Source organism: Arthrobacter sp. E3, assembly GCF_017353415.1.
GTDB lineage: Bacteria > Actinomycetota > Actinomycetes > Actinomycetales > Micrococcaceae > Specibacter.
Genome location: NZ_JAFMPX010000022.1, coordinates 1 through 57,671, shown reverse-complemented (window position 1 = coordinate 57,671; position 57,671 = coordinate 1). Strand labels below are relative to the sequence as shown.

Sequence of the window (57,671 nt, the reverse complement as noted above, 5' to 3'; positions counted from 1 at the left end):
TACGGACTGACTCCTGCCCGGTGCTGGAAGGTTAAGAGGACCGGTTAGCTCTTTGGAGCGAAGCTGAGAATTTAAGCCCCAGTAAACGGCGGTGGTAACTATAACCATCCTAAGGTAGCGAAATTCCTTGTCGGGTAAGTTCCGACCTGCACGAATGGAGTAACGACTTCCCCGCTGTCTCAACCATAAACTCGGCGAAATTGCAGTACGAGTAAAGATGCTCGTTACGCGCAGCAGGACGGAAAGACCCCGAGACCTTTACTATAGTTTGGTATTGGTGTTCGGAGTGGCTTGTGTAGGATAGGTGGGAGACTGTGAAACTGCAACGCTAGTTGCGGTGGAGTCATCGTTGAAATACCACTCTGGTCACTTTGGACATCTAACTTCGGCCCGTAATCCGGGTCAGGGACAGTGCCTGATGGGTAGTTTAACTGGGGCGGTTGCCTCCTAAAAAGTAACGGAGGCGCCCAAAGGTTCCCTCAGCCTGGTTGGCAATCAGGTATCGAGTGTAAGTGCACAAGGGAGCTTGACTGTGAGAGGGACACCTCGAGCAGGGACGAAAGTCGGGACTAGTGATCCGGCGGCACATTGTGGAATGGCCGTCGCTCAACGGATAAAAGGTACCTCGGGGATAACAGGCTGATCTTGCCCAAGAGTCCATATCGACGGCATGGTTTGGCACCTCGATGTCGGCTCGTCGCATCCTGGGGCTGGAGTAGGTCCCAAGGGTTGGGCTGTTCGCCCATTAAAGCGGTACGCGAGCTGGGTTTAGAACGTCGTGAGACAGTTCGGTCCCTATCCGCTGCGCGCGCAGGAAATTTGAGAAGAGCTGTCCTTAGTACGAGAGGACCGGGACGGACGAACCTCTGGTGTGTCAGTTGTACTGCCAAGTGCATCGCTGATTAGCTACGTTCGGAAGGGATAACCGCTGAAAGCATCTAAGCGGGAAGCCCACTTCAAGATGAGATTTCCATACACCTAAACGTGTGAGAGGCCCCCAGCTAGACCACTGGGTTGATAGGCCGGACGTGGAAGCGAGGACTAAAGACTCGTGAAGCTGACCGGTACTAATAAGCCGATAACTTACACCACACACACCTCTACCAAGGTATGCTCGCGTTCACTATGTGGTTCCCAACCAACAAACCCACCCGTTTGTTCGGCCAAGGAAACCAAAAAAACAACAGGAAAACTATGACTCACCACACCACTCAACCGGTAAAAAAGAGTCAAAGAACCCCTGTATAATAAAATAGAAGTTGTTCATCACAAGAACACCCAACAAACCACCCACACCAACACACACTGTGTTGGGACTGGGGAAAAAGTTACGGTGGTCATAGCGTGGGGGAAACGCCCGGTCCCATTCCGAACCCGGAAGCTAAGACCCACAGCGCCGATGGTACTGCATTCGAGAGGATGTGGGAGAGTAGGACACCGCCGGACAACACCAAAAACAGGTCGAGGCCCCACACCACACGGTGCGGGGCCTCCCTGCATTTAAAAGTTAGGACCCAGCGCACCGCCGGATGTTGTTTCGGTTGCATCGAGGAGGCTGATGCTAAATCGAGCGATGGCTGCGCGGTCCGCAGAGAGTTGTTGGAGTGCCGGCGTTGTTGCCTCCCCGAGGTGTTCAAAAGGCACTGTCGACAATCCTGTGTAAAGCATCAGATGCAGGGCGTGGGCCCGTCGGACCGTGTCTAAGGAGATCTCGCTGCCTTCTGCCCGGAGCCCATCCACGTAGGACGGGAGGATGGCCTCGTCGATGGTCTCGAGAGAAGGGACTCCCTGCCGACCAAGTTGTATTTCCCCGACGAGGAGTTGCCCAAGATCGAATCCGACGGGCCCCTCGCCGAAGAATCCATAGTCGATGAGGACAAAGCCTTCCTCATCGGCAGTGACGAGTAGATTATTCGGACAGGCGTCGCCGTGAACGCTTCCCAACGGAAGGGCGATGAGTTCGTCGACAAGTTCGTGAACCCGATTGGCACTCTCCTGCAGGCGGATTCTCAGCGAGTCGTTGAACGCGCCAGACACTAGGGGATGGCACCAGAGTCCAGAGTCGCGTAGCAAGGGAATCACCTGGTTTTGCAGACGCCCCTGTACGTAGTCAAGTACGGTCCAAGGAAATTCTCCGACGTTGGCCCGTTCCCGGACTCGCGGGTTGGCTGCCAGCCGGCCGAGCAGATAGGCTGCCTGCGAATACCGGTCCACATCCCATATGGCAGGCACCGTCCTGATCTGTTCCAGCCAAATACTGGCTGACTTCGCGTCCAGATCGAAAACGCCCAATGCACGAGGCATCCTAAGCCCGTGCGGCAGTATTTGGCCGAGGTTGGATCGGTAGACTAATGGTTCAATCCGCCACGGCACACTGGCTTCGGCCATGGCTGCTGACTCTTCAGGTACCTGCGCAAAAAGTGGTGAGCGTGACCATGACTGTACGTGTTTTACGAAGAAGGAGTACCTTTGCGGCTCGCCTGCGACCATGGCATGGCCATGAACCCAGTAGCGGCCGGCTGTCGTAATTGCAGGAATGTCATAGGCAACCAGTTCGACGTCGGCGCTCACCAGAGTCACCCGTTCCGGTGGCTCGTGGAGAAGTTCAGCGATGAGTTGGGTCAATGTCTGGTCGCTGACGTTGGCGGTTCCGAGTAGTTTACGGTCATGCATTGGTGGCCCCACGGACTGGAAAGTTGGGTTCCTACCCCAGATGATATGGTCGCGTTGTTATGGACGTCAAGAAGTTGGTTCTCTGGTCGATTCGATGCACGCACTGATGCAAGTGGGTTTGATTCTGGGTGATGTACTCGTGGTTGTCGCCAATTAGGATTGATGCATGTCCAATTTGTTTTCCCACGCCGCTGTAGACCTTCCTGAGGATCAGACGGTCCATGCGGCGAGGCATGCGGTTGTTGTTGTGCCTGTACCACTCGCTGAAGCGTTTGGCGGCTTTACTGACGGGATTCATTTGTGGTGGCCAATGGAAACACACAGTAAATTCGGAGCCGAAGCTCATGACGGATTCGAGAACGGTGTCCTTTTGGAGGATGCATTTACAGGGGAGCACGTCTTGTGGGGTGAGGTTCAAGGATGGGATGCCCCATCGTCCTTGGACATGAGGTGGCAGATGGACGGCGATCGGCTCTCTCCCACTGTTGTGCATGTGGACTTCGCCACAAATGATGATGGCTCCACTACCGTATCGCTCACTCATGACGGCTGGGCTGCGGGGAACGTTGGCCTGCAGCAGTACGAGAAGTACTGTGATTGGCCACTCATCTTGGCTAGATACGCCAGATTCATGGGTGGCGTGCCTGCGCTCGACTAGACTGTAGTGTGGACGATTCGGTCCGAGGTTTTTGCAGTAGAAGATCAATAGTGAAGAGCGGCTGTTACTGTGCCAGTTAGTGCGCTCATAGGTTTAGGAGTCGACATGGCTGAGCATTACGAAGGAAAGCACGAGAATAACTCTCGTGACAAGGACAACGGTGGCAACGGCCGGCCCTACGCTGAGCGTCCAGCAACAAACGACCGCCAGCAGGCACGTCCGTACAGTGACCGCGATAACCGTGGTGGCCAGGGTGGGCGCCCTTCAGGCGACCGTGATTCACGTCCTTCCTACGGTAACCGTGATGACCGTCCGGCTCGCTCGGGTGGAGACCGCCCCTACGGTAACCGCGATGCACGCCCTTCTTATGGTGACCGCGATAACCGTGGTGGCCAGGGTGGGCGCCCTTCAGGCGACCGTGATTCACGTCCTTCCTACGGTAACCGTGATGACCGTCCGGCTCGCTCCGGTGGAGACCGCCCCTACGGTAACCGCGATGCACGCCCCTCTTATGGTGACCGCGACAACCGTGGTGGCCAGGGTGGACGCCCTTCAGGCGACCGCGACTCACGTCCTTCCTATGGCAACCGTGATGACCGTCCGGCCCGCTCCGGTGGAGACCGCCCCGGTAACGACCGCCCGAGCCACGGTGCACGCGAAGACCGCGGACCCCGCACGGCACCGGTGCGCAATGCCGGCGATCTGCGCAGCTCCAACCGTCCCGACCGGGAACGTTCACCCCACATTGATGCAGACGTCACTGGTGAAGAACTGGACAAGGTAACCCGCGCCCAGCTGCGGATCCTTGACTCACGCAACAACGAGTGGGTCTCCAAGCACCTCGTCATGGCAGGCCGGTTGATCGACTTCGAACCGGAGCTTGCCTTCGAACACGCACTCGCTGCCAGCCGCCGTGGTGGCCGCTTGGCCTGTGTTCGTGAAGCTGTGGCCATGACGGCCTATGCCGCCGGCAAGTACGGCGAAGCGTTGCGTGAACTGCGCACCTTCCGCCGCATCAGCGGATCCAACGCGCACTTGCCGCTCATGGCCGACTGCGAACGCGGCCTGGGCCGTCCGGACCGCGCACTGGAACTGATCAACTCCGAAGATGCCGAAACCTTGGACACCGCCGGCAAGGTCGAATTGGCCATTGTTGAATCCGGGGCACGCGGTGACTTGGGCGAGATGGAAGCGGCACTGTCAGCGCTGGAAATCCCGCAGCTGGACATGAACCGTGCGTTCTCCTTCAGTCCGCGCCTGTTCCGTGCCTACGGCATGGTGCTGCGTGCCGCTGACCGCAAGGACGAAGCGAAGACGTGGGAGCGTCAGGCGTTGGTTGCAGAGGAAGCCCTCGGCGTTGACGAAGGCATGGACCAGATCATCATCGACCTGGGCGACGATGAGGACATCCCCTTGGAATCCCCCCGCGTGCGTGTAGCGGACGTGATGGCTCCGGCCACCGCTCCTGCCACGAACGACGACGCCACCCTGGCAGCTGCCGAACTCACCTCAGGTGACGCAGAGCAGGACGAACAGAACATCGACGACGCCGAGTCTTCCCACTTTGAGTCCGACGACGCCGAGTCAGATGCCGACAGCGCCGAAGAAGACAGCGCCGACGAAGACAGCACTGAGGACGACAACCACTCCCACCCCTCCGAAGGCGAGGATTCCGGCGAGTTCAACCACAGTGAGAGCTAGTCCCTTGATCAGTGGCTTTGATGCGGTTTTGGCGGATCTGGACGGCGTTGTCTACGCCGGTCCAGCCGCCATTCCCGGTGCCGTGGAAGCGTTGAACAAGCTTGCCGACGTCAACGTGAAGCTGGCGTACGTCACGAATAACGCTTCACGAACGCCTGCCAAGATCGCAGCACACCTGCGTGAGCTGGGTGCCCCGGCGGACGACGACCAAGTGGTCAGCTCCGCCCAGGCGGGCGCTGCCCTGCTGGCTCAAAAGTTGCCTCAGGGCAGCAAGGTCCTGGTTACGGGCAGTACAGCACTGGCGCAGGAGGTGCAGGCGTTGGGCATGGCCGTCGTTGACGGTGCCGCTGACGCTCCGGATGCCGTAATTCAAGGATTTGACCCAGAGTTGGGATGGCGGGACCTGGCCGAGGCCACGTTCGCCATCAAGGGCGGCGCGCTGTGGATTGCCACCAACACCGACATGACCATCCCGCAGGACCGGGGGATTGCCCCCGGCAACGGGACGTTGGTTGCTGCGGTGCGCACCGCCGTCGGGCATGACCCGCTGGTGGCCGGCAAACCAGAGGCGCCGCTCTTCCACACGGCTGCCAGTCGGTTGGGAGCAAAAGCACCGCTGGTGGTGGGCGACAGGCTCGACACCGACATCCTCGGTGGCAACAACGCAGGCATGGCGACGGCGCTGGTGCTAACGGGTGTCGATTCAGCGGAAGCAGCGCTGCGGTCCTGCACCGCGCAGCGGCCCACTTTCATCATTGACTCCATGGCGCAGCTGTTTACGGCTTATCCAGATGTGACGTTCGACGGCGGCACCGTCACCTGTGGTGCCGCTGCCGCGCGCACAACGACGGACAGCACCGGCGAGCAGACGGTGCACATTGCCGGTAACCCCGAAGACTCCGATTCCTGGCGTGCCGCCTGCGCCGCATGGTGGGCAGCGGTACCGGACACCGACCAGGCAACGGCACCAGGCCTGGTCTGGCACACCGAACTGCCATGACAGCGAACGAAGACCAGTTGCGAAGCCAAGCACCCAGCCAACCCACGGGGGATCCAGCAGTGGATGCCCTCGTGGCGCTGGCTGCGCAAACAGTGCACTTGCCGGCCAGTGAGCATAAGGCGCGGTACACGCAGGTCCTCGAAGGGCTCGAACGTGAGCTGGACGCGGACCCCATAGCCGCGCTGCGCGGGGACGCCTCGTGAGCCGCCTTGACCAGGAACTGGTCAACCGCGGGCTGGCCCGCTCGCGCACTGTGGCGGCCACCCTCATCAAGGCCGGCCGGGTCACAGTGGAAGGGGTCCCCGCCGTGAAGGCGGCCCAAGCGGTGGTGTCGGGCACCGCCGTCGAACTTCTGCCGGGCCACGAAGAGGACTACGTCTCACGCGCCGGGCACAAGCTGGCCGGTGCCCTGGCACATTTCCCACAGGTCACAGTGGCTGGGAAACGCTGCCTTGACGCCGGCGCATCCACCGGCGGCTTCACGGACGTGCTGCTCCGCAACGGTGCTGCACGTGTGGTGGCCGTGGATGTGGGGCATGGCCAGCTGGTGGAATCCCTGCGCCACGACCCCCGTGTGGACGTCCACGAGGGCCTGAATATTCGCTACATGAGTGCGGAGGACATCGGCGGGCCGGCAGAGCTGACCGTGTGTGACCTCTCCTTCATTTCCCTCACCCTTGTCATGACACCGCTTGCCCTGGCCACACAGGTCGGCGGGGAGCTGCTGTTGATGGTGAAGCCCCAGTTTGAGGTGGGCAGGGAGCGTCTGGCCCGCACCGGAGTCGTGAGCAGTGAGAATGAACGACGCCGGGCTGTCGCCTTGGTGGCGTCGGCGGCAGTTGCAAACGGGCTCGCCCTGCAGGACATCGGCACCAGTGCCCTCCCCGGACAAGACGGAAATGTTGAGTATTTTCTACTCGCCAAGCGTGTTGTGTCGGGCCCTGCGCCTAAGATCGAAGAACAGGGGCGTGCCGTGGAGAAGCTGTTGGCCCGGCTCTGGCCCTAAAGCGCACACGACCCGTCCGCGAAGTTCGCAGGACAAGCAGCTCTGAGACGGGCGGGCCGGGTGCACCTGGAACTGAAACCAAGCGAAGAGGAAACAGCACATGACACGGCGCGTCTTGATTCTGGCCCACACCGGCCGTGAAGAGTCGATGCTTGCCGCCCTCGAGGCGTGCGTTGAACTTCATGCAAACAACATTGTCCCCGTCATGTACGCCGAAGAACTGGTGGACATGACAGGTTATCTGGGCGTCTCCAGCGTCAAAATGGAAGTCCTTGGCCAAGACGTCACCTTGGCAGACATCGAGCTTGTCATGGTGCTCGGCGGTGACGGAACCATTCTGCGTGCCGCTGAAATCGTCCGCGACTATGACGTCCCGCTGCTCGGTGTCAACCTGGGGCATGTGGGGTTCCTGGCCGAAAGCGAACGCGAAGAGCTCATCCAGACCGTTGCAGCCGTCGTCGAGCGCAAGTATTCCGTGGAGGAACGCATGTGCCTCGATGTCATGGTGCGCGTTGCCGGCAAAGTCGTGGCGCACACCTGGGCCTTGAATGAAGTGGCCGTGGAAAAGGGCAACCGCGAACGCATGATCGAGGTGGTGACGGAAGTGGACGGACGCCCTTTGACGTCCTACGGGTGCGACGGGGTGGTCATGGCTACGCCCACCGGTTCCACTGCCTACGCGTTTTCCGCCGGCGGCCCCGTGGTCTGGCCCGGCGTTGAAGCTTTGCTGATGGTGCCCATCAGCGCCCACGCACTCTTTGCCAAGCCACTGGTGGTTTCCCCGACATCCACCCTGGCTGTGGAAGTGCTCACCCGCAACGGCGCCTACGGCGTGATCTGGTGCGACGGCCGGCGAACCGTGGATCTGTTGCCCGGCGCACGCATCGAGGTGTCCCGTTCCGATAAGCCGGTCAAGCTGGCAAGAACGCAGCTGTCAACATTTTCCGAACGGCTGGTCCGCAAATTTGAACTGCCCGTCCAAGGCTGGCGCGGACCATCGGTGGAAGTGGCGGAGCCGCCCACCACACAGCTGCCCATCATTAAGACACCCAGGCCAAAGTACCCGCTGGAAGGCCGGCCCCACAGTGACATGCCGCCACTGCCGGATCTGAGGATTCCGCCGCAGGAAAGCTCCTACTCCGGCACCACGGCGTTTTACGGGGAGGACCCGGCGTGATTGAAGAAATCCGCATCCGGGACTTGGGCGTCATCTCGGAGTCAACACTCCCGTTGGGTCCGGGCCTGAGCGTCGTCAGCGGCGAAACCGGTGCTGGAAAGACCATGGTGGTGACCGCCGTCGGGCTTCTGCTGGGCAACAGGGCCGACGCCGGCGCGGTGCGCAACGGAGCAAAGACTGCCTCAGCCGAAGCTACATTGACGCTTCCCGCCGGGCACCCTGCCCTGGTGCGTGCGCTGGAAGCAGGTGCCGAGGTTGACGAGTTCGACGGCGGAGCGCAGCTCATTCTGGCCCGCACCGTCAGTGCTGACGGGCGCAGCCGGGCCCATGTGGGCGGACGCAGCGCTCCCATCGGGGTGCTCAACGAACTGGGGGAGGCCTTGGTTGCCGTGCATGGGCAGTCGGACCAGATCCGGTTGAAGAACCCCTCGGCGCAACGCGTCGCCCTGGATAAGTTTGCCGCCGAGGCACACAAGGGATTTTCCGCCACGCAGCAGGCTTATAGGGGAGTGTTTGAGCAGTGGCGTGCTACCCGGGCCGAGCTGGCGCAGTTGCGATCGGCGAGTAGGGAACGGTTGCGTGAAGCCGAGGCATTGACCACGGCGCTGGCTGAAATCGATGCCGTGGAACCGTTGGAGGCTGAAGACGAGATGCTCAAGGCCCAGGCCGTGAAACTGGGCAACGTGGAGGAACTGCGCAAAGCGACCTTGGGAGCCCACGAAGCCCTCAGTGCCGCTGACTACGGCGACGGCATCGACGCAGCAACTCTCGTGGATACGGCCAAGCGGCTCGTGGAAACGGTGGCCGACAGTGACGAGGAGCTGGGACAAACCACCAAGCGGCTCTCCGAAGTTGGCTATTTGCTCGCTGACATTGCCAGGGACCTTGCCAGCTACGCCACCTCCCTGGATTCAGAGGGGCCCGGTCGGCTGGCCGAGGTGGAGGACAGGCGCGGTGAACTGGCCGTTCTGGTGCGCAAATACGCACCCAGCATTGATGAGGTCATCGAGTGGGCGGACGCCGCCAGGGTCCGCCTGACCGAGCTCAGCGACGACTCCGGCCGGATTGAAAGCCTTGAAGCTGCAGAATCCGCTGCCCTCGCGGAACTGGGCGGGTTGGCGGACCAGCTGACGGCTGCACGCCGCAAGGCAGCGGAGAAGTTGGCCAAGGCCGTCAGTTCCGAGTTGAAGGCACTGGCGATGCCCGATGCCAAGCTTGTCATTGAGATCTCTGCGACGGAACGCACCGTGCACGGCCAAGATGACATTGCGTTCCTGCTGGCACCCCACGCTGGTGCCCTGCCGCGTCCGCTGGGCAAGGGGGCCTCCGGTGGTGAGCTGTCACGGGTGATGCTGGCGCTGGAAGTGGTGCTGGCCGCCGTCGACCCCGTTCCCACGTTCGTGTTCGACGAAGTTGACTCAGGTGTGGGTGGTAAGGCGGCTGTGGAAATTGGGCGCAGGCTGGCGATGCTGGCCGAACACGTGCAAGTTTTAGTGGTGACCCACCTGCCGCAGGTGGCCGCATTTGCCGACCAACACATCCTTGTCACCAAGAGTTCTGTGAGCAAAAACTCAACAGGCATCACCACCAGCAATGTGCGGGTTTTGACGTACGAGGAACGGGTTGTGGAACTGGCCCGAATGCTTGCAGGGCAGGAGGATTCAGTGACAGCGCAAGCCCACGCCAAGGAATTGTTGGCGCAGGCAGCGCGTCCCACCCACTAAAATTTTGGGGCGGTTATGCAAAATTTGGGTGCCGTTCGCGAACGTATATTGACTCATTAGATGATAGGCTCGAATTCCGTGGTGCAACGATCAAATTCCCGGTTCAGTGGTCAGTCCAAGACGACCAAACACATCTTCGTCACCGGCGGAGTCGCGTCCTCGCTCGGCAAGGGTCTGACGGCTTCCAGCCTCGGTCACCTGCTGCGGGCACGCGGCCTCTCGGTCACAATGCAAAAGCTCGATCCCTATCTCAACGTGGATCCGGGCACAATGAATCCCTTCCAGCACGGTGAAGTCTTCGTGACAGACGACGGCGCCGAGACCGACCTGGATATTGGCCATTACGAGCGTTTCCTGGATGAAAATCTTGAGGGCTCAGCCAACGTCACAACGGGTCAGGTCTACTCAACGGTGATCGCCAAGGAACGCCGCGGTGAATACTTGGGGGACACCGTCCAGGTCATCCCGCATATCACCGATGAGATCAAGCGCCGCATGCGCCTGCCGGCCGAAGGCCCCAACGCCCCCGACGTGATCATCACCGAAATTGGCGGCACGGTTGGCGACATCGAGTCCCAACCGTTCCTGGAGTCGGCACGCCAGGTACGCCAAGACGTGGGCCGCAACAACGTGTTCTTCGCGCACGTCTCTTTGGTCCCCTACATTGGCCCGTCACAGGAACTGAAGACCAAGCCAACCCAGCACTCAGTTGCTGCGCTGCGCTCCCTGGGCATTCAGCCCGACGCCATCATTTTGCGCTCCGACCGGGTTCTGCCCGAAGCCATGCACGCTAAGATTGGCCGCGCCTGCGATGTGGATGTTGAAGCCGTCATTGGTTGCCCTGACGCCCCCAGCATCTACGAGATCCCCAAGACGCTGCATGCCCAGGGCCTTGACTCCTACATCATCCGCGCCCTCGATTTGCCCTTCAAGGACGTTGACTGGACCAAGTGGGACAAGCTGCTTGAAGTGGTTCACAACCCGGCACACCACATTGAGATCGCTTTGGTTGGTAAGTACATTGATCTGCCTGACGCGTACCTTTCCGTCACGGAGGCTTTGCGGGCCGGAGGTTTCGCCAACGCCACCAAGGTGAAGATCCGTTGGGTTCCCTCCGATGACTGTGCCACTGAGGCAGGGGCCCGTGTGGCCTTGGCAGACATTGACGCCATCTGTGTGCCCGGCGGCTTCGGCATCCGCGGTCTCGAAGGCAAGCTCGGTGCGCTGAAGTTTGCTCGCGAAAACCTGATCCCCACGCTGGGGCTGTGCCTGGGCTTGCAGTCCATGGTCATTGAATACGCGCGCAATGTGGTGGGCCTTGAAGGTGCGTCCTCGTCAGAGTTTGACGAAAACCCCAAGTATCCCGTCATCGCCACCATGGAAGAGCAGCAGGACATCGTGGCCGGCAGGGGAGACCTTGGCGGGACCATGCGCTTGGGTCTGTACCCGGCCGTGCTCACCCCGGGTTCAGTGGTTGCCGAAACGTATGGGACCACTGATGTTGCCGAACGGCACCGCCACCGCTACGAGGTGAACAACAAATACCGGGAACAGATCGCTGCGGCAGGGCTGGTGTTCTCCGGCACCTCTCCCGACGGCAAGCTCGTTGAGTATGTTGAGCTTCCGCGTGACGTGCACCCTTACTATGTCTCCACTCAGGCGCACCCCGAGTTGAGCTCGCGACCCACCCGGCCGCACCCGCTCTTTGCCGGTCTGGTTGCGGCAGCGCTTGCACGCCAGAGTGCTACACGGCTGCTGGACGTCTAGATGGCACACCTTGGTGCACCGGGGGCTCGGGAGCAGCCTGTTGTCGGCTCCTCGTCGGCAAACATCGCCGATGAGGAAAGCATCCGCACTCTGCATTCGAAGTCCACGGTGTACCAGGGCCGCATTTGGGACGTGGTCTCTGACACGTTCTCACTGACACCGGGTTCGACGCCGTTGACCCGGGACTACATTGAGCATCCCGGGGCAGTGGCGGTGGTGGTGCTCAATGAGCAGAACCAGGTTCTGCTGCTGCGCCAGTACCGCCACCCCGTACAAATGAATCTGTGGGAGGTTCCCGCCGGCCTCCTGGATATTGATGGCGAAGACTTTGTGGTCGGTGCTGCCCGCGAACTGGCTGAGGAAGCCGATCTCGTTGCTGCCCAATGGCATGTGTTGACCGACTTTTTCAATTCCCCCGGTTCCTCCAGCGAAGCCATCAGAATCTACTTGGCCCGCGGCATCTCCTTCGTCCCAGAGGATCAGCGCCATGTGCGCACGGAGGAAGAAGCCGAGATCAAGTTCGCTTGGGTCGACTTGGAAGAGGCAGCAGCTGCAGTGCTGGGCGGGCGCGTGCACAACCCGTCCGCCGTCGTCGGTATTTTGGCCGCCGCCCAGGCTGCGCGCAGTGACTTTGCCAGCTTGCGCCCCGGCAACGCGCCTTGGCCTGAACACCCGTCCAACCGCCAGCGGTGACGGATCCGGGCAGCTCCGGCCGGGGGGATTCCATCCAGGCTGCCTCGACAGGAGTGACTCGCGGCATCCAGGATTATCTGCTGCATGTGGGGGTGGAGCGCGGGCTCGCACCGAACACCCTGCAGGCATACAAGCGTGACCTGCGCAGGTATCAGGAGTTCCTCACCGCCGCAGACATCGCCGAACCGGGCAGCATTGACAGGCACCACGTGAGCGAATTTGCCCAAGGCCTCTCGGACGGGGCCGACGGCGGCACACCCCTGGGGCTGCGCTCCGCCGCCCGGACCATCGTGGCCGTCCGCGGGCTGCACAAGTTTTGGGCCCTTGAAGGGCTCAGCGATGCGGATCCTGCAGCTGACGTCCACCCGCCGCAGGCAGGGCAGCGTCTCCCCAAGGCCATTAGCGTCCACGACGTGACACGCATACTCGAAGCAGTCGGAACGGATTCCCCCACCGGGCTGCGGGACGCGGCAATGCTCGAATTCCTGTACTCTACGGGGGCCCGTATCAGCGAGGCAGTGGGACTGGACGTTGATGACCTGGTACTGCCTGAGTCGGCGGAGGACGGCCCTTCTTTGGTGAGGCTCTTTGGCAAGGGTTCCAAGGAACGCGTCGTGCCCATCGGTTCTTACGCCCTGCGTGCCCTTGATGCGTACCTAGTCCGTGGCCGTCCTGCCCTCGTGGCCAAGGGCGGCGGCACGCCGTCGCTGTTCCTCAACGCTCGTGGCGGACGGATCAGCAGGCAAAGCGTGTGGTCCATCCTGAAAGTCGCTGCTGAGCGGGCGGGAGTCTCGGCGGACGTCTCACCGCATACACTGCGGCACTCGTTTGCCACCCACCTGCTCGAAGGGGGTGCGGATGTGCGCGTCGTACAGGAACTGCTCGGCCATGCCTCGGTCACCACCACGCAGGTCTACACACTTGTCACCGTCGAAACGCTGCGTGAAGTGTACGCCGCGGCCCATCCCCGGGCGCTGGCTGACTAATAATTCCCGGCTTTTAGCGGCTGTGGGCGGTCATGGCCAACCCGCACAAAGCCTCCGAGGGTGAGGGATCGGCCCCCACTACCGGCCTATCTTTGCCCTGCAGAGACTGATAGCGTGGCAAGAATTCCCGGTGTCAACGACGATACCGGGAAGCCAGTCCATGAAAATTGGGGTAATTGCCTTGAAGAAAGTCCTAGCCGGTGTTGCGCTTGCCGGAGTCCTGACCTTGTCCGCTGGAACGGTCGCCGCCCAGGCTGCGCCCGGATACCCGGCATCGCTACTGTTGACCACTGATCTGACCGATTCTCCCACGCCAGGTATGGTCACTTTTAGTGGGTCAGGCTTCATCCCCGGTGAAACCATTGACATCACCGTCGCCGTCACCGACCTGGATAACGGCCAGAGCATTGGATCTCTGCCTGCCTCCACGACAACCGCTGACGCCAATGGCACGTTCTCGGTTCTCCTCAGCTTGATGCCGCTGGTCATCGACAAGCAGGTGCAAAACGAGTACAGCATGCTGGCGACAGGACGGATGTCCGGCCACAGCATCAACCAGCTTTCAGTCATTTCCACCAGCGGTCCTGTTGGTGGAATTGATGACCCTGCCCTTGCGAAGGACGGCATGATCGCTGGGCAGGATGCCTTGGCCTACACCGGCATTGACGCCGCTGGCGCTGCGATCCTGTCCCTGCTTGGAGTAGGTGTCGTGGGCGCCGGCGTTGGCATGGTGACGGTTTCCCGTCGCCGCCATGGGCAGCCCGCTTAGCTGCTGCAGCCGGATACCCTGACAGTAAACCTCAGCTAGCACCATCCAATGAGGCAGGCCCGGAACCAATGGTCCCGGGCCTGCCCATGGCTGGCAAGGAACGCTAGGCTGGGAACATGACTGCTGCCCAAGTGACCCTCTGCTTCCCGCTCCGCACCAATCCAGAAGGTGTTGAGGAGGTGCTGCTCGGCGTGAAGAAGACAGGCATGATGGGGACAGGGAAAGTGGTGGGTATTGGTGGGCACGTCGAAGTGGGGGAGTCCGTTGAGCAGGCCATCTGTCGAGAAGTGGCAGAGGAAAGCACCCTCATCATTGAGGAATCAGACCTCGTGCCGGCGGGAACAGTTGACTTCGTTTTCCCTGCCAAGCCCGCGTGGGACATGTTCGCCACGGTGTTCTTGTGCCGGAAATTCGTTGGTGAGCCAGAAGAGAGTTCCGAGCTGCGGCCAGTTTGGTACCCGGTGAACCAGCTGCCGCACGAGCGCATGTGGGCGGATGCAACCCACTGGGTTCCGGCTTTCCTTGCCGGGCAAAGAAGAAACTGGCGGGTTGTGCTCAATGACGACAACGAAACGGTGGCATCCAGCACGCACAATGCGGCACCAGAACACTAGCTGCGCCTGATCAGCATCGCTCCGACGGAGAAGGAGGGGAAGATGGAACTTCCCCTCCTTCTCGGGTGGTCGGCTGAAAACTTGGTTCAGGGCTTGGCAACCGTCAACAGGAATGTGGAATCTTCCAAAGCGTCAACGCAGTGTCGGGCCAGCGGAACCACCAGGTGATCGCCCGGGGCGCCTTCCCAGCTGACCTCCCCGGCCTTGAGCACAATTCGCCCGCTCAGTACTTGAACAGTTGCTTCGCCGGGGTTGTCATGTTCATCCAGCGAGGAACCTGCGGCCAACGCCACGACGGTCTGGCGCAGAATGCGCTCGTGCCCTCCATAGACGGTGCGGGCGCTGCGGCCGCTGTTCTTGGTCTTGGCCGAAGCCATCAGTTCCCGGGCCAGTGCTGTCAGGGATGACTTTTCCATGATGCTCCTTTGCAAGTGATTGGCTCATATCTGCTTTCCCTCACAGTACCCTCAAGGAACAGCTCCGGCGCGCAACTGAAACAAGAACTGAAACAAGAAAGCCGCCGCCCGCCCACAAGTTTGGGCGGTCGGCGGCTTGTCTTGAAAGGTGGTGCTTCCGAAAAGACTAGGACACGTGGCGTTCAGCAACGCCGTTGTATGCACTGAGCGGACGGATCAAGGCATTGGAAGCGCGCTGCTCCATGATGTGGGCCGTCCAGCCGGTGATGCGTGCGGCAATGAACAGCGGCGTGAACATGTCCGTGTCGAAACCCATCAGGTGGTACGTGGGGCCGGTCGGGTAGTCGAGGTTGGGCTTGATCGCCTTCGCCTCTTCCATGGCCTCCTCCAGTCCGTCATACAGACCCATCATTTCCGGCCGGTCGTAGTGGGCCACCATCTTCTCAAGAGCTGCCTTCATGGTGGGCACCCGGGAATCACCGTTCTTGTAGACCCTGTGACCGAATCCCATGACCTTCTTTTTGGCGGCCAGGGCGCCCTCCATCCATTCCTTGGCCCGAGCTGCAGCCTCCTCGCGTGACTCGTCCTTCCGGATGCCAATCTCGTCAAAGGTGTGCATGACAGCCTCATTGGCGCCGCCGTGCAGCGCGCCCTTGAGCGCGCCGATGGCACCCGTCACAGCCGAGTGCAGATCTGCGAGTGTGGAGGTGATGACACGGGCCGTGAACGTTGAGGCGTTGAAGGAGTGTTCGGCATACAGCACCATGGAGACGCGGAAGGCATCCACCACTTCAGGTGCAGCCTCCTCGCCGAACGTCATCCAGAGGAAGTTGGCGGAATAGTCCAAATCGTCGCGCGGTTCCACGACGCCCAAGCCGCGGCGGCGGCGCTGGTCGTAGGCCACGATGGCGGGGAACTCGGAAAAGAGCGACTTGGCTTTTTCCAATTCCGCCTCGGGGGAGGAGTTCTCAGCCAGCGCATTGTTGGCACCCGCGACTGAAACGGCCGTGCGGGCAACGTCCATGGGGTGACAGTCGACAGGCAGCAGATCGATGGCGGCCTTGACGCGGGAGTCGAGGGAGCGGTTGGCTCGGTCGAACGCCTCAAAGGAGGTCAGCGCTTCCTCGGTGGGCAGCTCTCCCGTCCACAGCAGCAATGCCACCTCCTCGAAGGACTTGCTGGCCGCCAACTCCTGCACGGGGTAACCGCGGTACAGGAGTGAATTGGACTCGGGGTTGACCTTGGAAATGGCCGTATAGTCCGCGACCACCCCGGCCAAACCCTTGCGTACTTCTTCTTCACTCACGGTGTGCACTCCTTTGTAGACCTAGAGGTTGGCGTTGTTGTTGTCGATGTCCAAGCTGGGGACCTGGAAATTGAAGATGCCTGTATCAAATTGGTTATACGCCTCATAGTCAACCAGATCGTAGAGGCGCGCACGTGTCAGCATGTCCGGCACAGCCGATTTCTGCGTGCCGTCTGCACTGATCGCCTCAAGGACCCGTTCGGCGGCACCCATGGCGCTGCGCAGCAAAGTGACGGGGTAAATCACCATGGCGACCCCTGCTGCAGCGAGCTCATCGCGGGTGAAAAGTTGGCTTTTTCCAAACTCCGTCATATTCGCCAGCACCGGGACATCGACAGCCTTGCACACTGCCTCAAACTCGGCCACGTTCTTCATGGCTTCGGGGAAGATGGCATCTGCGCCGGCGTCGACAAGGGCCTTGGCCCGCATAATGGCGGCATCCAGCCCCTCCACGGCGCGAATATCGGTGCGGGCCATGATGAGGAAGTTCGGATCGCGCCGGGCGTCGGCGGCAGCGGCGATGCGCTTGACTGCCGTTGCCAAGTCCACCATGTTCTTGCCGTCCAGGTGGCCGCAGCGCTTCGGGTTGAACTGGTCCTCGATGTGGCACCCCGCCAGCCCGGCGTTTTCCAGTTCCTGGATGGTGCGGGCCACGTTCATGGGCTCACCAAAACCGGTGTCAGCGTCAATGAGACACGGCAAATCCGTCATCCGTGCAATCTGTGCGCCTCGTGCAGCAACCTCGGTCATCGTGGTCATGCCAATGTCCGGCAACCCGAGTTCGTTGGCGATGACGGCACCTGAGATGTAAACGCCGTCGAACTTCTTTTCCTCAATGAGGCGCGCCGAGAGCGGGTTGAAGGCGCCCGGGAACTGCACGGCAGCCCCGGGAACCAGCATCCCGCGCAGGTCCAGGCGCTTCTGCTCAGGAGTTTTCTTGGAGTACAGCATCTTAGAACAGACCCTTGGGCGAAGCCGCCAGATCGACGACGCCGGGCGCCGCCTGGATGTTCAACTGGTCCAGTTCCCCGGCGGCCAGGTTGGGCAGATTTTCCGCTGCCGCGATGAAGCGGTTGATCTCGGCTTCCTCCACGAGGCCGGCAGCCAAGGTGCGGAACTTGTTGATGTACTGGGCGCGGGCAAACGGCCGGGCGCCGAGCGGGTGTGCGTCGGCGACGGCGATTGACTCCTCGATGACGCTTCCGTCCTTGAGCGTGATGACCACAGTGCCGCCAAACGCCTTCTCGGCAATATCCAGGGAGTGGTAGCGGCGCGTCCATTCGGCGTCCTCCTCCGTGGTGACCTTGTGCCACAGCTCCACGGTGTCGGGACGGCCGGCGCGCTCGGGGGAGTAGGAGTCCACGTGGTGCCATGAACCGTCCTGCAGTGCCACCGTGAAGATGTACGGGATGGAGTGGTCAAGGGTCTCGCGTGAGGCGGTGGGATCGTACTTCTGCGGGTCGTTGGCTCCGGAGCCGATCACGTAGTGGGTGTGGTGGCTGGTTTTGATCAGCACGCTCTCCACGTTCGCGGGGTCGGTGGCCTCCGGGTGCTCCTTGTGCAGCTTGCGGGCCAAATCGATCCACGCCTGGGCCTGGTATTCGGCTGAGTGTTCCTTCGTGTACGTGTCAAGGATGGCGCGCTTGGCTTCGCCGTCGGCCGGCAGTGGCACGGTGTAGTTGGCGTCGGGGCCATCGAGCATCCACGCGATGACGCCGTCTTCGCCTTCGTAGATCGGCACGGGGGATGTCTGTCCGCGCATGGCACGGTCGGCTGCCTCAACGGCCATCTTGCCGGCGAACGCGGGGGCGTGCGCCTTCCACGTGGAAATTTCGCCCTTGCGTGACTGGCGGGTGGCGGTGGTGGTGTGCAGGCCCTGGCCGACGGCCTGGAAAATGGTCTCCACTTCCAAGCCCAGCAGGGTGCCGATACCGGCAGCGGCGGACGGTCCGAGGTGGGCCACGTGGTCAATCTTGTGCTCGTGCAGACAGATGGACTTCACCAGGTCAACCTGGATTTCATAGCCGGTGGCAAGTCCGCGCAACAGGTCTGCGCCCGTTGCCCCGGTGTGCTGGGCAACGGCGAGGATCGGCGGGATGTTGTCAGCCGGGTGGGAGTATTCGGCGGACAGGAAAGTGTCGTGGTAATCCAGCTCGCGAACGGCCACACCGTTGGCCCAGGCGGCCCACTCAGGGGACACCCTCTCCGTGATGCCAAAGACGTTTGCTCCGGAGCCGCCGGTGGACGGGGCGTGGGTGAGAGCCTGGGCGCGGGCCGCCACAATGGGTCCGCGGTTCAGGGAAGCGACGGCCACCGAGGCGTTGTCAATGACGCGGTTGATGATCATGGCGGCCACGTCGTCGTCGACGGCAACGGGGTCGGCGGCAACCTTGGCGATCTTGTACGCGAGCTGGTCCTCTCGGGCCAGGTTTTCCTCGCTCTTGTAAACGCGGACTGTGTGGTTGATGGTCATGGTGTTCCTTTCTCGGGGGAAACATGGTGGTGGGCAAGTTCTTGGGCAGCCGTGCCGAGGAGGTGGCGCAGGCTGTTGTCCAGGTGGACGGTGGTGGCGGCACTTGCTACGGCGGCGTTGCCATTGGCGATGGCCAGGGCGATAGCAGCATGTTCACGTGCTGCGTCGCGCAGCCTGGTCGGGTTGTCTTTGCCCAGCCGGCGGACCCGCACCAGGTGCACTCGCAGGTTCTTCAGCGCCAAGTTCAGGTAATGATTTCCGACTGCGGCATCGACCGCCGTGTCCAGCTCACCCACGAGACGGTAGTAGTCGTAGCGGGTGGGGTCTTCGCTGGTGAGGAGTTCTCCTGCGTTGACCAGTTGTTCGTACAGCGCGCGGAAGACTGCGGGGTCCCCTCGCTGTGCGGCAAGTTCGGCGGCCCGGCACTCAAGGGCGGAGCGCAGCTCAAAAAGCTCGTCCAAGTGGTCAAGGGAAATTTCACTGACCACCACCCCACGCCCGCTTTGCGGTTTCGCTAGGCCTTCGGCACTGAGCTTGGCCAGTGCCTCACGGATCGGGGTGCGTGAGACGCCCAAACGTTCTGAGAGTTCCACCTCGCCTAGGACGGTGCCGGGGGTCAGCCGCCATTCGATGATGTCGCTGCGCAAGGCGGCATAGGCGCGTTCGCTGGCTCGCATCGATCCTCCTGCCTGCTGTGGCGCACCGCCGGGGTGCTCGGAATGTAACGTCCCATCAGTGTATACAAAGATTGTGCATTTTGGACAATAATTCATTCAATAGTCATGAATACACAATTTATGTATACAAAAGGTCTTGCTGAGTGGCCCGATTCATGGATAGTATGACACTCATCACATCACCGTGGATGGAGAACCGGAATGCCCCTGCATGACATCAGTTTCAGCGAGGAATACCAGCGCAGCATCAGCAAGCCTGAAGAATTTTGGCTTGAGGCCGCCGGGGCCGTCGACTGGTCCCAGAAGCCAACGCTTGCCTACAGCGACGTGGACGCACCGTTGAGCCGGTGGTTCCCGGACGGGGAAATGAACACTTGCCACAACGCCCTGGACCGGCATGTTTCCGACGGGCGCGGGGACCAACCCGCACTGATCCACGATTCCGCCATGAGCGGGAAAGTCACCACCTACACGTACAGTGAGCTCACGGCCGAGGTGGCAAAGTTTGCCGGTGTGCTGCGCAGCCAGGGCGTGGGCAGGGGCGACCGCGTGGTCATCTACCTGCCCATGATTCCCGAAGCCGCCATCGCCATGCTCGCCACGGCCCGCTTGGGGGCCATCCACTCGGTGGTGTTTGGAGGTTTTGCCGCCAGCGAGTTGTCCCTGCGGATCCGGGATGCAGCGCCCAAGGCAGTGGTCACCACGTCCGGCGGGATTGAGCCCAACAAGCACATCAACTACCTGCCAACCGTGCACGAGGCCCTCGCCAAGGCCGGCGTCCCGGAACTGCCCGTCATCATCAAGCGACGGGAGGGCTTTGCCGAGAGCGCCGTCGAACTTGAGCTCAAGTCTCTCGACTGGGACGCGGCCATGGCTGTCGCCCAACCAGCTGATCCGGTCATGGTGAAGTCCACTGACCCGCTCTACGTGCTTTACACCTCCGGCACCACGGGCCTGCCCAAGGGGGTGGTGCGCGACAACGGGGGACACGCCGTCGCACTGATGTGGACCATGGACAAGCTGTACAACATCCATGCCGGGGACGTGTGGTGGACGGCGTCGGACGTGGGCTGGGTGGTGGGTCACTCCTACATTGTGTACGGGCCGCTGCTCGCCGGCGCCACGACGCTGATGTACGAGGGCAAGCCGGTGGGCACGCCCGACGCCGGCGCATTTTGGCGTGTCATTGCCCAGCACGGGGTCAAGGCGCTGTTTACGGCACCGACTGCCCTGCGCGCCATTCGCAAGATGGATCCGGAGGCGGCGCTGCTGAAGGAGCACGACGTCGGCACCCTGCAAACGCTGTTCACGGCCGGTGAGCGCCTGGATACCGACACGTTCCACTGGGCCTCGAAGGTGCTGGGTGTGCCGGTGGTGGACCACTGGTGGCAGACCGAGACCGGCTGGGGAATCGTGGGTAATCCGCAGGGGATGGGCGGGCTGCCGATCAAGGCCGGGTCGCCATCGCTGCCGCTGCCGGGCTACGACCTGCGGATTGTGGATGCGTTCGGTGATGAGGTGGCGCCGGGGGAGGAGGGCAACATTGTGCTGGCGCTGCCGCTGCCCCCTGGCACGCTGACCACGTTGTGGAACGACGACCAACGTTATGTGGATTCGTATTTGAGCGTGTTTGACGGCTTCTACACGACCGGGGATTCTGGTTACCGTGATGAGGATGGCTATGTGTTTGTCATGGGCCGCACCGATGACATCATCAACGTTTCCGGGCACAGGCTGTCCACTGGAAGCATGGAGCAGGTGCTGGGCACGCACCCTGCCGTGGCTGAATGCGCCGTCATTGGCATTGCTGACACGCTGAAGGGCCAAAAAGCTGTGGGCTTCGTGGTGCTCAAGGCCGGGGTGGTCATTGAAGCCGCCGACTTGGAGCGTGAATTGGTGGCGCTGGTGCGCAAAGAGATCGGGCCCGTGGCTGACTTCAAGAACGCCACCATTGTGGACGCCCTGCCCAAGACCCGCTCAGGGAAGATCCTGCGCAAGACCATGCGCCAGATTGCCGACGGGGACAATTACACGGTGCCCTCCACCATCGAGGACAGCTCCGTGGTGGACTACCTGCGTCCGATCCTGCGGCCGAACTAGGTCTTGTCCGGGACTTTGACCCACGGGCCTTGTCCATAGTGCAGCTGATGCGGGTGGCCGGCTGCGGGACCCGCATCAGCTGCAACATGAATGCTGCAGTTGCCTACTACGCCAGGGCGTGGACTTCGGTTTCGCTGCCTTCTCCGGCTTCAACGTCTTCGTCGGCCGGATCTTGTGCCTGCGAGCCGAGGTGGCCGCGCGTGAGCTTGTTCATGACCAGGGCGATCGCGCCATCGCCGGTCACATTCGCGGCCGTGCCGAAGCTGTCGAGCGCAATGTACGCCGCGAACATGAGCCCCACCTCGATTTCGCCGAACCCAAGCATCTGCGTGAGCAGGCCCGCAGCGGCGGCGATTGCGCCGCCGGGAACGCCCGGGGCGGCGATCATCATGATGCCCAGCATCAAGATGAACGGCAGGTATGCCGCGAACGACACGTCACCGCCGGTAAGGAGCAGTACCGCGATTGAGAAGCAGGTGATCTTCACCATCGAACCGGACAAGTGAATCGTGGCGCAAAGCGGTACAACGAAGCCTGCTACCGAGTCGGAGACGCCGTTCCTCTTGGTGGACGCCAGCGTTACGGGGATTGTTGCGGCTGAGGATGAGGTGCCCAGTGCCGTGAAGTATGCATCGCGCATGGTCCACAGAGCCTTCAACGGGTTCTTTCCTGACATGGTGCCAGCCACCGTGTACTGCGCGAGCAGCACCACGAACGTCAACGCAAGGGATACAACCGCCACGAGCAAGAACTTCGTCACGACTACCATGGCGGAGCCGCTCGCGGACAAGTCCATGAAGATGCCGAAGATGAACAGCGGCAGTGCGGGAACAATCAGCCTGCGGATCACGGCTTCGATGATGGTACGGAACTCAACGGCCCCACGGAAGAGCACCTTGCTGTGGAACGCGGTGAGGCCGATGCCGATCACGAACGCGAGCACCAGGGCGCTCATGACACCAATCACCGGAGGAAGCACGATCTCAGTCGCTGAGTCTCCTGCACTGCTCACGACCGACAAGAACGGGGTGAATCCTGATCCGGATTCTGCTCCAAATTCCTTGAGACCGCCGCCGGACAGTGTCGACGTGAACAGCCACCGGCTTACGAAGTACGCAAGCAATCCAGCGAGGATCGTGGAGCCGTAGGCCATCGCGGCGGTGATGCCGAGCCACTTTCCGGCGCCCTTGCCGAGTTCGGCAACGGCAGGCATGATGAGCCCCAGGATGATCAACGGCACTATAAAGCCGAGGAACCCCGAGAAGATCGAGTTGTAGGTCAGAAACACACTGCCAAGCCACACGGGCATGACGGGGCCGGTGAGAATGCCTAGGATGATGGCCAGGATGATCCAGCCGAGCAGGGGGATGGATTTTAGCTTCTTCAAGGGGTGTCCTCGGGTCGAAGGATGTGAGACGCGCGGGTAGGCACGGCGTAGGTGTGGCGCAGAGCACGCCTCAGCCATAGTAAACGGTGTGGGTTGTGCCACACAATCCGGCCCGGCGTCAGCCCGGCCCCTGAGCCGACGACGGGCCGGCGGAATTCATACTGCAGCTCCTGCGGGTTACCGGGATTCGTACTGTAGCTCCTGCGGGTTGCCGGGATTCGTACTGCAGTTGATGCGGGTGTCCGGCGCTCTGACCCGCATCAGCTGCAGTATTGATTGCTGGTTATTGGTTACCGGTGCCGGGGCCGCAAGGGATTGCGGCTACTTCTTCACGGGGACCGGTGCCATGCCGAACAGGCCGCCGTCCTTGGCTGACTTGGGCTTGCGAATGTGCGTGCCCCACGTGTAGGCCAAGAATGTCAGTGTCAGCTGGATCGGGAAGGCGATGGCCGGGACACCGCCTGCTATCAGGGCGATCAGTACCGGAAGCAGCACGATCAGTGTCAGGTCCGGGCCGATCAAAAAGGCCTTGATGGCACCCATCGGGATGGGCCCCGTTGGGGAGGCAACCGCCGGCATGTTCCAGTCCGGAGTGGGGCGGAAAGCCGCGCGCAACGTGGCCGCACCGAGACCCGGCCCGGCCAGGATGGCAAGAATAAGCAGCGACGGGGAGCCCACACCGAGCGCCAGCAGCAAACCAAAGCAGATGGGCGCCCACAATGTCATGAGCACAGCCGGCACCACATAGTGCACCAAGCGCACAGTTTTGGCCGGCAGTGGCATGAGCATGTCCACGGCCGGATTGCCTGCAGAGAACCGGGCCGTGGCCCCCAGCGTGGTGGCCGCAAAATGTGCGCACAGGTACAACGCCACGGCAATCAGGATTGCATTGCCCAAAAACTCCACTGAGGCCAATGAAGCTGGCACGGCGGCGAGCACCAGTACACGCAACAGCGTTGCGGGGGAGCGCAGGGCCATGGTGGCATGAGTGCTGATGAGTGTCTTGACACTGCGGGAAAGGGCCGTGCCGCCCTTGAAGATCAGCGGTAGCCGAACTCTGCTCTTCCCCACGGAAGTCGCTCCGCCCAGCGATCGGGACAACTCGGTGGCGTCCATCGACAGTAAGGAGCTGGTCGCGTAGGCGCCAGCTGCGGCGCTGGCCTTCAGCTGTGCGGTGGTGATGCGTTCAAGGTGTAAAAACACCAGGGCAAGCAAGCCCAGCGCGAGGACCACCAGCAGCAGCGGCCAAGTCGCGCCGTCGCCCACCAACAGGGGCCAGCTGGTGGGCAGGTACTCCATCCATGCCGTGTTCGCAGCCGTGATGGCGTCACGACCAGCACCGTTGTTGTACAGCGCCGTGGCCACGAGTGTCAGCGGCGCGAGCAGCGTGATGGCACCCATGACCTTCTTCAACCACGCGCCGGAATCGGTGATTTGGCAACAGCAGGCAATGCCGTACAGCACCCAGGCCAGGCCCAGGCCGCACAAAACCGACAGCGCCAACCGGCCGGGCGTGGGCTCAGCCACCATGCCCAGGGCCATGGGGAGCACCACCACTACTGCAGCGGCCGACGGCCAGATCAGTGACTTCAGGAATCCGGGCTGGATGAAACCACGACGGCGGACGGGAAGTCCCAGCCACCAGGCCGTCTGCGGCAGGGTCATGGCGACCGGACCCATGGTCATCTCCACCGACAACAGGGCCGCTGCCAATGTCAACAGCACCGTTGCGCTGGCCTGGAGCAGGGTCACGGAGTGGAATCCGGGGGCGACGGCCGAGGCCAGCAGTGCAGATTCGTCCCCCACTCCCAAGCTGTGGCGTAGGGCTACGATGAGCGCCCCGGCCATGGTGAGTAGTGTCAGCGCGCCCAAAATGGACGTGTAAACCTCGGAGACTAGTTCCAACAGCCCGCCCTCGGTGCGGCTGAGCCCGGCTCGGAACGTGTATTGGCGGATGTCTTTGGCGCTGAAGCGCTGGTTGATCTTCATACTCATGAGGTGCCTAGTCCGCGTGCGGGTTCTCGGAGGCGATGGCGGTGGCTGCCTGCCTCGGCGTCATGGTGTGGATGGTGTCCGCAATGAACAACGCCTTGGTGGCCACCGTGTCGAGAAAGTCGGGGTCGTGCGTGACGACCAGCAGGGCAAGCCCGGCGTCAACCTCAGCTCGGAGGCGCGTGGCCAGCTTGTGCCGCATGGCTGTGTCCAGGCGCTGCTCCGGCTCGTCGAGCACCAGCAGAGAGCGCGGACGCACAAACGCCGAAGCGAGCAGCATCCTGCGGCGCTGTCCCGAGGAAAGGTTGTAGGGCCGCGATTTCGCCATGGCCGTCAGTCCAAAGAACTCCAGCTCGGTGGCAATGACGTCCTCCACATCTTCCACGCCATGCCCGGCCGAGACAATGGCCAGATGCTCCTCAACCGTCAAGGCCGGGAAAAAGGCATCATCATCGAAAACAACTGCCACCTCCCGGCGAAAATCCAGTGTGCGGTCATCGACTTCGGAGCCGTTGATCAATGTGATTCCAGACACCGGCTCCAGCTGGCCCACCACCGTTTTGACCACCGTGGACTTGCCGGCCCCATTGGGTCCCACCAACGCCAGTGACTGCCCGGCGTGCAAGCTGAAGCTGACAATGCCGCACACGCCTTTGCCGCTGTAGCCAGCTTCTAGCTTCTCAGCACGCACCACATCGGGGCGTGAGGGAGGGGACTTGCGGGAGGGACTGGTTGCTTTGCTCATCACTTGGAAGTATAGGCTCGTGATCCCCATGGACCCTCTCAGGCAACGTTCAGCTTCCACTTGAGGGTCAAGGCTCAAAACCCTTCGGCGGCAAATGTCCAAAAGTTCTCCTTCAGAACCGGTAACCTAGAGGGTGGCAGTGGTGTATAAATTAGCAGCGAAAGAGTGGACTGACAGGTGAGCAACGAGCAGGGTGCAACGGCACTCGCCGGCGAGGACGTACTGGGACCCACAGGGCGCCCCCTGACGGAATTCCCCGAACCGCCGGTTCTTTCGTCCCACGGCCCGGCCCGAGTCATCGCGATGGTGAACCAAAAGGGCGGGGTGGGAAAGACGACGTCGACCATCAACTTGGGTGCCGCCCTTGCCGAGGCGGGGCGCAAAGTGCTGCTCGTGGACTTCGACCCCCAGGGCGCGCTTTCTGCCGGGCTGGGCACCAACCCCCACGAACTCGACATCACCGTCTACAACGTTTTGATGGACCGCAAGGTGGACATCCGCGACGCCATCATCCACACGGAGATCGAGAACATCGACATCCTGCCGGCGAACATTGACTTGTCCGCCGCTGAGGTTCAGCTCGTCAACGAGGTGGCCCGCGAGCAGGTCCTGGCCAGCGCACTGCGCAAGGTCGAGGACGACTACGACGTGGTCCTCATTGACTGCCAGCCTTCACTTGGCCTGTTGACCGTCAACGCACTCACGGCCGCCCACGGCGTGATCATCCCGCTGATCTGCGAGTTCTTCTCGCTGCGCGCCGTGGCCTTGTTGGTGGAAACCATCGACAAGGTCCAGGATCGCCTGAACCCGCGCCTGCAGGTCGACGGCGTGCTGGCCACCATGTACGACGCCCGCACCCTGCACGCCCGCGAGGTCCTGGCCCGCCTGGTGGAAGCGTTCGGCGACAAGGTTTTCGAAACCGTCATCAAGCGAACCATCAAGTTCGCGGACGCATCCGTGGCGGCCGAACCCATCACCACGTATGCGGGCAACCACCAGGGCGCCGAATCATACCGCCGCCTGGCGAAAGAACTGATCGCCCGCGGAGGCGCTCCGTAACTTGGCGCAAACACCACAGGTCGCGGGGATCGCGGCAGGCACGCAGGTAGGGAAACCCGCACGTTTTGAAGTCCGTTTGGACAACTTCACGGGCCCCTTCGACCTGCTTTTGGGCTTGATTTCCAAGCATGAGATGGACATCACGGACGTGGCGATCGCCACAGTCACCGATGAATTCATCAGCTACTTGAAGGCCCTGCAGGAGCTCGGCCAGGAATGGGCGCTGGATGAAGCCAGTGAATTCCTGGTGCTGGCCGCAACCCTTTTGGACTTGAAAGCCGCCCGCCTCCTGCCCGCAGGGGAGGTGGAGAGCGATGAAGACCTGGCTCTCCTGGAAGCCCGCGACCTCCTGTTTGCGCGGCTCCTGCAGTACAAGGCCTTCAAGGAAGTTGCCACCATCATGGGTGCCGAACTTGACCGTGAAGCCCAGCGCTTCCCCCGCCAAGTGGGGTTGGAACCACACTTCGCGGCTGTGTTGCCCGAATTGGTGTGGCGCCATACCCCGGAGCAATTTGCCGCTCTGGCCGCCAAGGCGATGGAAACGAAGGAAGCGCCCAGCACGCACGTGGGTGTGGCGCACCTTCACGTGCAGCCCGTCAGCGTCAGGGACCAGGCCGCCATCATCATGGCTTTACTGACGGCGGGGATGCCCGACGCCGGTGGGGAGCATTCCAGCTGGAGCGCACCGGCCCTTTCCTTTGCCACCCTGACAGCTGACGCCGCCACGTCCATGGTGGTCATTGCCCGCTTCCTGGCCCTGCTTGAACTGTTCAGGGACCAAATGGTGGCGTTCGACCAAGCCAAGCCGCTGGGGGAATTGCTGGTGCGGTGGAGTGCCGGCGTGGTTCATTCCCCCAGGACTGACAGCGACTTCGATCAGGAGGCGGTGAGCAGCCATGTCTGACGACCTTGACCACCCGGAAACTGAATCGCTGGAAACCAGAAGCAGTGTCAAGGCCGCCTTGGAAGCTGTTCTGATGGTGGTTGACGAACCTGTCGGCGAAGAACAACTGGCCCATGTTGTGGGCCTGCCCACAGCCGCGGTACGTGAGCTATTGCACGAACTGGCGAGGGAGTACGACGGCTATACTGGAGAGGGTGGCACCTTACCGGTTCGCGGCTTTGAACTTCGGCAACTGGCCGGGGGATGGCGTGTTTATTCACGCGCTGCTTACGCCGAGATTGTGTCCCAGTTTGTTGTGGACGGCCAAACGGCCCGGCTCACGCAGGCAGCCTTGGAGACTTTGGCGGTGATTGCCTATCGCCAGCCAGTTTCCCGAGCCCGTGTTTCCGCGATTCGCGGAGTTAACGTGGACTCGGTGGTGAGGACTCTTGCACAGCGCGGGCTGATTGAGGAAGTGGGCACCGATCCGGTGTCCGGGGCATTCTTGTACCGCACCACGGCGTATTTTTTGGAACGGCTGGGGTTGGGGGACGTGGAAGAACTGCCGCGGATTGCACCGCACCTGCCCGGTCTGGAAAACCTCCAGGATTTCGATGATTCACACTTTTAGCATGACCACAACTTTTAACACCCTAAGGATTATTCAATGACACCGTCGCCCCGTTCCGGAAGCTCGTCCGGACAGAATCAACCCCGAGGCGGCAAGCCCCGCTCCGGCGCACCGAAGTCAGGTGCACCGCGCTCAGGAGCGCCGAAGGCAGGCGGCTTCAAGGCCGGTTCACCGAAATCGGGCGGCTTCAAGTCCGGTGGCAAGTCCGGTGCGCCCAAGTCAGGCGGATACCAGGGTGCCAGTTCAAAGCCCGGCGCCCGCAAGCCCAGCCAGACCGGTGCCCGCCCGTTCAAGAACGAACAGTATGGGCGCACCGTCTCCGCAAGCAAGAACCGGCCCACCGAGCAGAACCGCCGCCCGGAGCGCACCACGGATGACATTGACATTCACAACGTTGACGGTGTGCGCCTGCAAAAGGTCATGGCACAGGCCGGTGTGGCATCGCGCCGCCTGTGTGAAGACATGATCCTTGAAGGCCGCGTCCAGGTTGACGGCGTCACCGTCACCCAGCTGGGCCTGCGCGTGGATCCGGAAACCGCAGAAATCGCCGTGGACGGCATGACCATCCAGACGAACGAATCCATGGTCTACATGGTGTTCAACAAGCCCAAGGGTGTCGTGTCCACGATGGATGACCCCGAGGGCCGCCCGTGCATCAGCGACTTCCTGAAGAAGCGCCAGACCCGTGAGCGCCTGTTCCACGTGGGCCGCTTGGACACCAGCACCGAGGGCTTGCTGCTGTTGACGAACGATGGCGAACTGTCCAACCGCCTCAGCCACCCGAAATACGGCATCCCCAAGACCTACTTGGTCCAGGTGCGCGGCCCGATGGCCCACGGCATCGGCGCCCAGCTCAAGGACGGCGTGGAGCTTGAAGACGGTTGGCAAAAGGTGGACTCCTTCCGCCTTGTCGATTCAACGCCGGGCCACGTGCTCGCTGAAGTGGTCCTCCACTCCGGTAAAAACCGCATTGTGCGGCGCATGTTCGACGCAGTGGGCTACCCCGTTGAGCGCCTGGTCCGCGTGAAGTTCGGCCCCATTGCCCTGGGCGACCAGCGCCAGGGCAGCGTCCGCGTTTTGGGCCGCCATGAAGTGGGCTACCTGCTCGCAGACGTGGGGATGTAAACAGCGGATGAATCCTTCGCACTTGTGTGGGCCGGTGCTGGTCCTTGGCAGCGGACTGCTGGGGGCCAGCATTGGTTTGGGGCTGCGTGCGCACGGCCTTGACGTTGTTCTGAGTGACCCTTCGCCGTCGGCGCAGGCCGTTGCCGTGGACATCGGTGCCGGGCGCGCCTTCGACACGGCCGAGGCACTAAGCCCCGAGCTTGTTGTGGTGGCCGCCCCGCCGGATGTCACCGCCAACGTGGTGGCTGCCGCGCTTGTTCGGTACCCGTCCGCCGTCGTGGTGGACATTGCCAGCGTCAAGGGCTCCGTGCTGGCCGAAATCCAAGCCATCGCGGCGCTGGATTCGATGGCGTTGGATGCAGTTGCGCTGGCGCGGTATGTGGGCACGCACCCCATGGCCGGGCGGGAGCGCTCCGGCCCGGTTGCCGCGCGTGGGGAGCTTTTCAACTCCATGCCGTGGGTGCTGTGCCCGTCAGAGGCAAGTTCGGCGCACGCCATCAAGGTGGCACATTCGCTGGCGATCGACCTGGACGCCGTGGTGTTCCGCTTCACCCCCGACGAGCACGACGGCGCTGTGGCACTGGTCTCGCACCTGCCCCAGGTGATGGCATCCCTGGTGGCAAGCCGGTTGCAGGAGACACCGTCGCACGCGCTGTCACTCGCCGGGAACGGCTTGCGCGACACCACCCGCATCGCCGCCAGCGACCCCACGCTGTGGGTGCAGATTCTAGGCGCCAACGCCCCCAAGCTGTTGGCCATAATGGAAGGTGTCCGCACCGACCTGGACAGGCTGATCAACACACTGAGCGCACCCACCGCACCGGGGGCGCGCCTGGACCTGGCCCAGCTCATGGCGGAAGGCAACGCCGGCGAGAGCCGCATCCCGGGCAAGCACGGCGGCCCGGCTCAGCACTACTCGTGGCTTACGGTGCTTGTTGACGACAAGCCTGGCCAGATCGCGAAGCTGCTCACCGAAATTGGTGAGATTGGCGTCAACGTCGAGGACCTGCGCCTGGATCACTCCGCCGGGCTGCAAGTGGGCATGGTGGAACTCTCTGTACTGCCGTCGCGACGCGTGGCGCTGGTGGACGAATTGACGGAACGCGGTTGGAAGGTCATTCAATGAGTAACGCTGAACTAAATATTGCTGATATACAGCAACTGCGCATGGGTAAATCCCTCGTGATTGCCATGGACGGTCCTTCCGGCTCCGGCAAATCGAGCGTCAGCAAAGCCGTGGCGACGCGTCTCGGGTTGGCGTTCCTGGACACCGGCGCCATGTACCGCAGCGTGACCTGGCACTGCATCAACGCCAACATTGATTTCGCGAATGCCACGGCCGTTGAAGCTGCCGCCAGGACCATCAAAATTGAGCAGAGCCTGGAGCCGGACACCGAGTTCGTGAAAGTTAACGGCGTTTTCGTCACGGACGCCATCCGTGACCCCAAGATTTCGGCTTCCGTCAGCTCCGTCGCCACGAACCTGGGTGCACGCGCTGCGTTGGTGCGTCGCCAGCAGGACATTATTGCCGCCAGCGATCGCCGCATCGTGGTTGAGGGCAGGGACATTACCACGGTGGTGGCTCCCGATGCCGAGGCCAGGCTGATCCTGACCGCCAGCGAAGCAGCCCGCATGAGGCGCCGGGGCTTGCAGCTCGGCGGCACCCAGAGCGCTGCGCAGCTGGCGGAACAGGTGCTGGCCCGTGACGCCAAGGACTCAACAGTCGTTGACTTCCAGCGCGCCGCGGACGGCGTGTACACGGTGGACTCCTCGGACCTCGACTTCGAACAAACCGTGGCCGCAGTCATTAACGTGGTGCGCCAATGCGTGAATGAGGGCCCGGCTGCATGAAACCGAAGGACAAGGCGCTACTCGCCCTCACAGCCGTGCCACCGCGGTGGAAAACACGCTGGAGCCGTCCGCTGGGGCGGTTGCTGGATCACGGCATCTACAACACAACCGTGTTGGGGAAGGAAAACGTCCCCCAACACGGCCCTGTTGTGTTCGCCGCCAACCACCTGAGCTACCTTGACGGCCCCGTCATGGTCGGTGCCAGCAGCCGGTATATGCACGTCATGGTCCGCCATGACATGTTCAAGGGCTTCCTCGGCTGGGTGCTGCGCAGCTCCGGACAAATCCCCGTCAACCGGAACGGAGACCGAGGCGCGTTGCAATACGCCAAGGCCATCCTTGACCGCAACGACTGCATCGGAATCCTGCCCGAAGGCACCCGGGGGAGCGGGGACGCCTCCGCCATGAACAGCGGAGTGGCGTGGCTGGCACTGAACTCGGGGGCCGCCGTCGTCCCTGTGGCCATCCTTGGCACTAGGCTCCCCGGGGAACATCGCGACAAAATTCCAGCACCGCGGCGCAATCTACACGTGGTGTTTGGCGAACCCCTGTTGATCACGCGCGAACCGGGAGTTTCCGGCCGTGTTTCAATGGACAGGGCAACTGAACAAATCCGCCAGCGGCTGGCGGCCCATATTTCCGCATCCCAAGCCGTAACTGGGCAGGAATTGCCTGCGGATGACCACCTTTCTTCAAAGCACAAAGGACAGTAACCATGAGCGACTCCACGTCACCCACCCCCGCCAGCGATGGTGAAGTTGGTCACCAGGACTATGCGCCCACAGGCACCGACCATGTAGCTGAGCGGGTGGCGGCCATCTCCGACGAGGACGCCGACGCCCGCGCAGCCGGCCTTCTCGCTGGCCTTGCCAGCTACGAGCTCGACGCCGAGGATGCAGCACTGCTCTCCGGCGAGTTCGACGACGGCACCAGCGTAGACGCGCACCGTCAGGACCCGGTGCTGGCCATTGTGGGACGGCCCAACGTGGGCAAGTCCACGCTGGTGAACCGCATCCTGGGTCGCCGCGAAGCAGTCGTGGAGGACACCCCCGGGGTGACCCGCGACCGCGTGCAGTACACAGCTGACTGGAGTGGGCGTTGCTTCACGCTGGTGGACACCGGTGGCTGGGAGCGTGATGCCCGCGGTCTGGACCTGCGCGTTGCCGAGCAGGCTGAGATCGCCGTGGAAATGGCTGACGCCGTACTGCTGGTGGTTGATGCCATGGTGGGTATCACCTCTTCCGATGAAGCCATTGTGCGGATGCTGCGCAAGTCCAAGAAGCCCGTCATCCTGGTCGGCAACAAGATCGACGACCTGGTCCAGGAAGCCGAAGCCGCCACGCTGTGGGGTCTGGGACTGGGAGAGCCGTACCCGGTTTCCGCTGTTCACGGCCGCGGCGTTGCCGACATGCTGGACAAGGTCATGGAGGTGCTGCCGGAGTTCTCCGCCGTCGCCGGTGTGGAACGCACCGGAGGCCCGCGCCGCATCGCGTTGCTGGGCCGTCCCAACGTGGGCAAGTCCTCCTTGCTGAACAAGCTGGCAGGTACCGAGCGCGTTGTCGTTGACAATGTTGCCGGCACCACGCGCGACCCCGTGGATGAGCTCATTGAGTTGGGCGACCGCACGTGGCGCTTCGTGGACACAGCAGGCATCCGCCGCCGCGTGCACATGCAGCAAGGTGCCGACTTCTACGCGTCGCTGCGCACGCAGACCGCGCTGGAAAAGGCCGAAGTTGCCGTGGTGCTGATGGCCGTGGACGAGGTGCTCAGCGAGCAGGATGTGCGCATTCTGCAGTTGGCCATTGAATCCGGCCGCGCCCTGGTGCTGGCGTTCAACAAGTGGGACTTGATGGACGACGAGCGCCGCAAGTACCTGGAACGCGAAATCGACCAGGACCTGGCGCATGTGGAGTGGGCACCGCGCGTAAACATTTCAGCCAAGACCGGCTGGCACAAGGACAAGCTGGTTCCCGCCCTTGATCTGGCCCTTGAAAACTGGGACCGCCGCATCCCCACGGGCCGCTTGAATGCGTTCCTAGGAGAACTGGTCTCGGAACACCCGCACCCCGTGCGTGGCGGAAAGCAGCCCCGCATCCTCTTTGGCACGCAGGCTTCCAGCCGTCCGCCGAAGTTCGTGCTGTTCACCACCGGGTTCCTGGATCCGGGCTACCGCCGCTTCATCACCCGCCGCTTGCGTGAGACCTTCGGCTTCGAGGGCACGCCCATCGAGGTCAGCATGCGCGTGCGTGAGAAGCGCAGCCGCAAGAAGTAACGCGGGTCACAGCTGATTTGGTCTACGCCAGCTTTTATATGGGGTAAGCTTTTTCAGGTGGTTCAGCCACGGGAGATACCTTCCGGAAGTTGAACTTTCGGGCTGTAGCGCAGCTTGGTAGCGCACTTGACTGGGGGTCAAGGGGTCGCAGGTTCAAATCCTGTCAGCCCGACCGAAACAAACCCGCTGTTCCTTGGCTTCACGCCGGGGACGGCGGGTTTTTTCGTACCCTGCTGTCGCTTCTCTTGCTGATGACGGGGAAGCGGTAGAATGCGCGCAGGAGTGCGGTTGCGAAAACGCGGATGGTCTTCAACGCCTCCATGGTCGGGGGCTCGCCGCCATGCTGGCCCTGCTGCTCAGCGGATGTACCTCCGCTTCCTCGCCCTCCGAGACCAGCGCGACCAGCGTGACCAACGCTGGCAGCACCCCAGCACCGTGACCGGCCGAAGCCTCCCGGATAACGGCAGCCGGCCTCGCCGTCGTCGACGGAAGCATCCCCGTGAGGACTGACATGGTGTGGCCCATCCGCAGCATCATGATGTCCTACACCGTCACCTTGATCCTCCAGCTTGTCGAAGAGGGCAAGCCGAGTCTCGAGGACACCCTCAACAAGTATGTCGGCGGCGTCACCGATGGGGACCAGATCACGTTGCTCGAGCTGGCAAACATGTCCAGCGGCAATGCCGACTACGTCAATGCGGCGTTCCTCTCCCAGTGGCAGGCGACCCCGCGAAGATCTTCAGACTCAATGAGCTCAACAGCGGTGTTCTCCACCAGCCGGCGCAGTTCGCACACGGCACTAAGTTCGTCCACACCAACTCCAACATCAACCTGCTCGGTGCCGTGATCGAGAAGGTGACCGGTGAGCCTTTTACGCAGGTACTGAAGGAGCACACTCTTGATCCGCTGAAGCAAACCGGCACGAGCTACATGGTTGATGCCTCGAAGACGGCCGCGTTTGGGCAGACACCCTCGGATCCGGTGCACTGCTGAAGCCGGAAACGCAGAAGCTGTGCGAGATCGGACACAAGATCGCCGCACCGCCCTACGACCTTTACGCCGTCGGGATGGGGACAACTGACCGCTGGTCGAGACATAACGGAGAAGGTGTGGGATTCACCGCCGCAACCTTTCATGAGAACGAAACAGGGGCGAGCATTGTGGTGTAAATGAATGGGTCGGGCGTCGCCGACAAATCGCACCCGGCCAACCAGGCCTTCCGGGCACTCGCTGCCGTCCTGCAGAACGGAACTGGAAAATGAGTGAACGAATCGCTGCTATGCGCCCCGCCCGAACCAGGCACATACGCGGCGCCGAAATCATCGCCATCGTCGCGGCCACCTCGCTGACCGCCGGATGCTTTGGTGGCGCTCCCGGACCGAGGGCACGCCGAGCGCGCCGTGCATCGGCATCACCTCCGTTCCCGGGCTTCCGGATGCGGCGCTTGAGGTGATGAACCAACCGCAGTTCTCAAGCGGTCGTTGGGTAATCTCGGTCGAAGACCTCGACACGGGGGAGACCCTGATCGACCTGGACGGCGACAAGCTCGCCGAGCCGGGCTCCTTTGTGAAGACCTACAGTGCGGGCGCCGTCTGGGTGAAATGGCGCCGGATCACACGATTACCACCCCAGTGAAGCCGTCGGCCATCACCGAGGTGAAGGCCGACGGCACGGTCGACGACCCCCTGTTCACCGGCACACTCGCCGACAAGCCCGTCACGCCAATCATCATCAACCAGAATCTGCTCGATATCCTGATCACTCCCGGAGCGGAGGGCAAGCCCGCGACGGCGGCGCTCACACCCGCTGTCTCCCCCTGGAAGCTGGTCAGCGAGGTGCAGACTGTTGGTGCGGGCAAGGAGACCGAAATCGAGGACCCCAAGGTCGCCCCCGATGACGCCAACACCATCCTAATCTCCGGCACCATTGCCGCCGGTAGCGCTCCCGCCCTCAAGGTCTACGAGCTCGAAGACCCCGCGACTTTCGCTCGCATGGCCCTCATCGAGGCGCTGCAGCGGGTAGGAGTGACGGTATCGGCGAACCCGACGGAGGCGAATCCCGAGCAATCCCTGCCCGATCAAGCTACCGTCGCCGCACTGCGCTCTGCGGCCAGGCTTGTGTCGTTGCCTCTCGGTGAAGAGGTGAAGTACGTGATGAAGATCAGCTACAACCGCGGTGCGCAGACGCTGGTCTGTCGTCTTGCCGTCGATGCCGGAAAAACCGCCTGCAACGCCGGAATGCCGGTGATGCAGTCCATTTGGGCTGCTGCGAAGCTCGACACCCTGGGTGCCTCTCTGGTCGACGGGTCCGGGCTCGACGGCAACCTCATCACCGCACAGAACGCCGTCGACATTCAGGCGATCATGGCCAAGCGCCCGGATGCGAAGCGCTGGCAAGGCACCATGCCGATCCTCGGCGTCGACGGCTCGCTCGCCGACGTGCAGGCTGACAGCAAGGCGGCCGGGAAAGTGTTCGCGAAGACCGGACCCCTCCTCGCCGGCGATGCTTTCAACAACCGCTACCGCCTGGTCACGAAAACGCTCGGGGGCGTGATGGATAACAAGAAGGGTGGTCACCTGGCCTTCACCATCATGGTGAATCAGGGCTTCTACACTGAACTCGCTGTGGTATTCGAGGCGAATGACGACGTCGGAAAGGTTGCCGCACTCATCCAGCAAGCGTACTAATGAACTCGTGTCGGTCACGAGGCGAAGCAAGCGATGGGATGCGCCCGTCAGTATAAACCCAGCGTGATCTCGAGCCGTCCGTTGGGCAGCACCTGCGCACCAACCTGCGAAAGGCTGTCCACCACATGGTCCGCCTTCAAAGTGTGGGCTTGGGCAGTCCCGGCCACGGCCAGCGTCATGGCCTCTGCAGCACGTCCCGATGCCAGACCAGCCGGTGCGTCTTCCACCACGAGGCAGCGGCGGATGTCGACACCCAGCCTTTCGGCTCCGAGCAGGAATGGACCGGGGTGGGGTTTTCCAGCAGCGACCTGATCGGCTGTCACCATGTGTTCCGGTGCGGTGATCCCGGCGGCACCGATGCGAACTTCTGCGAGCCCCTGCGTGCACGACGTCACGATCGTCCATGAACCTGCCGGTAGCGACTGCAACAGCTCAACTGCTCCGGCCTTGCACACCACACCCTCGGTGTCCGACATTTCCAGTGTCTTGATGAGCTCATACGCTTCGGCACGCCGGGGCTGGTCAACATACTGCTCAACCAGCGCCTTCGCCGGAACACCGTGGCTCCCGTATGAAAATCCTTCAAGTCCGAGTTGCTCGCCCCACGAGCGCCACGCCCGCTCGGTGGCCGCCGTGGAGTCGATCAGCGTCCCATCCAGGTCGAACAGTAGAGCATCAACCGTGAATTTGCGCTGCGGAGCGGATTCACCGGGCTTCCCGTCATGCTTTGTCATGTCTTCACACTATCTGCACCCACATGGCTGCGTAGCGTCATGAGCGCACCGGCCACGATCAGGCCCTGGCCCAGTGTGTACGTGAACATGACCAGCGGACTGGTCCAGGCTGGCATGGCATACGGGACAAAGAGCCGAAAAGCCAGGATGGTGTCCGAGGCCAGAAAAAATATGGCACCCCAGATCAGTGTCCTGTGGCAGCGAGTTGCCAGAGCCGCTGTTCCTCCGAGCACGACGCCGTACCCGGTCACGGCAGGTGCCAGGGAACCAGCCGGAGACCACAGAATGATCGCAAGCATCACCCACCACACGGCGAAAAGCCAAGCCCAGAATGGGGCCGGGCGGATGGCAAGGTGTCGCCAAAACGTCCACATGTAGCAAAGGTGCGCTAGTGCAAAGAACGCCAGCATGAGCGGCAGCGACGGCGCGAATGGGAAGAACGCACCTGCCCCGTCGCCCAACCAAGAGAAGAACAGTGCGGCCAGCAGCAGCCAAAGGACATTGGCAAGCCCACGCCCGGAACGGCTCCAGCCCCACAGCAATGCCAACGCCAAAGCCGGCATCAAGACCAGTTTTGTTGCTGCAGCAAGGCCAGCGGCGTCGCACGCCAAAGCGCCGACGTGAACAATTGACACGACGAGGTAGGAGGAAAACGGCAGCAGCAAGGCACCATAATTGCCACCGGCCGGCTTAATGGTGCTGCGCACGGTCCTCCCTTGCATCGTTGCAACTAGCCTCATCCTAGGCGCAGGATGCCACCGTGGCGGCTAGCCGCAGCCCGGTCCGACGGTTGGTGTCCCACATGGGCAGCGTCGGGATGCCATTGACTAACTTTTGGCCGGCTCCTACGCTCGACTCAATAGTTGTGGCCGCATTCAACAGTCGAGGTATTCGATGAAGAGTGTCCGATTTCTACAATGGGCCTTGGCGGGTGTTGCCGCGTTGTCCCTGTCCATGGGTGGCACGGTTGCGGCCACGGCAGCCACCCCCGACCAAGGAGTTGTGGCGGCGAAGTATGCCTCCGTGGGTGGGGCCGGCGGCTTCTTGGGACAACCGGTGACGCCGCTTCGCTGCGGCCTGCCGGCGGGCGGCTGCTACCGGCAATACAGGGGTGGAAGCGTCTATTGGTCGTCCGCTTCCGGCGCCCATGTCTCCCTGGGAGGCATTCGTGCGCGGTGGGCTTCTTTCGGATGGGAAAGGGGCTTCCTGGGTTATCCGCTCACTGACGAGAATTGCACGCTTGTGAACCGGGGCTGTGTGCAAAAGTTCCAGGGTGGCCTCATCTACTGGCAATCTTCAGTGGGCGCGCATGCGGTGCATGGGGGAATACTCTCCAAGTACGCCCAAATGGGGTACGAGAACAGCCCCCTCGGATACCCCCGCAGCGATGAAGCATGTACGGGGACCACGTCCAAGACCTGCACCCAGCTCTATCTGGGCGGGTCCATCGTGTGGCGGACGGGCCAAGGGACAAGCGTCACGCCGACCAGCGGCAGCATCGGCTACGTGGTGAACAAGCGCAGGCCCAATGCACCCATCAACAGGACGCCCGCCGATCTGGTGGTGGTGGGCAGCCAATACATGCGCAGGGAAGCCGCCAACCAGCTGCAGGCCATGTTCAGGGCAGCGGCAGGGGGCGGAGTTGGCATCACGACCGTGAGCGGGTTCAGGTCATACTCAACCCAACTTGCCCTGTACAACCAGTATGTTGCCCAATACGGCCGGGCCTATGCAGACACCATCTCGGCCCGGGCCGGATACAGCGAGCACCAAACTGGGCTGGTCATGGACATTGGGAATCCCAACGGGGCCTGTGGGCTGAGTGCGTGCTTTGCCACAACACCGGCAGGTGCCTTTGCCGCGAACCATGCCTGGCGGTACGGGTTCATCGTGAGGTACACCAACGGCTATACAGCTATCACCGGCTATGCCTACGAACCCTGGCACCTGCGCTATGTTGGAGTGCGCGTATCCACTGCCATGCACAACCTGGGCTACCAGACTTTGGAGCAATACTTCGGTTTGCCGGCAGCACCCGACTACTGATGCCGTCCATGATCAGCGCAGGACGGCACACCGGAAAATCATCTTCGATAGGACTGTTGCATGAGCAACGCACCGGCGCTGTCCCGACGCCTTGGAACCTTTGACGCCTCGGTGATCGGGATTGGCTCGATGTTGGGGGCAGGAGTATTTGCCGCTTTCACACCAGCCGCCGCCGCCGCAGGCAGCGGACTGCTGATAGGGCTGGTCATGGCCGGGGTGGTGGCGTTTTGCAATGCCACATCCTCTGCCCAGTTGGCTGCGGTGTATCCAAGCTCGGGTGGCACGTATGTGTATGGGCGCGAGCGGTTGGGTCCGTGGGCCGGATATTTGGCGGGCTGGGGATTTGTCATTGGCAAGACGGCCAGTGCCGCGGCCATGGCCATGACGTTCGCCGCCTACGCAGCACCTGCCGGTTGGGAACGCCCGGTGGCCATCGGCGCCGTCGTGGTTTTGGCTGCCGTGAACTACCACGGAGTTACCCGCACAGCAGGGTTGATCCGGATTTTAGTGGTTCTGGTGCTGCTGGCACTGGGCACAGCCGTTGCCGTGGTGTGGGGAGGTCAGGGCGCGGAGACGTCACGGATCATCGGTGATGGGTTGTTCGCACACGGCTGGTACGGCATCCTGCAATCGGCGGGCCTGCTGTTCTTTGCCTTCGCCGGGTATGCACGCATCGCCACCATGGGCGGGGAAGTCAAGAACCCCAAGAGCACCATCCCCCGGGCCATCATCCTTGCCCTGTCAGTTGCCGTGGTGGTGTACGTGGTCATTGCCATCACGCTCCTGGCTGCGTTGGGCCCGGAAGCTGTGGCCCGCACCCCCACGCCGCTGGCGGATGCCGCCTCCAGCGTGGCGGCATGGGCCGGGCCGGTGGTGAACGTCGGTGCGGCTGTGGCTGCGCTAGGCGCTCTGTTGGGGTTGCTGGCCGGGTTGGGACGCACCAGCTTGGCCATGGCCCGCGGCGCAGATCTGCCACGATGGCTCGACGCCGTTCACCCCCGCTACAACGTGCCGCACCGCGCCGAGCTTTTCTTGGCCGCCATCATTTGCCTAGTGATTTTGGTGGCGGACTTGCGCGGGGCCATCGGCTTCTCCTCTTTCGGGGTGCTGCTGTACTACCTGGTGGCCAACCTTGCAGCGTTCACCCAGCCGCCGGAGGACCGCCGCTACCCGAAAGGCTTCCAAGTGCTCGGCGCGCTGGCTTGCCTCGGGTTGGTGGCGACACTGCCGCCGCTGTCAGTGGGGCTGGGTGTGCTCGTCTTTGCCGCCGGAATTGCACTGCGCCTGGTCCGCACGGGCAAACGCCGGAAGTAGACAACCTACGGCCTACTCCCGGCACCGAATCTACTGCCGGCACCGCCCCCACGTCTCACGTCAGCGCTATGCTCACCCCAGCCACGACCGCGTAGCCAGCCATGGCGGCCAGGAGCCAGACCAGCGTGAGCCAGCCAGTCCGGCGTCGTACGCACAGCAGGGCGCCCAGTGCGAAGGAGAGCCCCAGCGTTGCCAGCCCGAGGAAGTCGTCCTCGCGTGAATTTTCGAACACACCTTCGAACATTCGCCACAGCACGACGCCGGCCACCAGTGCCACGCCGGCAGCGCCCAGAACCAGCAGCCCGCTCTTGGCCAACGGGGCGGGTCCGGAACCAGGGCTGGAACCGAAACCAGAATGGACATCAGCAGACGGGTCGGCGATGGCCTGAGTGCGGGCCAGGGCGCCAGTGCTGGTCCCTAGCCGGATCCTGCGTTGGTCGGGGTTCAGGAGTATGAGCGGCAGGACCAGCACGGCAACAAACAGCACGGAAATGATCAGGGCCTCGAGGTCGTCGTTGCCTTGGATGGCGGCCGACACCGGCGCCAGCGCCACCATCACAGCAGTCATGGATGCCGTCCAGGTCAGGAGCGCGGGGCGGCCCTGCGGGCGGATGAGCAGCAACAGCGCGGCCAAACCCACGGCAAACATGAGCAGGCTGGCAGAAGAATCAGCCAGCCGGTGGAGTTCGGCGGTGCGCGTCCAGCCATGGCCGTTCACGTTGGGCAGCACCAGCCACGGAGCCAGCAGCACCAGCCAGGAGCCGAAGCCCGCGAGCATGATCAAGGCAAGGAGTCCGGCGGCAATGCGGAAAGCAACGTGGCGGCGGGCCCTCGGTGTGTTTCCGGAGCTAGAGCTTCTGGTGGGCGCGGTGCCGGCGGGAGATTCGGGCGGACACGGCGGGCCTTTCGCTAGAGGGTGTTCTCCCACTGGGGAGGGGGGAAGTCGCTGAGGATCCCACCGTGGCGTGCCCGGGGCAGGCTTGGACAGGGGCAGCAGTCCCGCAGGCACGGGCACTTTGCCCGGGACTGGCAGCGGCCGGGCCTTTGTCCGTAACCGATGGTGCGGCAAGACTCAGGCCCATGACACATCACCGGGTGTTGTTTGCGGGGCTGCAGGCCGTCAGTGTGGCTGCGCAATGTGCTCGGCTGGATCATCTTGGCGGTGGGCACGCTGACTCAGTTGGGCTTGACCGAGGAGAGCCTGGTCAATGCGGGATTCCTTGGAGAGCTGGGCCCGGCAAACCCCTGGGTCAGCGGACCACCGGTGCTGCTCCTGAGCACGGTGACGGGCTTCGCCATTTACGTAATGTTGGGGCTGCTGCCTGTGCTGTACCCATCGGGGCGGTGGCCCGGCCGTGCGTGGCTGCTGCCCAGCGGGATGGTGGTTGCCGTAGCTGCGCTGTTCCAAGTGCAATGGGTCATGGACGCGCTCCATACCGGGACTGCGAAAGCAGGGCCCCTGGTTGGCCCGGCGTGGCCGCCTGCGCTGCTCTTCGGGGCAGGGCTGCTGGCTGTGTGGGCCATGAGCGTGGTGCGCCTGGTGCGGGCGAACCAGCCCGAGCGCTCGCAGCTGGCTTGGCTGCTGGCAACGGTTATGGCCTTGCTTGCCACCCAATTCCTTGGAGCCAGCGTTCCCGGGCACTGGCTGCGGGCCCTGTGCCTGTTTCTGTTCCCGGCCGCCATCGCCGTGGGCATCTTGCACTACAGGCTGTTGGGGATCCAGGCCGTGTTGCGGCTCGGACTGGTCAACGGGGTGCGCGAAGCCTGGGCACTCTTGAAGTCGACGGGCGGACCCCGGGGGAGCGCTACCCCAGCCGGGACCAGCGGATGCTGCGGGCCATGGCTGCGCAACTGGCCGCCGACGTCCACGCCATGGCACTGACTGAACAACTGCAGGAACAGCGCGACGCCGTGGTGAACGCCACCGCCAGGGAACGTGAACGACTGCGCCGGGACCTGCACGACGGTCTGGGGCCCTCGCTCACCGGCGTCGGACTTGGGCTGCAGGCGTTGGGGGACTCACTGGCGCCGGGGCAGGAAGGACCGCGTGAACTCCTCAACGTCCTGCACAGGGAGGTGGGCAGCGCCGTGGGGGAGGTGCGCCGCATCCTGGAGGACCTCGTCCCGGCAGCGCTCGCAGGCGCAGAGCTCGCCGCCGTCCTGCCGCAGCGTGTTGCCGCCGTGGCGGGCCAGTTGCCCCACACCGTCCACATCGGTGCACTGCCCCCGCTGCCGCCAGCCGTGGCCGAAGCCGTCTACAACGTCACCAGCGAGGCCGTGGCCAATGTGGCCAAGCACGCCCACGCTCACTACGTCGAGGTGCGTGTGGACGTGCTGGGAGGCAGGCACGGCCCGGTACTCGCGGTGAGCGTGGACGACGACGGCACAGGCTTTGGCCCCGACGCTGCGGCAGGCATCGGGCTGGCATCGATGAGGGAGCGGGCTGCGGCCCTGGGCGGAGGCCTCAGCGTTGACTCCGGACCTGGCGGCACCTGCGTTTCCCTCACTCTGCCGCTGGCCCTGAAGCTCGCCGCCGACATGCCCTCAGCCCCAGTGCTCCCAGGATCGGTGCACTCGGCAGCCACACCCCAGCAGGTCACACCATGAACAACCCCGTGGCAGACCCCGTGCGGATCGTCATAGCCGACGACCACCCCATGTTCCTTTATGGACTCCGGGCCGCGCTCGCAGGCGCGGGTGAGCTGGTGGTGGCCGGTGAGGCGTGCGACGGCGACGGACTGGCCAGGATCGTGGCGTTGGAACGCCCGGCGGTGGTCCTGACCGACTTGGAAATGCCGGGCGTGGATGGGATGGGCGCCGTTGCGGGGGGCCAGTGGCTACCTGCTCAAGGGCGCGGACCGGGAAGAGATTGTGCGGGCCGTGCTGACCTTGGCCCCCGGTGGAACGGTCTTTGGCAGTCAGGTGGGCTGCAGAGTGGCCGAATACATGGTGGGTGGACCGGGAACCTCCACCGCCCGGAGCTTCGCTGAACAAACGGGGCGGGAAAACCAGATTCTGGCCCACGTTGCCGCAGGGCGCAGCAGTCACGAGATCGCCCGTAGGCTGCTGCTGTCGGAAAAGACGGTACGGAACAACGTGGCCACGATCCTGGCGAAGCTGGCCCTGCGTGACCGTGCCGCAGCTGAAGCCACGGCGGGGTCGCAACAATGTGCTCTTAGTTCAGGACCCGGCGGCCGGGCCCGGACAACTCCCGGGCGTCCAAGGCAAAGAGGTCCGTGGAGCCAGCGGTTGCCGCGCCCAGCAGACCTGCGGACTGTGGCAGCACCTGCTCAGCGTAAAAACGAGCCAGCACCAGTTGGGACTGCGCCAGTTCGGCGTCGCCGGTTGCGGCCGCTGCCACGGCGGCACGCGACAGCATCCAGGCGCTGGTGCACAAACCCCACATGCGCAGGTACGGCTGGAACCCGAGAGCACGGCGTTGGGGTCTGACTGTCCTGTGCGCAGCATCCACACGGTGGCTTCGTGGAGGGCGTCGAATTGCCGCCCCAGTTCCTGACAGATGGTCGCGAACTGCTCTCCGGCGTCGGCCAAGTCTGTTTCAACTTCGCGCATGGTGGCCAGGAACTCCAGCATTGAGGCCCCGTTGCGGACGCCCAGCTTACGACCCACCAAGTCCGCGGCCTGGATGCCGTTGGTGCCTTCGTAGATCGCGGCGATGCGCACGTCGCGCACGTGCTGGGCCGCACCGGTCTCCTCGATGAAGCCCATGCCGCCTTGGATCTGCAGGGCAAGCGAGGTGAACTCATTGCCCATGTCCGTGCCAAAGGACTTGCAGATGGGGGTCAGGATACCCACGATCTCGTTGGCGCGGGCACGCACGGCCGGGTTGGGATGGTTGCTGCTGATGTCCACGTAGCTGGCGTCAAGGAGCATGAGATAGCGCATGGCGGAAATGCCCGCCCGCTGCGTCATGAGCATGCGGCGGACATCGGGAAACTCGATCAGCGCGGAGCTTGGCCCCGTTGCGCCGATGGCAAGCCCTTGGTGGCGCTCCTGCGCATACGTCAATGACTGCTGGTACGCGCGCTCCGCCACGGCGAGCCCCTGCACGCCCACGCCTAGGCGGGCACTGTTCATCATGACGAACATGATGCGCATGCCCAAGTTTTCCTCCCCAATAAGGTAGCCGGTGGCTCCTTCGAAGGAGAGCACGCAGGTGGGGGAAGCGTGGATGCCCATCTTGTGTTCCAGTGAAACAGTCTGCACGGAGTTGCGGGCTCCTACGGAGCCGTCGTCGTTGATGAGGAACTTGGGCACAATGAAGCAGGAGATGCCGCGGGTACCTTCGGGGGCGCCGGGTGTGCGGGCCAAAACCAGGTGCACAATCTCCTCGGCCATGTCATGGTCGCCGTAGGTGATGAAGATCTTTTGCCCCGTGATGGAGTAGCTGCCGTCGTCGTTTTTCACGGCCCGGGTGGTCAGTGCGCCCACGTCGGAGCCTGCCTGCGGCTCGGTGAGGTTCATGGTTCCGGTCCACTCGCCGCTGACCATCTTGGGCAGGTAGCGGTTCTTCATGTCCTCGTCACCGTAGTGAAGCAGCGCTTCAATGGCACCCTGCGTCAGCAGCGGGCACAGTGAAAAGGCCATGTTGGCGGAGGTCATGAGTTCCTGGATGACAAGGCCCACCGTGCGGGGGAAGCCGCCGCCGCCAAACTCCTCCGGAAGTGGCACCGATCCCCAGCCTGCTTCAACGTACTGCCGGTAGGCCTCCTTGAAGCCGTCCGGGGTCACCACCGTGGCATCCGAGGTCAGCAACGAACCTTGGGTGTCGCCCTGCCGGTTGGTGGGTGCCACCACTTCAGCCATGAACTCCCCACACTGCTCCAGGAGTTCCACAACTGTGTCCAGGTCGGCGTGTTCGAAAGCTGGCAGTTTGGCGATGTCCGGGTATCCCACAACGTGCTCAAGGGCGAAGGTAATGTCTGCAAGAGGAGGCTGGTATTGGCTCATATTCGTCAGCGTACCTTGGTGCGCAACGTTTGTGGAGAGGTTTTGTTACTTGCCGGTAATATTGCGCAGATCATGTGCCAATGTGGCGGGGATGCCCAGCGGCAGAATGCAAGAACTCCTACTCGCGGTTGCCTTCCTCACGACTGAATTCGCACTTATGAGGGCATGGCTTGCCGCGGATCCTTACTTGCTGCGATGTACTGGTTGGCGGTTCTCGGACTGCCCTACGTTCAGGCTGATGGTCGCAGGGGGGGCGTGATGCGATTACTTGGAAACTCGCACGCCTGTCGGAGTACGATCTACGCCGCCCCTTGACACCGACCGGCACAAACCTCCTCGGGCTGGTCAAGCACCTAGCCGGGCTCGAAGCCGGGTACTTCGGCGTCGTGTTCAACCGTTCCTTCGACGAGGACTTGAAAAGTTGTTTGCCCGCTGCCGAGCCGAATGAGGACATGTGGGCGCGGTCTGCGGAATCCCGCGAGCAATCCGGTGAGCCTCGCCCGCATATTGGTGTACGTGACTGCAGAAACGCATCGGCATGCCGGCCATGCAGATGTTGCGCGCGAGTTGCTCGACGGCAGTGTGGGACACCGCGATGGCAAAGACAATATGGCAGTCGGGGACCAAGCGTGGTGGCAGGAGTACTGCGATCAGCTAGAGCTGGTTGCGCGTGGGTTCCAGGATCGGACCCAACCAGACGCAGCCGACTCCCACCAGCCCCACTAGCGGTGTTCTCAGCTGGGTGGAGGAAAACTGAGAGTTGAGTGGTTCGTTCAACCACGGCGGCCGACTGACCCTCCACGTGCAGGAAGCCAACGTGAAAGCCCAAGGGTCTATCTCAGGGTGTACTCAGGGCCTTCACCGATGCCGCACAACTGGAACTGAACATAGGCTGGATTCATCACTCACCCTTGTGCGAAGCAGGAGTCCGTCATGAGCAGGACCATCGATCATCCCATGGCGTACAGGTACGATCGGCCCGTTGCCTTCTATGTGCTGGCAACCATCATTCCCTGGTCATTCTGGTTTCTCGCCGCCTACCTCAGCCAGCTCGGCGAACAGACTGCTGCGGTTCAGGTGTGGACGGCGGTGCTCGGCGTCTGCGGCCTGGTGGCGCCCATTTTTGTGGTCATTCTTTTGGTCCGCCGCAGGGCTGATCTCCGGAAAGACATACTCCAGCGTTTGCTCCCACGCCGCATCAGCTGGATCTACTTGGTGGTGACATTGGTGCTGCTGTTGGCCAGCATTCTGGCTGCCCAAGCCGTCTCGCTACTTTTTGGGTATAGCCCCGAGCAGTTTCAGTTCCGGGGAGGCTTCACGTTTTCTGCGGGGCTGCTGCCAGTGTGGTTCACGCTCATCGGTGCGGCGATCTTCGAAGAGCTCGCTTGGCATAGTTATGGCACGGATGCGCTGATCAGAAGCATGTCCGTCTTCACTGCCTCCCTGGTTTTCACAGTTTTCTGGGCCCTGTGGCACCTCCCTTTGGGATTCATCAAGGGCTATTACCACAACGAGGTGGTCGAAATGGGCTGGCTCCACACGCTCAACTTCCCGTTGTCCATGGTGGCGTTCGTGATCCTCATGAACTGGCTCTACTTCAGCACCGGGCGCAGCATCCTCATCGCGATCATTTTCCACATCACGGCGAATCTGGCCAATGAAGTCTTCATGACCCATCCGGATACGAAGATCATCCAAACATTTTTGCTGCTGATCGTGGCGGGAATCGTTGTCACTGCGAACCGCGGTCTGTTCTTCGGACGCCGTCCCCGCAGCGGGCAGTGGATTGGAGAGTATCGCCAGCCCGATTGAAAATCAGCCCACAACCCGGGCTTCCACGCCCGCTGTGAAAGAATCGGGCCGGGAGGGGGAACCATGCGAACGCATCAGGTGAGGGCAACCGGCATTAAGAACACGCGCCCATGATCGTGGAGATGGCACTGCTTCTTGCACTTGCGGTCTTCGTTGGCGCAGCCATGCAACGGTTGACTGGCATGGGGTTCGCCTTGGTGTCGGCACCCTTTGTTGTGCTGATCATGGGACCTGTTACAGGGATTGTCCTGGTGAATGTTTGTGGTGCACTGTCCTCCCTGCTGATCCTGTTCAGGGTGCTGGGGCATATTGACTGGAAAAAGTACTTCATCCTTGCCTCTGCCGCGCTCGTGGGCGTTGTCCCCGGGGCGGTCATCGTCAGGTACATTCCGGGGGCGTGGCTGCAGGTGGGGGTCGGTGTCCTTGTGCTTGTCAGCCTCACAGTGTCCCTGCGGATGAAGTCGCTGAAGCCTGAATCGGGGCTGAAACCAATGATTATTGCCGGCGCGACCAGCGGGATCATGAACACCACGGCTGGCGTTGGCGGGCCGGCCATGAGCGTTTACGCTGTCGCCTCCAAGTGGGGGCAGCAGTCATTCGCAGCAACCATGCAGCCGTATTTCCTCACCGTGGGGCTGGCCTCCATCCTGGCCAAGTACGTAGCGAGTCCTGCATCCATGCCGCAGATGGAACCTTGGGTCTGGGTGGCGGTTGCCGCGGCAATTATTGCCGGTCTTGTGGCGGGAGAGGTACTTTCTAAAAGGATAACTCCAGCACGTGCGCGCCTTTTGGTGGTTTTGCTCGCTTACCTGGGAGCAACGGCAGCCACTGTCAGAGGGATTTTTGAGCTGGTTGCCTAGCCAGCTTCGCGAGGTGGTATCGGTCCTCACGGATGAAGTTGCGGAATTCAGCGTCCTTGGCCAAGCTGCGGAATCTGATCGGTACCACTGCCACAGCCACCAGCGCAAAGACTGCAGCGGGCAGGAGGAAGCCGGAGACTGAAGCGCCGGGGTAGAGCAGGGCGGTATCCGGCCAGCCTCGCGGTGCATCCACGCTTGCGGCCAATCCGGAGAAGACAATGGCGGCTGCGCCGCTAAAGCCCGCAATGACCCGGAAAACCGACCGGCCGTTGGATGCTCCTGCCATGATGGCTCGCGTGTCCACCTTGGACGGTCGGGAGCTTGTGCTTGTTCGGAAATATGTGCACAATTCGGCAGCAGTGCGTCGCACACGGACGAATGCCAGGACGTTGTGGAACACAAGCACGAATGCAGACGCTGCCAAGGACAGGGCAAGAGTCGCCACCACCGCAGCGGGAATGGCCATGTTGGCGTTCGCGCCTGGAAACGCTGGGTAGAGCATCATGGCAATGACCAATGCAGGTGTTCCCACAATCCACGCTGCCACTTGAATACCCTTGTCCAAGTTCCGAGAAGCACCCTTCGAGGACTTCGAAAAATCGCCAACAACTCGATCTTCCGGTGCCCGAAACCCGCGTGACTCCCTGGCATGGCTTGCAACGACCAACCACTGGGGACCGGTAATCCATGGACTTTCGGGGTTCTCGTCGGAGCATTTGAGCCAGACAGCGACCAACACACAGGCTGTCAGCACTGTGCCGCTGATCAGGAACATGGCCAGCGAATCGACGCTGAGCGGGCCGTCGCCCAGGCCTCCAAAAAACAGCACCGCACCTGCTATGACAGCGAGGCCGGAAACTATGCACACAAGGATCAATGCCACGATCAGTATTCGGTCCGGTTCCACATTGCCTGAGAGCTGGGCAGGACCATGACGGGGGAGCCGGACGGACAAGGAGCCAATCACGCCTCCCACGAGCAACGCGACAATCACGCCAACGGAAAGTGACCCCACAATGCATCGTGCGGCAAGGTCAAAAGTTGCCAGGCTCCAACCCTCAGGCAGCAGCGCCGGAACCGCGTCGAAGAGCCAGCCCACCAATACCAAGGCACCTAGCAGCAGCACTGCCGCAACGGCGACCGCCTTCGCGAGTTCTGCAAAGACCAGCAGCCATCGCAGGCTGGCCACCAGTGGTCGTTCAAAATACTCACGTTCGTTCACAGTCCAAGGCTAGTGCCAAAGCGAAAGCCGATACATGCTCTTCCCTTGTGTCGCCCAGTACGGCCTTTCCATGCCGACTGGCTCAAGCGCACCATGGAGCCTGGCGCGCAAGCAACGGGACGGGCGGTTGCCGTAGCTGTGTGACTTGAGGCTCAGATGGTGTTGTCGATGCGGGAATTCGAACTAGGTACAGGTATTGTTCTTGATAGCCAAGGCGCTTTTCTCAAAGTTAGCGGCGGTTAGGCCCGTATGAGTATCTCGCCGATGCTCTGCGGGTCGCATAAAATGCACCTCTAGCTCAATTGGCAGAGCAATTGACTCTTAATCAATGGGTTTCGGGTTCAAGTCCCGAGGGGTGCACTTGGGAGAAACGCTCCGGCACGCATGAAAATGCGTGCCGGAGCGTTTTTTGTTGTTTGTACGTCGGAGCGGAGAATGCCGGTGCTCCCGGTTAAGCGATGGCGGAAACGATTCCGGGTCGGTGCAGGCGGCTTCTTGGTGAGCAGCCCGTCACCACCCTGAGTATGGTTCGATGGCGGCATCGGACACCACCCCCAGCGCAGCATCATCGATGGCTCGGGTCAACAATTCAACTCCTCGTTCGATTTCCAGCTCGGAGACCGTCAGGGGAGGTGTCAACTCGAGGACATTGCCCCGGACCGGGTAGGCCACCAGGCCCAATTCCCACGCACGGAAGGCTGTCTTCGCCGTGAGCTTGTCATCGGGCATTTTTCCATCACGGCTTTTAACGATCTCGACACCGATTGACAACCCGCGGCCACGCACGTCGCCGACGTGGGCTGAACCGGGCCTCACTGGGGCACAGGCGTATGCGTGTAGAAGTCCGGACAACTGTTTACCGCGCTCCGCCGCATTTCGGACAGGCTCTCCTTCTTCCAGGAGCTCGAGTACCGCGCGTCCAGCGGCGCAGGAGACTGGATTGCCCACAGTTGTCATGAGCGCGGAAGCGGTGGGGTGGTCAAGGACAGCGGCCGGGCCGATGGCGGCCGACAGCGGACGTCCGCCGCCGAGGGCCTTGCCCAGTGTGATGATGTCGGGAACAACGCCGTCGTGTTCGAACGCGTGCAGAAAGCCGGTCCGGCCCAAGCCAACCTTGACCTCGTCGAAGATGAGGTAGCTCCCATATTCGTCGCAGAGCTGGCGCAGTCCTTCGAGGAATCCGGGTGGCGGGACCAGCAGGCCCCCATCGGACTGCAGTGGCTCAACGATGACGGCGGCTATGGTGCGGGCGGCCAGAGCCAGCCGCACGCGGCGCAGAGTTTCGGGCACCACGGTGGCGGCATCACCGGTATGGGGTTGATAGGAGGCTGGATACGGGGCAAAAGTGACATGGGGATCCGCCGGTGAACCTGAGTCAACATGAATGCCGGAAACTCCTTGGGCAATCCCCAAACCGCCGTGGTAACCGCCTTGGAAAGCGATGACGCCGGAGCGCCCCGTTGCGTGGCGGCAACCTCTCAATGCAACATCGTTGGCGTCACTTCCCGCATGCCCAAGATATACGCGTCGTGGACCGTCCAGGCTGGGTCTCGACGGCACCAAGGCCAGAAGCTGCTCCGCGAGAGCAACGCCGTCGGGGTGGGTCATGGAGAGGATGGACGCGCCAGGAGCGGTTGCGATCGCCTTTGACACGGCGGACACGATGTCCGGATGGCCGTGTCCCATGCCGGAGGCTGTCCAGCTGGCGCTGAAGTCGAGCAGTTCGCGGCCACCCGGTTCCACTAGCACGCAGCCGCGGCCGGATTCGACAGCGAGTGGAAAGAAGCGCAGTTTCTCGACTCCGGCAATGGCCTGCTCATCATGGCAATAGAGGGAGGGACTGGACATGCTTATGCTCCTTCGTTAATCATTCGCGGACAACGAGGGCACCGGCGATGAAGGTACACCCTCCAAAAACTGGGAGCGGTGGTGCTCGTGGCCAAGGATGCGCTCGGCGCCTGCAAGATATCCGGCGAGCAATGCTTGGGCTACAGCACCGACGGCAGCTTCGGTGGGAAGGAATTGGGGATGGTGTAGGGGAGGTTGAGGATCTACGCCGGCAGTTTCAACCCCTACGAAACACATGACCGACGGAACGGCATCGCAGTAGTAGGAAAAATCGTCGGCTCCCAGCGAGCGCATGGGCTCTGCACCATCGATGCCGAGTCGGGCCAGCCAATCGTCAGCATAGTCTGCCAGTATCGCGTCGTTGAGCAGCACGGGTTCGCCATGCTGGATGTCGACGACGGCTTCAGTCCCGTAGGCTGCGGCCTGGTGTGTGGCCAGGACTTCCACGGCTATAAGCAGGGCTTCGCGGTCTGCAGGAGTGGTGGTTCGCATTGTAGCGCGGATGCGAGCTTCACCAGGGAGGACGTTTGCAGCTCCTTCGCCTGCTGTCATGGTGCCAATGCTGATGATCGCAGGTCGCAGCGGGGGCACGGTCCGTCTGACCACCTCGGGCAGCCCAATGGCGATGTGAGCAATGGCTGCCACCGCGTCAGTTGCCTCGTTGGGGTAGGCGCCGTGTCCGCCGCGGCCTTGCACGGTGATGGTGATTTCGTCTGCGGCAGCATTGATGAAGCCACTTCCAATAGCGATTGCACCGGGTCGGACGGCGGGATGAACATGGGCTGCGATCATGTGCGCTATCTCGAAGTCCTGCAACACTCCCGCTCCAACTATGTCCAGGGCACCGGACGGATAAGTCTCTTCGCGCGGCTGGAGCAGCGGAACCAGCCCAACGGGGAGGTCGAAACCAGCTGAGGCACGGACCAGTGCAACCAGTGCAGCTTGGTGCACGTCATGTCCGCATGCATGCATGCTTCCGTTGGTTGAGGCAAAAGCATGGGCACGCTCCGTCATGGGCAGAGCGTCAAGTTCTGCCCGCAGTCCAACGGCAGGACCTTGGAGAGGTCCAACCCGGCCAACACGACCGGTACCTGCGACAGGCTGCAGATTGACGAAACCCGCCAGTTCTCGCTCAAGCCTGGCAGCAGTATCCTGTTCGTTGCCCGACCCTCTGGGATTCCGATGAAGCGCCCTTCGCAACTCGAGTGCAGCAGGCAACTCACGTTCCAGAGCTGAGCTCCACTTTGCAGCGAGGTCGGCGAGGGCAGCTTGGGAATCTGTCATCGTCACTGCCGCGAACCCTGGGAGGGAGGCTTGTCTAGGCTGTAGACGCGGTGCGCATTCTCTGAGCCGATGAGCATCGCAATGCGGCGTTGTTCGGTCTCTGGCCACCCCTCGGCGGCTGACCATCGATCCAAGGTCCGGGCCAGGCCGGTCCTGAACTGCTTTGCACCCAGGTAGTACAACTCGGATGCCCCGAAGGCATCGGAGGAGAACAGGGCTTTGTGGAACGGGGTCAGCTCGAGAGACTCCGCAATGATCTGTTCCGCTTGAGCCCCGGAATAATTCACAGCCAGTCCCACGTCACAGTAGACGTGCTCGAAAACGTGGGCGAGGTACCCGGCTTCGCGATGAAATGGGTAGCAGTGCAGCAGAAGCACCGTCGCGCCGCTGCCGCGTGTTCGGCGCATAAACTCGGTCAGAAGCAACGGGTTGCAGCGGTGGAGATCAACATCGGGGTCACCGTAGCCGATGTGAAATTGAATCGGAACTTTGCGCTGAACAGCTTCCCACAGCACAAATCGTATGAGCGTTTCATCCGTAAGTCTGGAGCTGTCCTTTTCTGCGGCTTGGGCGAACCAACGGGTGAGGGCCCGGTCTACGTCGGCGTCGGACGGTGGCCCGGGGGTGAAATCCAGCCCAACGCGGTAGGCCGCGATTGACTTCACGCCCACAGCTGTGGTCAGCCTTCTATCCAACAGATGGCCATACGCGGTGCGAAAACCCTCGACTGCCTGTCCTGCTTCGAGCAGTTCTTCTGCGAGGCGCTCGAGCCGCACCACTTCTGCGAAGTTGGCATGGGCGCGGGCGCCCATGCCCTCAGGGGAGAGGATCTCGTCACCCCGGTGCCCGGTTTCGACAATGTAGGTGTTGATATTAGCTTCTGCCAGGAACCGCGCATTGGCCTCGGCACCCCCCAGCTCTTTCCTGCGTCGCAGGTAGGCTTCGGGTGTAGCGAACGGCTCCAGCCCCAAGACAGGTGCACAGTGGCCGCGCACAGCGAAACCGAGTTGTGTGTCGAAGAACGTGGTCCCCGCGGGAGCCGGAGCATCGGATTCGGTGATTAGCGCTTCAAACCCGGAGCGGTCCAGGTTCGCGTCAATGACGCCATGGCAGTGGTGGTCCACGAGATCAATCTCATTGATCCACTCGAGAGCCGAGACGTGCTTAGTAAACATTCGAGTAAGCCTCACATTGTTCTGTCATGGAGTGATCCTTCAAATGGGCGATCTCGTCGCGTTTGATCGCAAGGAAGGTTTGCAAAAATTCAGTGGAAAACCATCCAGAGACGGTCTTGTCCGCCATGAGTGCGGTGAGGGCTTCGTCGAGACTGGCAGGAAGCTCGGCCAGGTCGGAGTGTTTGCCGTCCAAGTCGAGATCGCCCTCTATGACGGGGGCTGGATCGAGATTTTGGCGAAGACCTTCCAGGCCAGCACGCAGGAGGCTTCCCAAAAGCAACCAAGGATTCGCACCGATGTCGGCACCACGGAACTCAAAGTGCAATTGTGACTTCGGATCGCGTCCGTCGATCTCATTGGTGGGGGCGATGCGCAGCAGCGCCTCCCGGTTCTGCAGTCCCAGAAAAGCCCGTGCTGTTGACCACTTGTTGGGGATCAGTCGTTGATAGGAAATCAGCAGCGGCGCGTAGAGGGCCGCCATGGCGGGCGCGTACCTGACGATTCCTGCCGCAAACCTGGCTGCCAGCTCGGACACCCTGCCTGGCTGGCTCCCATCGAAAACCAATGAATTGCCGTCAAGGTCGTCCAATCCGAAATGCACGTGGACGCCTGTTCCGTCACCACCGGGGGTTACAACGGGGGAGAAGGAGACCTTGCGGCCTCTGGCGGTGTAGTGCGCCCGGACAGTATCGCGTACAAGGATGGCGCGGTCCGCTGCAGCCAAGGCGTCCGTTCGCCCCACCGTCACCTCATATTGGTGCGGACCGTACTCCGGAAGCCAGCATTCGGGGTCCATACCAGCTCGGGCAAAAGTGGCCATCACTTCGGAGCCGATGGGTTCAGCGTCACGGAACGCTGCCAACGAAAATGGGTGTGTTGGGGTGGATGGCGCTGACATGTCAGTGAATTCGTGTTCGAATGCCGCCTCAACACCAAGGCCATATTCGGTTCGCAGGTCCTCAATTACCTTTCGAAGGAAGTTGCGTGGGCAATTCTTCCAAGGGGAGCCGTCAGTCTCGACAATATCGGCAAAAGCGATGGAGACGGGTGGCTGGTTGGGGATGCCATCGATCCTTGTCAGTGATGAGTGGTCCGGTTTCAAGCGCAGGTCTCCTGAAGACCCGAATGGGATGCCCTCGGCGATGTGTCCGAACGGGCCTATGCCGAGATTTGCGGGAACCCACCCCAGGGAGGAGTCTCGGTTAAAGTCGGCGAGGCGCATGGCACGCCCTTTGGTGACGGCAGCGATGTCGGTGGTTGCTAAGAAGATGAGTTCATCCGTAGTGTTCGTCATCAGTTCAGGTCCTCTAGGGTGAGTCGTTTGCCGATTCGGTCGGCCAGGGAAGGTTTGGCGAGCACGATCAGGAGTCCTATTAGGCACCAACCTCCCGCGATCCAAGGGAAGTAACTAAAGGGGGGTTCCTGGCCTGCTACCTGGACAACGTATACAAATGCAAGGTAGCTCAAGCCGAGGATTGGTACCACTACCTCCCACTTCGGGATGGGGGACGATTTTTGAAAGGTGTAGCGGATGACGCCCACTGAGGTCATTCCGTAGGCAACAACCATGCACAGCACGGCGATTGTTGCGTACCAGTAGTAGACCTCCACTGCCGTGGCGCCGAAAATGGCCAGCAACGCGGCCAGCCCCATGGTCAGGATGGTGACACTCACGACCGCATGCGTTGGCACTCCGGTTTTTGGATTGGCCTTGGCGAATGACTTCGGGCCGAATCCATCACGTGCCAAGGCGAACAGCAGGCGGGCAGCCGCTGCCGTGGCTGAAAGCAGCGAAGCGAACGCGACGGCGAATGCGACGACCGCGATGAGGACGGAGAACCACGGGCCAATGTACGTCGAGCCGAGATCTGTCAGCGTTGAACTGGCATTGGCGAAGGCGGACAGGCCAGCGGCGTCTGTCCCATAGCCGATGGTCTGTGCAAACATCACCAACGTGTAAATGACGCCAGCGAGGACGACGGCGATGCTTAGTGCGATGGGGACAACACGTTTTGGATTTCGTGTTTCTTCACCCAGCGTAGTCCCGGATTCGAAGCCGGCCCAAGACAGGAAGCCAAACACCGAAGCGGTCATGACGGCGGTGATCGAGGCATTGCCTGGCAGGAGGGTGGAGAAATCGAGGCCTGTGGAGACGGGGGCACTGCCTGTGCCGACGCTTGTGATGATGACAATACTTAGGACCACCATTGCGGCAATACCCACAAATCCGATTCCCAGCAGGGTGCGTGCGGTTACCCGCGACTCACGGATATTGAGGAGGACCACGAAGACCGCGGCGACAAGGGGAACGAGAATCCACAAGCCGGCAGGCAAAGTGAACCCGAGTTGAGTAAGCATGGCTTCAAAGAACACAGCGCAGGCTGCCGCTATGCATGCAGCAAAGAAGAGATATGTTCCCAGCAGGGCAAAGCCCCCGAAGAACCCGGCGCGTGGACCAAGTGTGGATCCTGCCAGCGCATAGACAGACCCGGCGTGGGTGATGTAGCGGGTGAGTCGGATGAATGCATAGGCAACGAGCATGGTCCCAAAGAAAGAGACGATGAACGTGAATGGCACTGCTTTTCCGACCAGTCCGGAGACGCCGATGCCGTTGAGGGACATGGCCATGACCGGTCCCATGAAGCCCAAGGAAATGGCGGCTACTCCCCAAAGCCGGAGGCGTTTGGGGGCTGCACCGCCAGAAGACGGCGCCGATGCACCTGGAACCGATGTGGTCTGGGGCGGGAGACTTTGGGAATGGGTCATGTGCGCAAACTTTCGTTCGGGACGATGCAGCGGAACCTGACCGCGGGCCGAGTGATTAGTAACACACTATACATATTGTGATGCGTACGACACAGTTGTACTGTTTGTTTCACGATCACGGAGGGTATATGAAGCGTCTTGAGACAACGGTAGGAGAGAGGATCGCTTCGGCAATGCAGGAGCTCTCGCCGTCCGGGCGAAGAGTCGCGCGGAAACTTCTCTCCGAGTATCCAGTGGCGGGCCTCGATACGGTCGCCAGCTTGGCAATCGGGGCTGGCGTCAGCGGCCCCACGGTATTTCGGTTCGTGAAGACGCTGGGGTTCGAATCCTTCCGTGACTTCCAGTCGGCGCTCCGGAGCGAAGTAGGCGCCAGGCACGAGTCGAACCTGTCGCAGACAGTGCGTACCGTAACCGAAGGTCAAGAAGAAACACGGAGCGCTCTCCAGGAGGTCAGAGAGGCCCAGATCCGCGGAATAGAACACACCTATGCGATGGTCAGGGACACCGAAATTGAACACGTGGCGGAGCTCTTGGCCAATCGAAAGCGCAAGATTCTCACGTTTGGTGGAGCATTCTCCAACATCCTTGCCACGCACCTGCTCACGCAACTTTCACCCATGCGTCCGGGCATACAGACTTTACCGTCAAACACGGTTGCTGCCGCCGCCATACTCGAGGATCTCGGCCGCATGGATGTGGCAGTGATCTTTGATTTTCGGCGCTATGACGCTGTGTCTGAGAAGCGGGCGCGAATTGCGCGGGACCACGGAGCGATCGTCATCTTGGTAACTGACAGGTGGTTGTCGCCCGTGGCCGCTTCTGCGGATCATGTGCTCACCGTGGACGTCGTGGCCTCCGGGCCATCCGATACTCTGGTCCCAGCCTTGGCACTCCTCGAAGCGGTGTGCGAGCTCGTCACGAATTCGCTGGGCCGTTCGGCTGTCGACCGGCTCGGGCGTGTAGACCCAATCCGGGTTGCCCTCCAGGCCCAGAATTAACGCGGCTTGCCGGCTCAATGTGACCACGATGCGCGGGTCCACTTGGAAGTATCCCGCCCCTATGCGTGCTCATGCTGTGCCGCTCGCCCCTGATGCTCCGTCACCGGCATATGCTCTAAGCCTTGATCCACCGATAGAACTCGGCGAGTTCTAGCGGTCGTTGCAACACCCCTTGAAAACGGGAGTTGCTCCACCCATGGATTCACCGTCAATTAATGATGCTTTCTTAACGGAAAAATCACCATTGGGGATAGGCGCTGATTTGGCTG

52 protein-coding genes, 2 tRNA genes and 2 rRNA genes (1 of these 56 running past the window's edge) are annotated in these 57,671 nt (G+C 62.0%); 37 read left to right on the top strand and 19 right to left on the bottom strand.

The annotated features are described in order from the left end of the window. Nucleotides 1–1,092, top strand: a 23S ribosomal RNA gene (locus JMA46_RS10855) (it extends 2,085 nt beyond the left edge of the window). Between the two features lie 237 nt (nucleotides 1,093–1,329). Continuing rightward, nucleotides 1,330–1,446: ribosomal RNA gene (gene rrf, locus JMA46_RS10850) — 5S ribosomal RNA — on the top strand. Between the two features lie 54 nt (nucleotides 1,447–1,500). Here rrf and JMA46_RS10845 read toward each other — a convergent pair. Beyond that, entirely contained in the window at nucleotides 1,501–2,673 is a 1,173-nt protein-coding gene (locus JMA46_RS10845; RefSeq protein WP_207345347.1) for a phosphotransferase, read from the bottom strand. A 166-nt stretch (nucleotides 2,674–2,839) separates the two neighbouring features. Here JMA46_RS10845 and JMA46_RS10840 point away from each other — a divergent pair, with 166 nt between their 5' ends. The 12 genes from JMA46_RS10840 (at nucleotide 2,840) to JMA46_RS10785 (ending at nucleotide 14,768) form a co-directional block, all read left to right on the top strand. Next, the gene (locus JMA46_RS10840) at nucleotides 2,840–3,331 is read left to right on the top strand and encodes a hypothetical protein (RefSeq protein ID WP_207345346.1); all 492 of its coding nucleotides are present in this window, start codon (nucleotides 2,840–2,842) and stop codon (nucleotides 3,329–3,331) included. Nucleotides 3,332–3,436: 105 nt separating this feature from the next. Next, nucleotides 3,437–5,032, top strand: coding sequence for a hypothetical protein (locus JMA46_RS10835; RefSeq protein WP_207345345.1), 1,596 nt, complete (start codon nucleotides 3,437–3,439; stop codon nucleotides 5,030–5,032). Continuing rightward, the gene (locus JMA46_RS10830; protein ID WP_348770126.1) at nucleotides 5,022–6,032 is read left to right on the top strand and encodes an HAD-IIA family hydrolase; all 1,011 of its coding nucleotides are present in this window, start codon (nucleotides 5,022–5,024) and stop codon (nucleotides 6,030–6,032) included. The genes JMA46_RS10835 and JMA46_RS10830 overlap by 11 nt, the downstream gene beginning before the upstream one ends. Then, entirely contained in the window at nucleotides 6,029–6,235 is a 207-nt protein-coding gene (locus tag JMA46_RS10825; RefSeq protein WP_207345343.1) for a hypothetical protein, read from the top strand. Before JMA46_RS10830 ends, JMA46_RS10825 begins: the two co-directional genes overlap by 4 nt. After that, a complete protein-coding gene (locus JMA46_RS10820) occupies nucleotides 6,232–7,038 on the top strand; it encodes a TlyA family rRNA (cytidine-2'-O)-methyltransferase (protein ID WP_207345342.1) in 807 nt (268 codons plus the stop codon). Before JMA46_RS10825 ends, JMA46_RS10820 begins: the two co-directional genes overlap by 4 nt. A gap of 100 nt (nucleotides 7,039–7,138) precedes the next feature. Continuing rightward, on the top strand, nucleotides 7,139–8,215 hold the full coding sequence (locus tag JMA46_RS10815) for an NAD kinase (protein ID WP_207345341.1): 1,077 nt from the start codon (nucleotides 7,139–7,141) through the stop codon (nucleotides 8,213–8,215). Beyond that, complete coding sequence (gene recN / locus JMA46_RS10810; RefSeq protein ID WP_207345340.1) at nucleotides 8,212–9,939, top strand: DNA repair protein RecN; 1,728 nt, start codon at nucleotides 8,212–8,214, stop codon at nucleotides 9,937–9,939. Before JMA46_RS10815 ends, recN begins: the two co-directional genes overlap by 4 nt. A gap of 60 nt (nucleotides 9,940–9,999) precedes the next feature. Further along, a complete protein-coding gene (locus JMA46_RS10805; protein WP_207345339.1) occupies nucleotides 10,000–11,706 on the top strand; it encodes a CTP synthase in 1,707 nt (568 codons plus the stop codon). Continuing rightward, on the top strand, nucleotides 11,707–12,399 hold the full coding sequence (locus JMA46_RS10800) for an NUDIX hydrolase (protein WP_207345338.1): 693 nt from the start codon (nucleotides 11,707–11,709) through the stop codon (nucleotides 12,397–12,399). It abuts the gene before it with no gap. Then, nucleotides 12,396–13,385, top strand: coding sequence for a site-specific tyrosine recombinase XerD (gene xerD / locus JMA46_RS10795; protein ID WP_348770125.1), 990 nt, complete (start codon nucleotides 12,396–12,398; stop codon nucleotides 13,383–13,385). Before JMA46_RS10800 ends, xerD begins: the two co-directional genes overlap by 4 nt. A gap of 160 nt (nucleotides 13,386–13,545) precedes the next feature. After that, complete coding sequence (locus JMA46_RS10790; RefSeq protein WP_207345337.1) at nucleotides 13,546–14,154, top strand: hypothetical protein; 609 nt, start codon at nucleotides 13,546–13,548, stop codon at nucleotides 14,152–14,154. A 116-nt stretch (nucleotides 14,155–14,270) separates the two neighbouring features. Beyond that, nucleotides 14,271–14,768 carry an 8-oxo-dGTP diphosphatase gene (locus tag JMA46_RS10785; protein ID WP_207345336.1) on the top strand — a complete coding sequence of 166 codons (498 nt, stop codon included), beginning with the start codon at nucleotides 14,271–14,273 and terminating at the stop codon, nucleotides 14,766–14,768. 86 nt (nucleotides 14,769–14,854) lie between these two features. On the opposite strand, the gene JMA46_RS10780 is transcribed toward JMA46_RS10785, so the two are convergent. From JMA46_RS10780 to JMA46_RS10760, 5 genes are all read right to left on the bottom strand, one after another. After that, entirely contained in the window at nucleotides 14,855–15,184 is a 330-nt protein-coding gene (locus tag JMA46_RS10780) for a cupin domain-containing protein (RefSeq protein WP_207345335.1), read from the bottom strand. Nucleotides 15,185–15,350: 166 nt separating this feature from the next. Continuing rightward, nucleotides 15,351–16,490: a bifunctional 2-methylcitrate synthase/citrate synthase gene (locus JMA46_RS10775; RefSeq protein WP_207345334.1), complete on the bottom strand. Its 1,140-nt coding sequence runs from the start codon at nucleotides 16,488–16,490 to the stop codon at nucleotides 15,351–15,353. 21 nt (nucleotides 16,491–16,511) lie between these two features. Beyond that, nucleotides 16,512–17,441 carry a methylisocitrate lyase gene (gene prpB, locus JMA46_RS10770; protein WP_207345333.1) on the bottom strand — a complete coding sequence of 310 codons (930 nt, stop codon included), beginning with the start codon at nucleotides 17,439–17,441 and terminating at the stop codon, nucleotides 16,512–16,514. Between the two features lies 1 nt (nucleotide 17,442). After that, nucleotides 17,443–18,963, bottom strand: a complete 1,521-nt coding sequence (locus tag JMA46_RS10765; RefSeq protein ID WP_207345332.1) for an MmgE/PrpD family protein — start codon at nucleotides 18,961–18,963, stop codon at nucleotides 17,443–17,445. After that, complete coding sequence (locus JMA46_RS10760) at nucleotides 18,960–19,640, bottom strand: GntR family transcriptional regulator (RefSeq protein WP_207345331.1); 681 nt, start codon at nucleotides 19,638–19,640, stop codon at nucleotides 18,960–18,962. The genes JMA46_RS10765 and JMA46_RS10760 overlap by 4 nt, the downstream gene beginning before the upstream one ends. Before the next feature lie 201 nt (nucleotides 19,641–19,841). Here JMA46_RS10760 and JMA46_RS10755 point away from each other — a divergent pair, with 201 nt between their 5' ends. Then, nucleotides 19,842–21,740: an AMP-binding protein gene (locus JMA46_RS10755; RefSeq protein ID WP_247647236.1), complete on the top strand. Its 1,899-nt coding sequence runs from the start codon at nucleotides 19,842–19,844 to the stop codon at nucleotides 21,738–21,740. Nucleotides 21,741–21,846: 106 nt separating this feature from the next. Here the strand turns inward: JMA46_RS10755 and JMA46_RS10750 are convergent, their stop codons facing one another. The 3 genes from JMA46_RS10750 to JMA46_RS10740 form a co-directional block, all read right to left on the bottom strand. Next, a complete protein-coding gene (locus JMA46_RS10750; protein ID WP_207345330.1) occupies nucleotides 21,847–23,127 on the bottom strand; it encodes a cation:dicarboxylase symporter family transporter in 1,281 nt (426 codons plus the stop codon). A gap of 321 nt (nucleotides 23,128–23,448) precedes the next feature. Beyond that, a complete protein-coding gene (locus tag JMA46_RS10745; protein WP_207345329.1) occupies nucleotides 23,449–25,122 on the bottom strand; it encodes a DUF6297 family protein in 1,674 nt (557 codons plus the stop codon). Nucleotides 25,123–25,129: 7 nt separating this feature from the next. Further along, a complete protein-coding gene (locus tag JMA46_RS10740) occupies nucleotides 25,130–25,864 on the bottom strand; it encodes an ABC transporter ATP-binding protein (protein ID WP_207345328.1) in 735 nt (244 codons plus the stop codon). Nucleotides 25,865–26,041: 177 nt separating this feature from the next. On the opposite strand from JMA46_RS10740, the gene JMA46_RS10735 reads away from it, so the two are divergent. The 13 genes from JMA46_RS10735 to JMA46_RS10675 all read left to right on the top strand — a co-directional run bounded on the left by JMA46_RS10735 (nucleotide 26,042) and on the right by JMA46_RS10675 (nucleotide 36,372). Then, a complete protein-coding gene (locus JMA46_RS10735; protein WP_207345327.1) occupies nucleotides 26,042–26,923 on the top strand; it encodes an AAA family ATPase in 882 nt (293 codons plus the stop codon). 28 nt (nucleotides 26,924–26,951) lie between these two features. Continuing rightward, nucleotides 26,952–27,827 (top strand): ScpA family protein, encoded by an 876-nt coding sequence (locus tag JMA46_RS10730; protein WP_348770130.1) that lies wholly within the window; start codon nucleotides 26,952–26,954, stop codon nucleotides 27,825–27,827. Beyond that, a complete protein-coding gene (scpB, locus tag JMA46_RS10725; RefSeq protein WP_207345326.1) occupies nucleotides 27,820–28,437 on the top strand; it encodes an SMC-Scp complex subunit ScpB in 618 nt (205 codons plus the stop codon). The genes JMA46_RS10730 and scpB overlap by 8 nt, the downstream gene beginning before the upstream one ends. A gap of 36 nt (nucleotides 28,438–28,473) precedes the next feature. Beyond that, entirely contained in the window at nucleotides 28,474–29,562 is a 1,089-nt protein-coding gene (locus tag JMA46_RS10720) for a pseudouridine synthase (RefSeq protein ID WP_207345325.1), read from the top strand. 7 nt (nucleotides 29,563–29,569) lie between these two features. After that, a complete protein-coding gene (locus JMA46_RS10715) occupies nucleotides 29,570–30,688 on the top strand; it encodes a prephenate dehydrogenase (RefSeq protein WP_207345324.1) in 1,119 nt (372 codons plus the stop codon). After that, nucleotides 30,685–31,413 carry a (d)CMP kinase gene (cmk, locus tag JMA46_RS10710; protein ID WP_207345323.1) on the top strand — a complete coding sequence of 243 codons (729 nt, stop codon included), beginning with the start codon at nucleotides 30,685–30,687 and terminating at the stop codon, nucleotides 31,411–31,413. The genes JMA46_RS10715 and cmk overlap by 4 nt, the downstream gene beginning before the upstream one ends. After that, a complete protein-coding gene (locus JMA46_RS10705) occupies nucleotides 31,410–32,126 on the top strand; it encodes a lysophospholipid acyltransferase family protein (RefSeq protein ID WP_207345322.1) in 717 nt (238 codons plus the stop codon). Before cmk ends, JMA46_RS10705 begins: the two co-directional genes overlap by 4 nt. 2 nt (nucleotides 32,127–32,128) lie before the next feature. After that, complete coding sequence (der, locus tag JMA46_RS10700) at nucleotides 32,129–33,685, top strand: ribosome biogenesis GTPase Der (RefSeq protein WP_207345321.1); 1,557 nt, start codon at nucleotides 32,129–32,131, stop codon at nucleotides 33,683–33,685. Nucleotides 33,686–33,783: 98 nt separating this feature from the next. Continuing rightward, a tRNA-Pro gene (locus JMA46_RS10695) sits at nucleotides 33,784–33,857 on the top strand. A gap of 285 nt (nucleotides 33,858–34,142) precedes the next feature. Next, on the top strand, nucleotides 34,143–34,532 hold the full coding sequence (locus JMA46_RS17470) for a serine hydrolase domain-containing protein (protein ID WP_348770129.1): 390 nt from the start codon (nucleotides 34,143–34,145) through the stop codon (nucleotides 34,530–34,532). Continuing rightward, on the top strand, nucleotides 34,421–34,678 hold the full coding sequence (locus tag JMA46_RS17465; protein ID WP_348770127.1) for a serine hydrolase domain-containing protein: 258 nt from the start codon (nucleotides 34,421–34,423) through the stop codon (nucleotides 34,676–34,678). Before JMA46_RS17470 ends, JMA46_RS17465 begins: the two co-directional genes overlap by 112 nt. Nucleotides 34,679–35,041: 363 nt before the next feature. After that, a complete protein-coding gene (locus JMA46_RS10680; protein WP_207345319.1) occupies nucleotides 35,042–35,320 on the top strand; it encodes a hypothetical protein in 279 nt (92 codons plus the stop codon). Beyond that, a complete protein-coding gene (locus JMA46_RS10675; protein ID WP_207345318.1) occupies nucleotides 35,287–36,372 on the top strand; it encodes a D-alanyl-D-alanine carboxypeptidase in 1,086 nt (361 codons plus the stop codon). The genes JMA46_RS10680 and JMA46_RS10675 overlap by 34 nt, the downstream gene beginning before the upstream one ends. Nucleotides 36,373–36,419: 47 nt before the next feature. Here JMA46_RS10675 and JMA46_RS10670 read toward each other — a convergent pair whose 3' ends face one another. Continuing rightward, the gene (locus JMA46_RS10670; RefSeq protein WP_207345317.1) at nucleotides 36,420–37,106 is read right to left on the bottom strand and encodes an HAD-IA family hydrolase; all 687 of its coding nucleotides are present in this window, start codon (nucleotides 37,104–37,106) and stop codon (nucleotides 36,420–36,422) included. After that, complete coding sequence (locus JMA46_RS10665) at nucleotides 37,103–37,813, bottom strand: lysoplasmalogenase (RefSeq protein WP_348770124.1); 711 nt, start codon at nucleotides 37,811–37,813, stop codon at nucleotides 37,103–37,105. The genes JMA46_RS10670 and JMA46_RS10665 overlap by 4 nt, the downstream gene beginning before the upstream one ends. A gap of 187 nt (nucleotides 37,814–38,000) precedes the next feature. Between JMA46_RS10665 and JMA46_RS10660 the strand changes: the two genes are divergently transcribed. After that, nucleotides 38,001–39,152, top strand: a complete 1,152-nt coding sequence (locus tag JMA46_RS10660; RefSeq protein WP_207345315.1) for a D-alanyl-D-alanine carboxypeptidase family protein — start codon at nucleotides 38,001–38,003, stop codon at nucleotides 39,150–39,152. A gap of 60 nt (nucleotides 39,153–39,212) precedes the next feature. Further along, nucleotides 39,213–40,466 carry an APC family permease gene (locus tag JMA46_RS10655; protein WP_207345314.1) on the top strand — a complete coding sequence of 418 codons (1,254 nt, stop codon included), beginning with the start codon at nucleotides 39,213–39,215 and terminating at the stop codon, nucleotides 40,464–40,466. Between the two features lie 55 nt (nucleotides 40,467–40,521). Here JMA46_RS10655 and JMA46_RS10650 read toward each other — a convergent pair whose 3' ends face one another. Next, nucleotides 40,522–41,250, bottom strand: a complete 729-nt coding sequence (locus JMA46_RS10650; protein ID WP_207345313.1) for a hypothetical protein — start codon at nucleotides 41,248–41,250, stop codon at nucleotides 40,522–40,524. A 339-nt stretch (nucleotides 41,251–41,589) separates the two neighbouring features. Here JMA46_RS10650 and JMA46_RS10645 point away from each other — a divergent pair, with 339 nt between their 5' ends. From JMA46_RS10645 to JMA46_RS10635, 3 genes are read left to right on the top strand one after another with little or no spacing between them, the layout of a single operon-like run. After that, entirely contained in the window at nucleotides 41,590–42,348 is a 759-nt protein-coding gene (locus JMA46_RS10645; RefSeq protein ID WP_207345312.1) for a hypothetical protein, read from the top strand. Then, nucleotides 42,306–43,073, top strand: coding sequence for a histidine kinase (locus JMA46_RS10640; RefSeq protein ID WP_207345311.1), 768 nt, complete (start codon nucleotides 42,306–42,308; stop codon nucleotides 43,071–43,073). Before JMA46_RS10645 ends, JMA46_RS10640 begins: the two co-directional genes overlap by 43 nt. After that, nucleotides 43,070–43,456, top strand: coding sequence for a response regulator transcription factor (locus tag JMA46_RS10635; protein ID WP_207345310.1), 387 nt, complete (start codon nucleotides 43,070–43,072; stop codon nucleotides 43,454–43,456). The genes JMA46_RS10640 and JMA46_RS10635 overlap by 4 nt, the downstream gene beginning before the upstream one ends. Nucleotides 43,457–43,646: 190 nt before the next feature. Here JMA46_RS10635 and JMA46_RS10630 read toward each other — a convergent pair whose 3' ends face one another. After that, entirely contained in the window at nucleotides 43,647–45,437 is a 1,791-nt protein-coding gene (locus JMA46_RS10630) for an acyl-CoA dehydrogenase family protein (protein ID WP_207345309.1), read from the bottom strand. A 933-nt stretch (nucleotides 45,438–46,370) separates the two neighbouring features. Between JMA46_RS10630 and JMA46_RS10620 the strand changes: the two genes are divergently transcribed. Beyond that, nucleotides 46,371–47,249 carry a CPBP family intramembrane glutamic endopeptidase gene (locus JMA46_RS10620; protein ID WP_207345308.1) on the top strand — a complete coding sequence of 293 codons (879 nt, stop codon included), beginning with the start codon at nucleotides 46,371–46,373 and terminating at the stop codon, nucleotides 47,247–47,249. 122 nt (nucleotides 47,250–47,371) lie between these two features. Beyond that, entirely contained in the window at nucleotides 47,372–48,109 is a 738-nt protein-coding gene (locus tag JMA46_RS10615) for a sulfite exporter TauE/SafE family protein (RefSeq protein ID WP_247647235.1), read from the top strand. Here the strand turns inward: JMA46_RS10615 and JMA46_RS10610 are convergent. Beyond that, nucleotides 48,081–49,331, bottom strand: coding sequence for a hypothetical protein (locus JMA46_RS10610; protein ID WP_207345307.1), 1,251 nt, complete (start codon nucleotides 49,329–49,331; stop codon nucleotides 48,081–48,083). The two genes, JMA46_RS10615 and JMA46_RS10610, sit on opposite strands and share 29 nt — an antisense overlap. Before the next feature lie 287 nt (nucleotides 49,332–49,618). On the opposite strand from JMA46_RS10610, the gene JMA46_RS10605 reads away from it, so the two are divergent. Beyond that, a tRNA-Lys gene (locus JMA46_RS10605) sits at nucleotides 49,619–49,691 on the top strand. 150 nt (nucleotides 49,692–49,841) lie between these two features. Here JMA46_RS10605 and JMA46_RS10600 read toward each other — a convergent pair. Genes JMA46_RS10600 through JMA46_RS10580 form a run of 5 tightly spaced genes read right to left on the bottom strand, consistent with a single transcriptional unit; the run spans nucleotide 49,842 to nucleotide 56,404 of the window. Beyond that, on the bottom strand, nucleotides 49,842–51,179 hold the full coding sequence (locus JMA46_RS10600) for an aspartate aminotransferase family protein (protein WP_207345306.1): 1,338 nt from the start codon (nucleotides 51,177–51,179) through the stop codon (nucleotides 49,842–49,844). Between the two features lie 15 nt (nucleotides 51,180–51,194). Next, nucleotides 51,195–52,463 (bottom strand): M20 family metallopeptidase, encoded by a 1,269-nt coding sequence (locus tag JMA46_RS10595; RefSeq protein WP_207345305.1) that lies wholly within the window; start codon nucleotides 52,461–52,463, stop codon nucleotides 51,195–51,197. Nucleotides 52,464–52,465: 2 nt separating this feature from the next. After that, entirely contained in the window at nucleotides 52,466–53,638 is a 1,173-nt protein-coding gene (locus JMA46_RS10590) for an amidohydrolase family protein (protein WP_207345304.1), read from the bottom strand. Next, on the bottom strand, nucleotides 53,628–54,932 hold the full coding sequence (locus tag JMA46_RS10585; RefSeq protein WP_207345303.1) for a glutamine synthetase family protein: 1,305 nt from the start codon (nucleotides 54,930–54,932) through the stop codon (nucleotides 53,628–53,630). Before JMA46_RS10585 ends, JMA46_RS10590 begins: the two co-directional genes overlap by 11 nt. Then, nucleotides 54,932–56,404, bottom strand: a complete 1,473-nt coding sequence (locus JMA46_RS10580) for an APC family permease (RefSeq protein ID WP_207345302.1) — start codon at nucleotides 56,402–56,404, stop codon at nucleotides 54,932–54,934. The genes JMA46_RS10585 and JMA46_RS10580 overlap by 1 nt, the downstream gene beginning before the upstream one ends. Before the next feature lie 128 nt (nucleotides 56,405–56,532). On the opposite strand from JMA46_RS10580, the gene JMA46_RS10575 reads away from it, so the two are divergent. Next, on the top strand, nucleotides 56,533–57,402 hold the full coding sequence (locus tag JMA46_RS10575) for a MurR/RpiR family transcriptional regulator (protein WP_207345301.1): 870 nt from the start codon (nucleotides 56,533–56,535) through the stop codon (nucleotides 57,400–57,402). Nucleotides 57,403–57,671 lie beyond the last annotated feature (269 nt).

Coding starts and splice junctions, on each gene's coding strand:
- JMA46_RS10805 (WP_207345339.1), top strand. CDS start 10,000: ATGATAGGCTCGAATTCCGTGGTGCAACGATCAAATTCCCGGTTCAGT.
- JMA46_RS10845 (WP_207345347.1), bottom strand. CDS start 2,673: ATGCATGACCGTAAACTACTCGGAACCGCCAACGTCAGCGACCAGACA.
- JMA46_RS10720 (WP_207345325.1), top strand. CDS start 28,474: ATGACACCGTCGCCCCGTTCCGGAAGCTCGTCCGGACAGAATCAACCC.
- JMA46_RS10655 (WP_207345314.1), top strand. CDS start 39,213: ATGAGCAACGCACCGGCGCTGTCCCGACGCCTTGGAACCTTTGACGCC.
- JMA46_RS10575 (WP_207345301.1), top strand. CDS start 56,533: ATGAAGCGTCTTGAGACAACGGTAGGAGAGAGGATCGCTTCGGCAATG.
- JMA46_RS10825 (WP_207345343.1), top strand. CDS start 6,029: ATGACAGCGAACGAAGACCAGTTGCGAAGCCAAGCACCCAGCCAACCC.
- JMA46_RS10715 (WP_207345324.1), top strand. CDS start 29,570: ATGAATCCTTCGCACTTGTGTGGGCCGGTGCTGGTCCTTGGCAGCGGA.
- JMA46_RS10840 (WP_207345346.1), top strand. CDS start 2,840: ATGTCCAATTTGTTTTCCCACGCCGCTGTAGACCTTCCTGAGGATCAG.
- JMA46_RS10585 (WP_207345303.1), bottom strand. CDS start 54,932: ATGACGAACACTACGGATGAACTCATCTTCTTAGCAACCACCGACATC.
- JMA46_RS10630 (WP_207345309.1), bottom strand. CDS start 45,437: ATGAGCCAATACCAGCCTCCTCTTGCAGACATTACCTTCGCCCTTGAG.
- cmk (WP_207345323.1), top strand. CDS start 30,685: ATGAGTAACGCTGAACTAAATATTGCTGATATACAGCAACTGCGCATG.
- JMA46_RS10590 (WP_207345304.1), bottom strand. CDS start 53,638: ATGTTTACTAAGCACGTCTCGGCTCTCGAGTGGATCAATGAGATTGAT.
- JMA46_RS10835 (WP_207345345.1), top strand. CDS start 3,437: ATGGCTGAGCATTACGAAGGAAAGCACGAGAATAACTCTCGTGACAAG.
- JMA46_RS10800 (WP_207345338.1), top strand. CDS start 11,707: ATGGCACACCTTGGTGCACCGGGGGCTCGGGAGCAGCCTGTTGTCGGC.
- JMA46_RS10600 (WP_207345306.1), bottom strand. CDS start 51,179: ATGTCCAGTCCCTCCCTCTATTGCCATGATGAGCAGGCCATTGCCGGA.
- JMA46_RS10760 (WP_207345331.1), bottom strand. CDS start 19,640: ATGCGAGCCAGCGAACGCGCCTATGCCGCCTTGCGCAGCGACATCATC.
- JMA46_RS10620 (WP_207345308.1), top strand. CDS start 46,371: ATGAGCAGGACCATCGATCATCCCATGGCGTACAGGTACGATCGGCCC.
- JMA46_RS10740 (WP_207345328.1), bottom strand. CDS start 25,864: ATGAGCAAAGCAACCAGTCCCTCCCGCAAGTCCCCTCCCTCACGCCCC.
- prpB (WP_207345333.1), bottom strand. CDS start 17,441: ATGCTGTACTCCAAGAAAACTCCTGAGCAGAAGCGCCTGGACCTGCGC.
- JMA46_RS10755 (WP_247647236.1), top strand. CDS start 19,842: ATGCCCCTGCATGACATCAGTTTCAGCGAGGAATACCAGCGCAGCATC.
- JMA46_RS10815 (WP_207345341.1), top strand. CDS start 7,139: ATGACACGGCGCGTCTTGATTCTGGCCCACACCGGCCGTGAAGAGTCG.
- JMA46_RS10640 (WP_207345311.1), top strand. CDS start 42,306: ATGGCTGCGCAACTGGCCGCCGACGTCCACGCCATGGCACTGACTGAA.
- JMA46_RS10745 (WP_207345329.1), bottom strand. CDS start 25,122: ATGAGTATGAAGATCAACCAGCGCTTCAGCGCCAAAGACATCCGCCAA.
- JMA46_RS10595 (WP_207345305.1), bottom strand. CDS start 52,463: ATGACAGATTCCCAAGCTGCCCTCGCCGACCTCGCTGCAAAGTGGAGC.
- der (WP_207345321.1), top strand. CDS start 32,129: ATGAGCGACTCCACGTCACCCACCCCCGCCAGCGATGGTGAAGTTGGT.
- JMA46_RS10705 (WP_207345322.1), top strand. CDS start 31,410: ATGAAACCGAAGGACAAGGCGCTACTCGCCCTCACAGCCGTGCCACCG.
- JMA46_RS10680 (WP_207345319.1), top strand. CDS start 35,042: ATGCTTTGGTGGCGCTCCCGGACCGAGGGCACGCCGAGCGCGCCGTGC.
- JMA46_RS10790 (WP_207345337.1), top strand. CDS start 13,546: ATGAAAATTGGGGTAATTGCCTTGAAGAAAGTCCTAGCCGGTGTTGCG.
- JMA46_RS10615 (WP_247647235.1), top strand. CDS start 47,372: ATGGCACTGCTTCTTGCACTTGCGGTCTTCGTTGGCGCAGCCATGCAA.
- JMA46_RS10660 (WP_207345315.1), top strand. CDS start 38,001: ATGAAGAGTGTCCGATTTCTACAATGGGCCTTGGCGGGTGTTGCCGCG.
- JMA46_RS10765 (WP_207345332.1), bottom strand. CDS start 18,963: ATGACCATCAACCACACAGTCCGCGTTTACAAGAGCGAGGAAAACCTG.
- scpB (WP_207345326.1), top strand. CDS start 27,820: ATGTCTGACGACCTTGACCACCCGGAAACTGAATCGCTGGAAACCAGA.
- JMA46_RS10580 (WP_207345302.1), bottom strand. CDS start 56,404: ATGACCCATTCCCAAAGTCTCCCGCCCCAGACCACATCGGTTCCAGGT.
- JMA46_RS10670 (WP_207345317.1), bottom strand. CDS start 37,106: ATGACAAAGCATGACGGGAAGCCCGGTGAATCCGCTCCGCAGCGCAAA.
- JMA46_RS10785 (WP_207345336.1), top strand. CDS start 14,271: ATGACTGCTGCCCAAGTGACCCTCTGCTTCCCGCTCCGCACCAATCCA.
- JMA46_RS10780 (WP_207345335.1), bottom strand. CDS start 15,184: ATGGAAAAGTCATCCCTGACAGCACTGGCCCGGGAACTGATGGCTTCG.
- JMA46_RS10675 (WP_207345318.1), top strand. CDS start 35,287: ATGGCGCCGGATCACACGATTACCACCCCAGTGAAGCCGTCGGCCATC.
- JMA46_RS10635 (WP_207345310.1), top strand. CDS start 43,070: ATGAACAACCCCGTGGCAGACCCCGTGCGGATCGTCATAGCCGACGAC.